53 protein-coding genes and 2 pseudogenes (2 of these 55 only partly in view) are annotated in these 56899 nt (G+C 70.3%); 29 read left to right on the forward strand and 26 right to left on the reverse strand.

The genetic code is table 11. The features are described 5' to 3' along the window. The 5 genes from fabG to B5557_RS37505 all read left to right on the forward strand — a co-directional run. Positions 1 to 641: the 3' portion of a 3-oxoacyl-ACP reductase FabG gene (fabG, locus tag B5557_RS37485; protein WP_079663655.1), read on the forward strand. It extends 121 nt beyond the left edge of the window; 641 of the gene's 762 nt are visible here — the last part of the coding sequence; the start codon falls outside the window, past its left edge; its stop codon occupies positions 639 to 641. A 13-nt stretch (positions 642 to 654) separates the two neighbouring features. Further along, positions 655 to 1410, forward strand: a complete 756-nt coding sequence (locus tag B5557_RS37490) for an SDR family oxidoreductase (RefSeq protein ID WP_079663656.1) — start codon at positions 655 to 657, stop codon at positions 1408 to 1410. A 213-nt stretch (positions 1411 to 1623) separates the two neighbouring features. Beyond that, positions 1624 to 3213: an ABC transporter substrate-binding protein gene (locus tag B5557_RS37495; RefSeq protein ID WP_079663657.1), complete on the forward strand. Its 1590-nt coding sequence runs from the start codon at positions 1624 to 1626 to the stop codon at positions 3211 to 3213. Positions 3214 to 3291: 78 nt separating this feature from the next. Next, a complete protein-coding gene (gene ung / locus B5557_RS37500; RefSeq protein ID WP_079663658.1) occupies positions 3292 to 3975 on the forward strand; it encodes a uracil-DNA glycosylase in 684 nt (227 codons plus the stop codon). A gap of 124 nt (positions 3976 to 4099) precedes the next feature. Continuing rightward, the gene (locus B5557_RS37505; protein ID WP_079663659.1) at positions 4100 to 4564 is read left to right on the forward strand and encodes a hypothetical protein; all 465 of its coding nucleotides are present in this window, start codon (positions 4100 to 4102) and stop codon (positions 4562 to 4564) included. Here the strand turns inward: B5557_RS37505 and B5557_RS37510 are convergent. Together B5557_RS37510 and B5557_RS37515 are read right to left on the reverse strand one after the other, a co-directional pair. Further along, positions 4552 to 5046, reverse strand: coding sequence for a hypothetical protein (locus B5557_RS37510; RefSeq protein ID WP_231976134.1), 495 nt, complete (start codon positions 5044 to 5046; stop codon positions 4552 to 4554). The two genes, B5557_RS37505 and B5557_RS37510, sit on opposite strands and share 13 nt — an antisense overlap. A gap of 126 nt (positions 5047 to 5172) precedes the next feature. Next, complete coding sequence (locus B5557_RS37515) at positions 5173 to 5685, reverse strand: DinB family protein (RefSeq protein WP_079663661.1); 513 nt, start codon at positions 5683 to 5685, stop codon at positions 5173 to 5175. A gap of 179 nt (positions 5686 to 5864) precedes the next feature. Here B5557_RS37515 and B5557_RS37520 point away from each other — a divergent pair, with 179 nt between their 5' ends. Beyond that, a complete protein-coding gene (locus tag B5557_RS37520; protein ID WP_079663662.1) occupies positions 5865 to 6776 on the forward strand; it encodes a Gfo/Idh/MocA family protein in 912 nt (303 codons plus the stop codon). On the opposite strand, the gene lnt is transcribed toward B5557_RS37520, so the two are convergent. The 3 genes from lnt to B5557_RS37535 form a co-directional block, all read right to left on the reverse strand. Next, a complete protein-coding gene (lnt, locus tag B5557_RS37525; protein ID WP_443031311.1) occupies positions 6694 to 8328 on the reverse strand; it encodes an apolipoprotein N-acyltransferase in 1635 nt (544 codons plus the stop codon). The two genes, B5557_RS37520 and lnt, sit on opposite strands and share 83 nt — an antisense overlap. Positions 8329 to 8401: 73 nt before the next feature. Beyond that, positions 8402 to 8875 (reverse strand): nuclear transport factor 2 family protein, encoded by a 474-nt coding sequence (locus B5557_RS37530; RefSeq protein WP_079663663.1) that lies wholly within the window; start codon positions 8873 to 8875, stop codon positions 8402 to 8404. A gap of 193 nt (positions 8876 to 9068) precedes the next feature. Then, positions 9069 to 9662 carry a DUF4291 domain-containing protein gene (locus B5557_RS37535; protein ID WP_079663664.1) on the reverse strand — a complete coding sequence of 198 codons (594 nt, stop codon included), beginning with the start codon at positions 9660 to 9662 and terminating at the stop codon, positions 9069 to 9071. 455 nt (positions 9663 to 10117) lie between these two features. Here B5557_RS37535 and B5557_RS37540 point away from each other — a divergent pair. Next, positions 10118 to 11342: pseudogene (locus tag B5557_RS37540) on the forward strand (RNA-guided endonuclease InsQ/TnpB family protein). Positions 11343 to 11400: 58 nt separating this feature from the next. On the opposite strand, the gene B5557_RS37545 reads toward B5557_RS37540, so the two are convergent. From B5557_RS37545 to B5557_RS45790, 3 genes are all read right to left on the reverse strand, one after another. After that, a complete protein-coding gene (locus B5557_RS37545) occupies positions 11401 to 13461 on the reverse strand; it encodes a restriction endonuclease (RefSeq protein ID WP_173877780.1) in 2061 nt (686 codons plus the stop codon). Between the two features lie 366 nt (positions 13462 to 13827). Beyond that, positions 13828 to 14451, reverse strand: a complete 624-nt coding sequence (locus B5557_RS37550) for a hypothetical protein (RefSeq protein ID WP_079663666.1) — start codon at positions 14449 to 14451, stop codon at positions 13828 to 13830. A gap of 79 nt (positions 14452 to 14530) precedes the next feature. Then, positions 14531 to 14659: a hypothetical protein gene (locus B5557_RS45790; RefSeq protein ID WP_269460192.1), complete on the reverse strand. Its 129-nt coding sequence runs from the start codon at positions 14657 to 14659 to the stop codon at positions 14531 to 14533. A gap of 647 nt (positions 14660 to 15306) precedes the next feature. Here B5557_RS45790 and B5557_RS37560 point away from each other — a divergent pair. The 4 genes from B5557_RS37560 to B5557_RS37575 all read left to right on the forward strand — a co-directional run bounded on the left by B5557_RS37560 (position 15307) and on the right by B5557_RS37575 (position 18755). Beyond that, positions 15307 to 15750, forward strand: a complete 444-nt coding sequence (locus B5557_RS37560) for an FAD-dependent oxidoreductase (RefSeq protein ID WP_079663668.1) — start codon at positions 15307 to 15309, stop codon at positions 15748 to 15750. Continuing rightward, the gene (locus B5557_RS37565) at positions 15747 to 17600 is read left to right on the forward strand and encodes a thiamine pyrophosphate-binding protein (RefSeq protein WP_079663669.1); all 1854 of its coding nucleotides are present in this window, start codon (positions 15747 to 15749) and stop codon (positions 17598 to 17600) included. Before B5557_RS37560 ends, B5557_RS37565 begins: the two co-directional genes overlap by 4 nt. 42 nt (positions 17601 to 17642) lie before the next feature. Further along, complete coding sequence (locus B5557_RS37570; protein ID WP_079663670.1) at positions 17643 to 18152, forward strand: inclusion body family protein; 510 nt, start codon at positions 17643 to 17645, stop codon at positions 18150 to 18152. A gap of 153 nt (positions 18153 to 18305) precedes the next feature. Next, positions 18306 to 18755, forward strand: coding sequence for an SRPBCC family protein (locus B5557_RS37575; RefSeq protein ID WP_079663671.1), 450 nt, complete (start codon positions 18306 to 18308; stop codon positions 18753 to 18755). Positions 18756 to 18856: 101 nt separating this feature from the next. Here the strand turns inward: B5557_RS37575 and B5557_RS37580 are convergent, their stop codons facing one another. Continuing rightward, the gene (locus tag B5557_RS37580; RefSeq protein ID WP_079663672.1) at positions 18857 to 19036 is read right to left on the reverse strand and encodes a hypothetical protein; all 180 of its coding nucleotides are present in this window, start codon (positions 19034 to 19036) and stop codon (positions 18857 to 18859) included. Between the two features lie 168 nt (positions 19037 to 19204). Beyond that, positions 19205 to 20080 carry an undecaprenyl-diphosphate phosphatase gene (locus tag B5557_RS37585; protein WP_079663673.1) on the reverse strand — a complete coding sequence of 292 codons (876 nt, stop codon included), beginning with the start codon at positions 20078 to 20080 and terminating at the stop codon, positions 19205 to 19207. Between the two features lie 357 nt (positions 20081 to 20437). On the opposite strand from B5557_RS37585, the gene B5557_RS37590 reads away from it, so the two are divergent. From B5557_RS37590 to B5557_RS37600, 3 genes are read left to right on the forward strand one after another with little or no spacing between them, the layout of a single operon-like run. Next, entirely contained in the window at positions 20438 to 21643 is a 1206-nt protein-coding gene (locus B5557_RS37590) for a Gfo/Idh/MocA family protein (RefSeq protein ID WP_107472668.1), read from the forward strand. Beyond that, the gene (locus tag B5557_RS37595; RefSeq protein WP_079663675.1) at positions 21640 to 22569 is read left to right on the forward strand and encodes a PmoA family protein; all 930 of its coding nucleotides are present in this window, start codon (positions 21640 to 21642) and stop codon (positions 22567 to 22569) included. The genes B5557_RS37590 and B5557_RS37595 overlap by 4 nt, the downstream gene beginning before the upstream one ends. Next, entirely contained in the window at positions 22563 to 23273 is a 711-nt protein-coding gene (locus tag B5557_RS37600; protein WP_079663676.1) for a cupin domain-containing protein, read from the forward strand. Before B5557_RS37595 ends, B5557_RS37600 begins: the two co-directional genes overlap by 7 nt. A 249-nt stretch (positions 23274 to 23522) precedes the next feature. Here the strand turns inward: B5557_RS37600 and B5557_RS37605 are convergent, their stop codons facing one another. Continuing rightward, positions 23523 to 24074 (reverse strand): winged helix-turn-helix transcriptional regulator, encoded by a 552-nt coding sequence (locus tag B5557_RS37605; protein ID WP_231976135.1) that lies wholly within the window; start codon positions 24072 to 24074, stop codon positions 23523 to 23525. Positions 24075 to 24218: 144 nt separating this feature from the next. Between B5557_RS37605 and B5557_RS37610 the strand changes: the two genes are divergently transcribed. Further along, positions 24219 to 25388: a thiolase family protein gene (locus tag B5557_RS37610; RefSeq protein WP_079665206.1), complete on the forward strand. Its 1170-nt coding sequence runs from the start codon at positions 24219 to 24221 to the stop codon at positions 25386 to 25388. A 23-nt stretch (positions 25389 to 25411) separates the two neighbouring features. On the opposite strand, the gene B5557_RS37615 is transcribed toward B5557_RS37610, so the two are convergent. After that, the gene (locus B5557_RS37615) at positions 25412 to 26221 is read right to left on the reverse strand and encodes a TVP38/TMEM64 family protein (protein ID WP_079665207.1); all 810 of its coding nucleotides are present in this window, start codon (positions 26219 to 26221) and stop codon (positions 25412 to 25414) included. A gap of 240 nt (positions 26222 to 26461) precedes the next feature. Between B5557_RS37615 and B5557_RS43990 the strand changes: the two genes are divergently transcribed. From B5557_RS43990 to B5557_RS37630, 3 genes are all read left to right on the forward strand, one after another. Continuing rightward, entirely contained in the window at positions 26462 to 26764 is a 303-nt protein-coding gene (locus B5557_RS43990) for a hypothetical protein (protein ID WP_159424468.1), read from the forward strand. A gap of 91 nt (positions 26765 to 26855) precedes the next feature. Then, positions 26856 to 28025, forward strand: a complete 1170-nt coding sequence (gene tuf / locus B5557_RS37625; protein ID WP_079663677.1) for an elongation factor Tu — start codon at positions 26856 to 26858, stop codon at positions 28023 to 28025. A gap of 123 nt (positions 28026 to 28148) precedes the next feature. Next, entirely contained in the window at positions 28149 to 28940 is a 792-nt protein-coding gene (locus B5557_RS37630; protein ID WP_079665208.1) for a spermidine synthase, read from the forward strand. A gap of 239 nt (positions 28941 to 29179) precedes the next feature. Here B5557_RS37630 and B5557_RS37635 read toward each other — a convergent pair whose 3' ends face one another. Further along, complete coding sequence (locus B5557_RS37635; RefSeq protein WP_079663678.1) at positions 29180 to 30229, reverse strand: hypothetical protein; 1050 nt, start codon at positions 30227 to 30229, stop codon at positions 29180 to 29182. Between the two features lie 112 nt (positions 30230 to 30341). Here B5557_RS37635 and B5557_RS37640 point away from each other — a divergent pair, with 112 nt between their 5' ends. After that, positions 30342 to 30779, forward strand: a complete 438-nt coding sequence (locus B5557_RS37640; protein WP_079663679.1) for a DUF4442 domain-containing protein — start codon at positions 30342 to 30344, stop codon at positions 30777 to 30779. Positions 30780 to 31006: 227 nt separating this feature from the next. Here the strand turns inward: B5557_RS37640 and galU are convergent, their stop codons facing one another. After that, a complete protein-coding gene (gene galU / locus B5557_RS37645) occupies positions 31007 to 31945 on the reverse strand; it encodes a UTP--glucose-1-phosphate uridylyltransferase GalU (protein ID WP_079663680.1) in 939 nt (312 codons plus the stop codon). A 397-nt stretch (positions 31946 to 32342) separates the two neighbouring features. On the opposite strand from galU, the gene B5557_RS37650 reads away from it, so the two are divergent. Further along, the gene (locus B5557_RS37650; RefSeq protein ID WP_079663681.1) at positions 32343 to 34265 is read left to right on the forward strand and encodes an RICIN domain-containing protein; all 1923 of its coding nucleotides are present in this window, start codon (positions 32343 to 32345) and stop codon (positions 34263 to 34265) included. 302 nt (positions 34266 to 34567) lie between these two features. Then, complete coding sequence (locus tag B5557_RS37655) at positions 34568 to 35221, forward strand: DedA family protein (RefSeq protein WP_079663682.1); 654 nt, start codon at positions 34568 to 34570, stop codon at positions 35219 to 35221. Between the two features lie 3 nt (positions 35222 to 35224). Here the strand turns inward: B5557_RS37655 and B5557_RS37660 are convergent, their stop codons facing one another. Next, a complete protein-coding gene (locus tag B5557_RS37660) occupies positions 35225 to 35752 on the reverse strand; it encodes a gamma carbonic anhydrase family protein (protein ID WP_079663683.1) in 528 nt (175 codons plus the stop codon). A gap of 76 nt (positions 35753 to 35828) precedes the next feature. Between B5557_RS37660 and B5557_RS37665 the strand changes: the two genes are divergently transcribed. Beyond that, positions 35829 to 36626, forward strand: coding sequence for an acyltransferase (locus B5557_RS37665; protein WP_079663684.1), 798 nt, complete (start codon positions 35829 to 35831; stop codon positions 36624 to 36626). A gap of 1 nt (position 36627) precedes the next feature. Here B5557_RS37665 and B5557_RS37670 read toward each other — a convergent pair whose 3' ends face one another. Beyond that, positions 36628 to 37485: a DMT family transporter gene (locus B5557_RS37670; protein ID WP_079665209.1), complete on the reverse strand. Its 858-nt coding sequence runs from the start codon at positions 37483 to 37485 to the stop codon at positions 36628 to 36630. A gap of 105 nt (positions 37486 to 37590) precedes the next feature. Here B5557_RS37670 and B5557_RS37675 point away from each other — a divergent pair, with 105 nt between their 5' ends. Both B5557_RS37675 and B5557_RS37680 read left to right on the forward strand, forming a co-directional pair. Then, positions 37591 to 38166, forward strand: a complete 576-nt coding sequence (locus B5557_RS37675; protein ID WP_079663685.1) for an XRE family transcriptional regulator — start codon at positions 37591 to 37593, stop codon at positions 38164 to 38166. 43 nt (positions 38167 to 38209) lie between these two features. Further along, on the forward strand, positions 38210 to 38767 hold the full coding sequence (locus tag B5557_RS37680) for a YbaK/EbsC family protein (protein WP_079663686.1): 558 nt from the start codon (positions 38210 to 38212) through the stop codon (positions 38765 to 38767). Between the two features lie 2 nt (positions 38768 to 38769). Here B5557_RS37680 and B5557_RS37685 read toward each other — a convergent pair whose 3' ends face one another. The 4 genes from B5557_RS37685 to B5557_RS37700 form a co-directional block, all read right to left on the reverse strand. Then, positions 38770 to 39861: a cation diffusion facilitator family transporter gene (locus tag B5557_RS37685; RefSeq protein WP_079663687.1), complete on the reverse strand. Its 1092-nt coding sequence runs from the start codon at positions 39859 to 39861 to the stop codon at positions 38770 to 38772. A gap of 139 nt (positions 39862 to 40000) precedes the next feature. Continuing rightward, positions 40001 to 41209, reverse strand: coding sequence for a 4-hydroxybenzoate 3-monooxygenase (locus B5557_RS37690; protein ID WP_079665210.1), 1209 nt, complete (start codon positions 41207 to 41209; stop codon positions 40001 to 40003). Positions 41210 to 41216: 7 nt separating this feature from the next. After that, positions 41217 to 42860 carry an APC family permease gene (locus tag B5557_RS37695; RefSeq protein WP_079663688.1) on the reverse strand — a complete coding sequence of 548 codons (1644 nt, stop codon included), beginning with the start codon at positions 42858 to 42860 and terminating at the stop codon, positions 41217 to 41219. Between the two features lie 143 nt (positions 42861 to 43003). Next, a complete protein-coding gene (locus B5557_RS37700; RefSeq protein ID WP_079663689.1) occupies positions 43004 to 43420 on the reverse strand; it encodes a CoA-binding protein in 417 nt (138 codons plus the stop codon). 87 nt (positions 43421 to 43507) lie between these two features. Here B5557_RS37700 and B5557_RS37705 point away from each other — a divergent pair, with 87 nt between their 5' ends. After that, entirely contained in the window at positions 43508 to 44281 is a 774-nt protein-coding gene (locus B5557_RS37705; RefSeq protein WP_331716808.1) for a hypothetical protein, read from the forward strand. Continuing rightward, complete coding sequence (locus B5557_RS37710; RefSeq protein ID WP_079663691.1) at positions 44278 to 44829, forward strand: SixA phosphatase family protein; 552 nt, start codon at positions 44278 to 44280, stop codon at positions 44827 to 44829. Before B5557_RS37705 ends, B5557_RS37710 begins: the two co-directional genes overlap by 4 nt. Positions 44830 to 44855: 26 nt before the next feature. On the opposite strand, the gene B5557_RS37715 is transcribed toward B5557_RS37710, so the two are convergent. Beyond that, complete coding sequence (locus B5557_RS37715) at positions 44856 to 46823, reverse strand: amino acid transporter (protein WP_079663692.1); 1968 nt, start codon at positions 46821 to 46823, stop codon at positions 44856 to 44858. A gap of 167 nt (positions 46824 to 46990) precedes the next feature. On the opposite strand from B5557_RS37715, the gene B5557_RS37720 reads away from it, so the two are divergent. Further along, entirely contained in the window at positions 46991 to 47617 is a 627-nt protein-coding gene (locus B5557_RS37720; RefSeq protein WP_079663693.1) for a YigZ family protein, read from the forward strand. A gap of 37 nt (positions 47618 to 47654) precedes the next feature. On the opposite strand, the gene B5557_RS37725 is transcribed toward B5557_RS37720, so the two are convergent. Beyond that, positions 47655 to 48761: an SGNH/GDSL hydrolase family protein gene (locus tag B5557_RS37725; protein WP_079663694.1), complete on the reverse strand. Its 1107-nt coding sequence runs from the start codon at positions 48759 to 48761 to the stop codon at positions 47655 to 47657. Between the two features lie 772 nt (positions 48762 to 49533). Between B5557_RS37725 and B5557_RS37730 the strand changes: the two genes are divergently transcribed. Both B5557_RS37730 and B5557_RS46390 read left to right on the forward strand, forming a co-directional pair. Further along, positions 49534 to 52227 (forward strand): RICIN domain-containing protein, encoded by a 2694-nt coding sequence (locus B5557_RS37730; protein WP_079663695.1) that lies wholly within the window; start codon positions 49534 to 49536, stop codon positions 52225 to 52227. 346 nt (positions 52228 to 52573) lie between these two features. Then, positions 52574 to 52978, forward strand: a pseudogene (locus tag B5557_RS46390) (arabinofuranosidase catalytic domain-containing protein); the annotation flags it as partial. A gap of 83 nt (positions 52979 to 53061) precedes the next feature. Here B5557_RS46390 and B5557_RS37740 read toward each other — a convergent pair. The 4 genes from B5557_RS37740 to B5557_RS37755 form a co-directional block, all read right to left on the reverse strand. After that, positions 53062 to 53967, reverse strand: coding sequence for an amidohydrolase family protein (locus B5557_RS37740; RefSeq protein ID WP_079663696.1), 906 nt, complete (start codon positions 53965 to 53967; stop codon positions 53062 to 53064). Continuing rightward, entirely contained in the window at positions 53964 to 54320 is a 357-nt protein-coding gene (locus B5557_RS37745) for an L-rhamnose mutarotase (protein WP_079663697.1), read from the reverse strand. Before B5557_RS37745 ends, B5557_RS37740 begins: the two co-directional genes overlap by 4 nt. Continuing rightward, on the reverse strand, positions 54317 to 56329 hold the full coding sequence (locus B5557_RS37750; RefSeq protein ID WP_079663698.1) for a hypothetical protein: 2013 nt from the start codon (positions 56327 to 56329) through the stop codon (positions 54317 to 54319). Before B5557_RS37750 ends, B5557_RS37745 begins: the two co-directional genes overlap by 4 nt. 75 nt (positions 56330 to 56404) lie before the next feature. Next, positions 56405 to 56899, reverse strand: the 3' portion of a protein-coding gene (locus B5557_RS37755) for a carbohydrate ABC transporter permease (RefSeq protein WP_231976138.1). It continues 408 nt past the right edge of the window; only the last 495 of its 903 coding nucleotides appear in the window; the start codon falls outside the window, past its right edge — the gene reads right to left on this strand; it ends in the stop codon at positions 56405 to 56407.

A 56899-nucleotide genomic window follows, 5' to 3' on the forward strand; every position in this document is an offset into this window, starting at 1 on the left:
CCGCCTGCAAGGACACCGTGGAGAAGATCACCGCGGCCGGCGGCCGGGCGATCGCGGTCGGCGCGGACGTCTCCGACGAGGCCCAGGTCGAGGCGGCGATCGCCCGCGTCGTCGCGGAGCTCGGCGCGCCGACGATCCTCGTCAACAACGCGGGCGTGCTCCGCGACAACCTGCTGTTCAAGATGAGCGCCTCGGACTGGGACACGGTCCTGAACGTGCACCTGCGCGGCTCGTTCCTGATGACCAAGGCCGTTCAGAAGCACATGGTCGACGCCGGCTTCGGCCGTGTCGTCAACCTGTCCTCCTCCTCGGCGCTCGGCAACCGCGGCCAGGCCAACTACTCCGCCGCCAAGGCCGGTCTGCAGGGCTTCACCAAGACCCTCGCCATCGAGCTCGGCAAGTTCGGCATCACCGCCAACGCCGTCGCCCCCGGCTTCATCGCCACCGACATGACCGCCGCGACCGCCGCCCGGGTCGGCATGGGCTTCGAGGAGTTCAAGGCCGCGGCCGCCACCCAGATCCCCGTCGCGCGCGTCGGCGAGCCCGACGACATCGCCAACGCGATCGCCTTCTTCACCAACGAGGCCGCCGGCTTCGTCTCCGGCCAGGTGCTGTACGTGGCCGGCGGACCGCTCGACTAGGGAACCGGGAATCATGACTGTGGAACTCTCCGGCAAGGTCGCCCTGGTCACGGGCGCCAGCCGCGGTATCGGTTACGGCGTCGCCGAGGCCCTCGTCGCCCGAGGCGACCGGGTCTGCATCACCGGCCGCAACGAGGACGCCCTCAAGGAGGCCGTCGAACAGCTCGGCGCCGACCGGGTCATCGGCGTCGCCGGCAAGGCGCACGACCTGGCGCACCAGGCCGCCGCCGTCGAGCGCACCATGGAGGCCTTCGGCCGCGTCGACTTCCTGGTCAACAACGCCGGTACGAACCCGGTGTTCGGCCCGATCGCCGATCTCGACCTGGACGTGGCCCGCAAGGTCTTCGAGACCAACGTGGTCTCCGCGCTCGGCTTCGCACAGAAGACCTGGCACGCCTGGCAGAAGGACAACGGCGGCGCGATCGTCAACATCGCCTCCGTCGCGGGGCTCTCGGCGTCGCCTTTCATCGGCGCGTACGGCGTCAGCAAGGCCGCGATGATCAACCTGACCCAGCAACTGGCGCACGAGTTCGCGCCGCGTGTGCGGGTCAACGCGATCGCCCCGGCCGTGGTGAAGACCAAGTTCGCCCAGGCGCTGTACGAGGGCCGCGAGGAGGAGGCGGCCGCCGCCTACCCGCTGGCCCGGCTCGGCGTGCCCTCCGACATCGGCGGCACCGCCGCGTTCCTCACCTCGGAGCAGTCGGACTGGATCACCGGCCAGACCCTCGTCGTCGACGGCGGCATGTTCCTGAACGCCGGCGTGGCGTAGGGCAGGCCCTGACCCCCTCCACGCGAGCACGGGCGTCGTTTCCCTGACGGAAACGGCGCCCGTGTCGTCGTATAGGACGACATGTGCGCGTCGTGCACGGGGATGACAACGTCGTCATACCCAGAGTGATCAAGAACGCTCCACGGGCGCTGGTTCACGCCATCTTTCGCTGCGGTATGGTCTGCCAACCCTTGGCATGGCAGATCGAGGAGCGTGCGCGTGTTCAACCGGAACCGATCCTTGCAGCAGATGGCGGCGATCGTGTCCATATCCCTGGTGGCCGGGTGCAGCCTCCTGGGGCAGGAGAGCTCCGACGACGCCGGGCCGATCGTCGTGGGCACCACCAGCGCTCCCAGCACGCTGGACCCGGCCGCCGCCTGGGACGGCTCCTGGGAGCTGTTCCGCAACATCTACCAGACCCTGCTGAGCTACCCCACCGGTGCGACCGACCCCCAGCCGGACGCCGCCAAGTCCTGCGTGTTCACCGACAGTTCGAACCGCACCTACAAATGCGAACTGCGCGACGGCCTGAAGTTCTCCAACGGGGACAAGCTGGACGCCAAGGCCGTGAAGTACTCGATCGACCGGATCAGGACGATCAACGCGATCACCGGTCCCAACGGACTGCTGGGCAGCCTCGACGGCGTGGAGACCAACGGTGAGCACGAGGTGATCTTCCGGCTCAACAAGGCCGACGCCACCTTCCCCTTCGTCCTCGCCACCCCCGGCATGTCCCTGGTCGACCCCGCCGACTATCCCGCGAGGTCTCTGCGCAAGGACGACGGCATCGTCGGCTCCGGGCCGTACCGGCTGCACTCCTACGACGAGGGCAAGCAGGCCGTCCTCGTGCGCAACGACAACTACAAGGGCTTCGCCGACCGCAAGAACGACGCGGTGACCATCCGCTACTTCCAGGACTCCGGCGAGATGGTCAAGGCCCTGCGCGCCAAGGACATCGACATCACCTACCAGGGGCTCGCCGCCGACGACATCGTCGACCTGGAGGGCAAGGGCGCCGCCAACGAGGGCCTGCAGCTCATCGAGGCCGCCGGTAGCAACATCAACTACCTGGTGTTCAACCCCAAGGACCCGGTGTCGAACAAGCTCGCCGTGCGCCGGGCCGTCGCCCAGGTCGTCGACCGCGCCGCGATCGCCCACAAGATCTACAAGGACACCGTCGACCCGCTGTACTCGATGGTCCCGTCCGGCCTGACCGGCCACACCACCGCGTTCTTCGACGTCTTCGGCGACCCGGACACCAAGAAGGCCCGCAAGATCCTCGGCGACGCCGACATCAACACGCCCGTCCCGCTCACCCTCTGGTACACCACCGACCGCTACGGCTCCGACACCGGCCTGGAGTTCAAGGAGCTCAAGAGCCAGCTGGACGCCTCGGGCCTGTTCTCCGTCACCCTCAAGAGCCGCCCCTGGAACGCCTACGTCAAGGGCTACCAGAACGGCGAATACCCGGTGTTCGGGCGCGGCTGGGCCCCCGACTTCCCGGACGCCGACAACTTCATCGCCCCCTTCGTCGGCGAGCAGAACGCCCTCGGCACGCCGTACCCGGACAAGCGGATCACCCAGGTGCTGCTGCCGCACTCCCGTCAGCAGAGCGATCGAGCCAACGTGACCAAGGACTTCGAGGAGGCCCAGCAGATCCTCGTCGACGATGCCCGGCTGCTGCCGCTGTGGCAGGGCAAGCAGTACATCGCATCCTCCGAGGACGTCTCGGGCGGAGAACGCTCCCTGGACCCGTCGACGATCATGATGGTGTGGGAGCTGTCCCGCAAAACCAGCTGGTGAGCGGTCGGCCGCGTCGATTGTCAGTGGTCGCCTGTAGGTTCTGTCATCGGAAGCGACCGCACACCAAAGGACGTTGACGTGACCGACATCGCCATGCTGCCCGAGTCCTGGCGCGGGGTTCTGGGCGACGAACTGCAGCAGCCCTACTTCAAGGAGCTGACGGAGTTCGTCGAGGAGGAGCGGGCGAAGGGCCCCGTCTACCCTCCGCGCGAGGAGGTGTTCGCCGCACTCGACGCGACGCCGTACGAGCGGGTGAAGGTGCTCGTCCTCGGCCAGGACCCGTACCACGGCGAGGGCCAGGGGCACGGCCTGTGCTTCTCGGTGCGGCCCGGCGTGAAGATCCCGCCCTCCCTGCGCAACATCTACAAGGAGATGCACGCGGAGCTGGGCACGCCCATCCCGGACAACGGCTACCTGATGCCGTGGGCGCAGCAGGGCGTCCTGCTGCTCAACGCGGTCCTCACGGTCCGCTCCGGGGAGGCGAACTCGCACAAGGGCAAGGGCTGGGAGAAGTTCACGGACGCGGTGATCCGCGCCGTGGCCGACCGGCCCGACCCGGCCGTGTTCGTGCTGTGGGGCAACTACGCGCAGAAGAAGCTCCCGCTCATCGACGAGAGCAGGCACATCGTGGTCAAGGGCGCGCACCCCTCCCCGCTGTCGGCGAAGAAGTTCTTCGGCTCCCGCCCGTTCACGCAGATCGACGCGGCCGTCGCGCAGCAGGGCCACGAGCCGATCGACTGGACGATCCCGAACCTGGTCTGAGACCGCTGCCGCCGGGCCGGTCCCTCCGCGGGCCGGCCCGGTGCCGCCTGACCGGGATTGCCGGCGGCTGCCGTTAGCGTCGTCCCGAGGACGCGGTGCCGTCCCGGGACGCAAGGAGGACGCGGTGGCGGAGCGACAGGGGCGGACGACACCGGACGCCCTGCTGACGCGCATCGGGCAGGTCGTGATGCTGCACCACGGGGGAGACCGCGAGGAGGCCCGGCACCGCCTCCTCGACCTGTGGACGGAGCTCGGCGAGGACGGCGACCCGCTGCACCGCTGCACCCTCGCCCACTACCTGGCCGACACCCACGACGACCCCTCGGACGAGCTGGCCTGGGACCTGCGGGCGCTGACGGCGGCGGAGGAGCACGAGGGGTCGGTCGAGGCCCGGGCGCTCTATCCGTCGCTGCACCTCAACCTGGCCGCGGACTATGTGAAACTCGGCCGCGCCGAGGCCGCTCGCACCCATGTGCGCCGGGCCCGCACGGCGGCCGTGGCCCTGCGTGACGACAGCTACGGGGACGGCGTACGGGCGGCGATCAGCAGGCTGGAGCTACAGCTGGGGGAGGGGCCTCACCGCCCGTAGGTCTGTTCGCAGATCACCGCTTCCGGGCTGTCCCGCTGCCAGCCGCCGTACTTCCTGCCGAGCGCACACACATCGGTGCTCCCGCGCACCTGCGCCCCGTCCGGGATCTCCACGCGCGGCCGTGCGCGCCGCCGGGGCTCGGTGGGGGCCGGGGGGTGGTGCGGACGGGAACGGGACGAGGGCGCCTGCGCGACCGGCCCCGATACCGGCGCCTGCGCGGTCGCCGGCCGCCGACGCTGCGCCGGCACCGTGGGCCGCGGCTTCGGGGACGGCCCGACCAGCGCCAGCGCCTCCCGGGCCGGAGCCTGCACGACCTGCGCCCTGGGCCGCCCCTCCGGCCGCGGCACGGACGGCGGGGCGGGCGGGGACGGTGCGACGGCCGGTCCGGGCGCGGGCGGGCGCTGGATCGTCACGCACCCGGCGAGGGCCGAGAAGGCCATGGTGACCAGGAGCGTCGCGGTGGCCGTCGTCGTTCGATGCACCCGCGCCGCTCTGGCGGTCGCGGCCGCCCGAGCGACGGCGGACGAGGGCAGGTTGCCCCGGACGGGTGATCTCCTACCCCGTACGAGGGTGCGGGGAAGGCCGGGTTGACGTGCGGGTCGATACACCTAGTCGCCGGTAGCGCCGTCGACGCGCTCGCGGATCAGGTCGGCGTGGCCGTTGTGCCGGGCGTACTCCTCGATCATGTGGGTGTAGATCCAGCGCAGGCTGAACGGCTCGTCGGTGAACCTGCTCCGGCCGCGCGAGAGTTCGTCCAGGGTGAAGCCTGCCGCGTGCCGTCGGGCGACCTCGATCTCGGCCTGCCAGGTGGTGCGGGCCTGCGCCCAGGTGTCCTGCTCGGTGAGGTGGAACTCGCCGTCCGGGTCCTCGTCGCTGTAGTAGATCGGCGCCGCGCCGTCCCCGACCAGCACCCTGCGGAACCAATTGCGCTCCACCTCCGCCATGTGCCGCACCAGGCCCATCAAGGACAGCTTGGACGGCGGCACCGAGGCGGTGCGCAACTGGACGTCGGTGAGGCCCTCGCACTTCCCTGCCAAGGTCTGCCGGTGGTAGTCCAGCCACCCCTCCAACATGGTGCGTTCGTCGGCGTTCTGGGCGGGCTCGGTGCGCTGCGTCGTCATCCCCGCATGGTCACCCCGGCCGGCCCGCCGCCACCAGCGATTTTCCGCTGCCGGGCCTGCCGCGGTGACGAGCAGGGGCCGTATGCTGCCGTGCAGGTACGCACAGGCACGCGCAGGTGAGTCGGGCAGTGGCAGGCGGGCAGGCCGTGACCTGCGGGGCAGGCAGTGAGGGAGCGCTCGTGAAGGTCGGCTGCATCGGGCTCGGTGACATCGCGCAGAAGGCGTATCTGCCGGTGCTCGGCGCACTGCCCGGGATCGAGCTCCACCTGCAGACCCGCACCCCGGCCACCCTCGACAGGGTCGCCGACACCCTGCGCCTGCCCCGCTCGCAGCGCCACGGCGACCTCGACGCGCTTCTCGCCGTCGGACTGGACGCGGCCTTCGTGCACGCGCCCACCGCCGCTCACCCCGGGATCGTCACCCGGCTGCTGGAGGCGGACGTCCCCACATACGTCGACAAGCCCCTCGCCTACGAACTCGCCGACTCCGAGCGGCTCGTGAGGCTCGCGGAAGCGCGGAACACTTCCCTCGCCGTCGGCTTCAACCGGCGGCTCGCGCCCGGCTACGCGCAGTGCGCCGACCATCCGCGCGAGCTGATCCTCCTGCAGAAGAACCGGATCGGGCTGCCCGAGGAACCCCGCACGATGATCCTCGACGACTTCATCCACGTCGTCGACACCCTGCGCTTCCTCGTGCCCGGCCCGGTCGACGACGTGACCGTGCGCGCCCGCGTCGAGGACGGACTGCTGCACCACGTCGTCCTCCAGCTCGCCGGAGACGGCTTCACCGCGCTCGGCGTGATGAACCGGCTCAGCGGTTCGAACGAGGAGATCCTGGAGGTGTCCGGGCAGGACACCAAGCGCCAGGTCGTCAACCTCGCCGAAGTGATCGACCACAAGGGGCAGCCGACCGTGCGGCGGCGCGGCGACTGGGTGCCGGTGGCCCGCCAGCGCGGCATCGAGCAGGCGGTCCTCGCCTTCCTGGACGCCGTACGTGCGGGGAAAGTGCTCAGCGCCCGGGATGCGCTGGCGACTCACGAACTCTGCGAGCGGGTGATCCGAGCGGTGCGGGACCGCTCCGCCGCAGCCTGACCGCCCGCGCCCCCTCCCTGACCCCGAGGGCCGCGAGCACCAACAGGGCCAGGTGGACCGGCCAGTCGCCGTAACGGACGTACGGGGTGACGCCGCCGGCGAGCGGGACGTCGTAGACGGCCGTCGTGCTCGCCTCCGTGCCCAGCCACGAGCCGAGACGCCGGCCGCTCGCGTCGTACACGGCGGAGACGCCGGTGAGGGTGGCGTGCACGAACGGCCGCCCGGTCTCCGCGGCGCGCAGCGCGCCCAGCGAGGCGTGCTGGTCGGGTGCCCAGCTCTGCTGGAAGGTGGAGGTCGAGGACTGGGCGACCAGCAGGTCCACGCCGTCCTCGGCGAGGTGCCGGCTCATGTCGGGGAAGGCCGTTTCGAAGCACACCATCGGCCCGACGCGCAGGCCGGGCCCGGCGTTCATCACGACCTGCTCGGTGCCGCGCCGCCGGTCCTCGCCGGCCGCCTTGCCGACGGAGGTCGCCCAGCCGAGCAGGGAACGGGCCGGTATGTACTCACCGAAGGGCACCAGCCGCATCTTGTCGTACCGGTCGCCGGTCGGGCCGTCCGGGCCGACGAGGATCGAGCTCTTGTAGATCCCCGGCCGGTCGGAGCGGCGGGCGTCGACGTTGACGAGGATGTCGGCGCCGGTGGACCGGGACAGCGCCGCGATCCGCCTGGCCAGATCCGGCCGCTCGGCGAGGTCGTACCCGACGCTGCTCTCGCCCCAGACGATCAGATCGACGTCCTGCCCGACCAGCCGGCGGGTCAACTGCTCCTCGCGGTCGAAGCGCCGGTCGGGGCCGTCGATCACACCCGGCTGCACCACCGCGATGCGGGCCCGCCCGTCGACGTCGGGGCGCGGCGCCCACATCCACGCGGCCGAGGCCGCGGCCGCGGTGGCGACGAGACCGGCGACGGCCGGCACCCGGGACGCCGGAACGGCGACGAGGACGGCGACCGCGACGTTCACCGCCACCACCAGGAAGCTGAGCAGCCACACCCCGCCGACGGAGGCGAGCCGCAGCGCGGGCTCCACCTGCCACTGGCTGGCCCCGAGCATGCCCCAGGGCCCGCCGAGCCCCTGCCAGGAACGGACGAGTTCCACGGCCAGCCACGCCGAGGGCAGCACGAGAAGCGCGGCGAACAGCCGCCCGCGGGACGGGGCGGTGCTCTCGGCGCCTCCGGTGCTTCCGGCGTCTCCGGTGCCTCTGGTGTCGTCGGCGAGGAACCGGCGGACCAGCCACGCCCACGGCGCCCACAGCGCACCCAGCAGCGCGGCGAGGACGAGCGTGAACACATGCAGGCTCGGCAGCAGCCAGTGATGCATGGCCAGCATGAAGCCGAACCCGCCGCTCCAGCCGTCGTACGCCGCCCGCCTCGCCGTGGGTGCGCAGCGGGCCAGCAGGATCCAGGGGACCAGCGCGACATAGGCCCACCACCACAGCGCCGGCGCCGGAAACGCGAGCACGGGCAGCGCGCCCGCGAACGCCGCGACGGCCGAACGCCGCTTGGGGGAGGTGAGCCAGTGGCCGAGCGTCATCCGGCTCTCCCGGATCTCCATGAGGCGCCTCCCTGCCCACTGGGTGCCTCCAGTGTGCGCGCCCCGGACGATCTACGACAGGGCGCGTTTCGGCTCAGCCCCGCAGCCGCCGCCACTTCTCCCGTACGACCACGTCACGCACCCGCCAGCCGTCGTACGTCCGCAGCAGCCCGAAGGCGTACCGGCCGCCGCAGACGAAGTCGGGCGCGCCGGCCGTGGAGCCGTCGCCGTCACCGTCCGTGGCCAACCGCATCGGGTTGACGTAGTCGGCCTGCACCCGGGCCGTGTCGCCCGTGTCCTGCTCCAGGATCCCGAACCGCACCCGGCGGTTGACGATGAGATGCTGCCGCATCGCGAACACCTGCATGCTCTCGGCCAGCCACGAGGCGACGTTCCCCGCATCCCCCTCGATGCCGCCGGCCGAACGGTAGTCCGCCCGCCCGTCCGACGTGAACAGTTCCCGATAGGCGGTCCAGTCGCCGTCGTCGACCGCCACCGCGTAGTCGGTGATCAACCCGTCGACGGCCAGCCGGTCCAGCACGGTAGCGAGTTCCACACGCTGCGTCATGGCCCGAGTGTTGGGCATGGCGGCTGCTCAGCCAAGCTCTGTGCGGCATCGGTCGGAGATCGATACGTAATCGGGTGCCGCCGCGCCGGACCGATCGGTCAGGCTGCTGCAGTGAACGACCTGCACGACCGTCCCGTAGAGCCTCTGCGGTGTGACCCGTGGGTGATGCCGGCCGTCGGGTCCGGACTGCCGGTCAGGGGCGCAGGTGGGCCAGTAGTTCGTCACTGGCGGGGTATTCCTGTTCCTGGGGGAGCAGCCGGGTTGCTGAGTCCGGTTCACCGCTGCTGACGAGTGCGTGGATCTCATGGGCGAGCGGGGTCACGTCACTGATGGACACGATCCACTCGTTCGCGTAACGCGACGATGCCTCACCCGAGAGCCCCAGTTGCAGCGAGCGGTGCGGCAGGGGACGCAGGTGCAGGTCGCGTTCGGGATCCCACTGGACACGGGCCGGTGAGCGCTTGAGGGCACGCTGCCAGGTGCTGCGATCGGGATGCAGTCCGGGGACGTAACTCGACAGGCAGGAGTGGCGCAGCGCCCAGTCGAAGCCGTCGCGAGTGATCTCGACGGCAAGGACGGTCTCCTGCCCGGTGCTCGCGCCCCAGTTGGAGCGATACATCATCCACAGGAAACTGGGTTTGATCCACGTCATACGGTCAGGCTTCCACGCGGCCGGAAAGCGGCCGTCGCCAATGGCGGGCAGTCCGATTTCAGGAGAGTACGCCTGGTAGACGGTGATCGTGGATGCCGTATGAAGCGCGCGGATCCTGTGGTGCGGTTCCTTCATGGCGTACAGCGTGAGGTCGGCCAGGTCGGGTTGCCACCGATTTTCGACCGTCGATCATTGCGACGGCACCTGTCGGCGACAGCAGCGTCCGAGGTTTCGGAGCCACGCCGTGTCCTCGGGCGCCCGAATCCATGCATGGTGGTCATTGGTGGTCGCCCGTACCAGGGCGATCCCTGTCGAGGCAGGACGCCCTCAGTCCGTTCCGTGATCAGCCGCGTGTGGCCCGTCAGGTTCACGGCCCCTCATTCAGCGCAGCAGCTCTGGCCCCAGGCCGGGCTACCGGATTTCATTCGCAGTGCATCGGCCTTCAGGCCGGTGGTGAAGCGAATCTGACAGTGGCGACGCGGAGCGTCGCAGACTCAGGTCCGGCGGAGCCGGAACCGGCTCGTGACGGTGACGGATCGTTCACACGTTCCCGATGACGACGCGGGTTCGACGTGCCTAGTGTGATCGTCATGCAGCTCCGGTACAGCTTCCGCGTGTACCCCGACGCCACTCAACAGGGTGCGCTGGTCAGGGCGTTCGGGTGCGCCCGTGTCGTGTTCAACGACGCCGTGCGGGCCCGTGAGGACGCCCGTCGGGCCGGGCAGCCCTTCCCGACGGCCGGTGACCTGTCCCGGAAGCTGATCACCGAGGCGAAGCGGACGGCCGGGCGGTCCTGGCTGGGTGAGGTGTCCGCGGTGGTGCTCCAGCAGTCCCTGCGGGACGCCGAGACCGCCTACCGCAACTTCTTCGCCTCCCTCAAGGGCGTCCGCCAGGGCCCGAGACTGGGAGCGCCGCGGTTAAGGTCCCGCAGGGACGCCCGGCAGTCGATCCGGTTCACCGCCAACGCCCGCTGGAGCATCACCGCCGGCGGCCGTCTGAACCTGCCGAAGATCGGCGCGGTGAAGGTGAAGTGGTCCCGCCCTCTGCCTACCGCCCCTTCCTCCGTCACCGTCGTCAAGGACGCCGCGGGCAGATTCTTCGCCTCCTTCGTCATCGACACCGACCCCGCCGCCGACGTGACGCGAATGCCAGACACCGACCGCACCATCGGCATCGACCTCGGCCTCACCCACTTCGCCGTCCTGTCCGACGGCACGAAGATCGACTCCCCGCGCTTCCTGCGGCGCGCGGAGAAGAAACTGAAGAAGGCCCACAAGGAGCTGTCCCGCAAACAGAAGGGATCCAAGAACCGGGCCAAGGCCCGCCTGAAGGTCGCCCGCGCCCACGCCAAGGTCGCTGACGCACGCCGCGAGTTCCACCACCAGCTCTCCACACAGCTGATCTGCGAGAACCTAAGGGATCGCCGTGGAGGACCTGGCAGTGAAAGCGCTGGCACGTACCCGGCTGGCCAAGTCCGTTCACGACGCGGGCTGGTCGTCATTCGTGCACATGCTGGAGTACAAGGCGCAGCGGTACGGCCGGACGCTGGTGAAGATCGGCCGGTTTGAGCCGACCTCCCAGACCTGCTCTGCCTGCGGCGCCGTGGACGGGCCCAAACCCCTGAACGTCCGGGAATGGACCTGTACCGCCTGCGGCGCCGTCCACGACCGGGACACCAACGCCGCGATCAACGTGAAGACGGCCGCCGGACTGGCGGTGTCGGCCTGCGGAGCGCCGGTAAGACCAGAATCCGTTCTGACACAGCGCGAAGAAACAGGAAGCCACGGATTCCCGACCGAACCGCGTGCCGCGTAGCGGCACAGCAACCAGTCACGGAAGGCCAGAATCCTCGGGCTTCAGCCCGAGGAGCAAGTCAATCCACCTCGATGCCGAAGTCCTGAACGAGTTCACCCAAGCCGCCCGTGTAGCCCTTGCCGCCCAGCACGAAGTCCCAGTCTCCGTTCGTCCTTCGGCGGAAGGAGCCGAGTACCAAGGCGGTTTCCTGCGACCGGCCGTCTGAGACCTCAAGTCGTCCCATCTCGGCCAGCTCCGGGTCGAGCAGGCGGATGAACGCGTCTGTGAAGCCAGAGAGGTCGGCGTCCGGGTTGACCTCCGGGTCAATGGCTGCCACGAGTACGAACCGGTCGGCTTCATCGGGCAACCCGTCGAAGGAAACACAGATCGCGGCCTTGTCAGGCGCAGTGGCGGGGAGAGCGCGCACTGAGCCATCCGGCGTTTGCGGATTGTTGAAGAAGACGAAGTGATCGTCGCTGAGGATCCGGTTGCCATGGCACACGAGAGCGCAGACGTCGAGGGCGACACTTCCGGTCCACGACATGCCCAAGACGTTGTAATCGTCCGGCAGCCGAGCGTCTGGCACTGAGGGCGTCGGCTCTGCCGGGACTGGTCGGCCACCTCCACCAAGCTGCCCACGCAGCCCATGACGATGCAACAGGTCCACAAGCTCGGCGCCCGAGATGAGTTCGAGCGGCTTGCCGTTGGCGAAAGTGTGTGAGCCGGGACCGAACCCTGACGTCGTCACAAGGACGCCCTTGTTGGCGCCGGCGTCCTGCACGGTTCCGTACAAGTCACGCACAGCGGTGGGCGGCACCGTGTTGCGATAGCGCTTCACCTGGACGACGATCTTGCCGCCCCGGATCGGTGTCGGATCCAGTGCGTCGACGTCCACGCCGCCATCGTTGGAGCGTTGGGTGGTCACCGCCTGCATCCCCATGGCCCGGAAGAGATCGGCAACGAGATTCTCGAATGCGATCGGGTCCATGGCCAAGAGGTCCGGTTCCTCATCGCCGCCGTGGGAGACCACACGGTTCCCAATATCCTGAGGCCGCCTGCTCGGCCGTACCGGTGTGAGCTGATCCGGCCGGGCCGAGAGCTGTCCGCGCAGTGCGTCAGCCAGGCAACTACCTGCGTCCACCTGCGCCAGGTGCAAGTTGCGGAACGAAGAGCGCGAGGCCATGACAGTTGCGAGGAAGATCTCGCCAGGTCGGCCTGTCGTGGGGTCATGCCCATCGACGAACCCGTTCAAGGTCACCGACTCAAGCGCACCCAGCTCATCCGCGGCGAACAGCTCATGGAGAACAAGCAGCATGCACTGAGCCAGGACCTCCCTGTACAGAGCACGGCGCTGGCTCACCGGGCGCGGAGTTTCCTTGTCCTGGTCGACCCCGGACATGTACCGAACGGCCTTGACCTCCGGCACGATGCTGTAAGCGGGCAACTCCCAGTCCAGGACCAATTGCCGGGCCTGCGGGTCGTAGGCTGCTGCCACCTGACGGGGGAAGCCTTCCGGCCATGCCGTCGAGGCGTAGAGAGCTGCGGAGAAGTACTCGATCACGGAATCGGGATCCCGGCGCCTCACCCCTTCGGTTGTCGCGACGACGCCCGCGTTGTGCCGCCGTACATCAGCCAGCTGAGTATCGACCCAGTGCTGGTACTCCCGCTGGTACGACGCCAGCTGTTGCTGTCGCTGGGCCTCCGCGGCTTGGGCGGCCTGCCAGTCCCGCTCGAAGCGCACTCGTGCTTCAGCCTGAGCCTGGGCCCGGCGACTTGCCGTCCAACCGCTCTGGGTCTGGTAGTGACTGAAATCGGGCATGGGTACCGGCTGCGCCAACGGTCCGGGAGCGAAGGGCTGCACCTCCTCAGGTCGCATGAGGGAGGAGGCCTTGAAGGCCGGCGCCTGGCAACCCGAGGCAAGAAGACCTTGCAAGGATGCGACCTGCGCGTCCAACTCCTCCGTGCGCCGTAGAGCCTCGGTTTGCCGGTACTCGCGGTGGCTCTGGGCGGCTCGCCGCTGGTAGGCCCGCGCTTGCTGTTCTTGCTGTCTCCGCTGTCTGGCTTCGGCTTCCATCTGGCGCTGCTGTTGCCGCTGCATATCAGCCCAGACACCGACAAAGCCAGTAGAGCGACGACTCATGTGCTGCAGGCCCTCCCCAGGACGTTGGCAGCCGAAAGGCACCATGGTTGTCCCCACAACCAGTTGTAACGAGACGACTCTAGCCAGCAATCACCGTCTCGCATATCCACGCGTCAATGGAAGTACGGTCGGCCCATCCCCGCAGGTCAACGTGACTGGAGGGTAACCAGGCCGTGCCAGGTCGTAGCGCCGGAACGGTCGCGTGCGTCAGCACCGATCTCGCAGTGTGCACCGCAACCTGAAAGGGCTGTGACCGCGGCTTGACATGAGCCATCGAGCCGCGTTCACGGACCTCAACGGGCGGTTTGCCAGGGGGGCAGGGCTGGCCCGCCACTGATCGAGGGGACGGTTCCGAGGTCTGCGCCGTCAGTCGAATGCCACGACCAGGCGGACGCCATCGTCACCGAAGCGGCCGGCCAGAGCCTTCATCACAGCGAAGACATGCGGCCAGTGAGTCTCCGGACCCAAGACGGCTCCCATGTTCAGAGGTTCGTAGGCGCAGACCAAATCGTCGATGGTCCACTCGACACGTTCTGAGGTGCTGCGCCGGTCCACAGGTGGCACGCCCACCACGGACAGGACCTCCGACGGCCACTGATGGGATACAAGCTGGCCATACCGTGTCGACGGCAGCGACTTCTTGTGCCAGGTCACTCGGCCAACGAAGTTCTCAGGCCCGGCTGCGGGATCGATGGAAGCCAATTCCCCCCAGTTGACCCAACTTGCGCTGTCCATCTCGCCCAGGGCAACCCAGGAGCCCAACTGTGAGCGCATACCGCTCGACAGGTCATCGGGCAGACCACGGCCGGGTGCAAGCGGTGGGAAGCCCGCGTAGTTGCGCACTCCGAAGAGAAGACCGAAAGCCCTGTAGTCGGTCTCGTCGTACAACGGCCACAGATCCATGGCGGTCACCCATGGCTCGCCGTCGTAGTCGTCGGTGCCGGCATAAGGATGACGAAACTCGATCCCGCCATAGATGTCCGTGCCCATGGCGTCGCAGCCTAACGGCCCTGGCTTGAACGGCACACGACTTATGGTCGGTCAGCGACACAGCGAGGCTTGGCATGGATCAAGCCGCGACGTCACCCCGCTCGTCCATGAGATCCACGCCCTTGTGAGCAGCGGTGACCTGGGCTCCGCCGCCCGTCTCCTGCCCCAGGAACGCCCCTGTCCCGCCGGTGACGAAGTCCTTGCCCACCTGTGTCGATGAGGGGGCCCGCAGCCGCCGCGGACCGAAGCGCTCCCCGGAGTCCGGAGTCCGGGGGCCTGTGGGGCGCCGGGGGCCGGGGCTCGTTGCCGGCAATCCAAGGGGTCCCCGGGCCGTCCGATTCCCCCGCTGTAGCCGTGGCGGGACGCCGACATCCTGTTGCTCGCGCTGCTCTGTCTCCGCTCGTGCGCCTGGGACGGGCGCTTCCCGAGCCCGCAGGCGCGCCGCGGAATGCTTGCCCTAGCACAGTAACTCGCCAGGGTTTTCGAATTGCTTGCAGGGTTCCGCGTAAACGTTCGGGGCCCGCACTGGACGGTCCCGGCGCGTGGGGCGGCGAATACTGGCCGGAGTGTGCCGTCCTCCCCGTCCTCTCTGTTCCCCCTCGTCCCGGTCGGTCGGTGGAACCGTCGTCATCGAGGGTTCTGGATTCCAGTGTTCCGTGCCGGATTTCGTTGTTCCGCGAGCGAATCGTCTGTCGGAATAACTCCCCTTTCCCTTCCGTCCCTGGCGAATCTTCGGTTCTTGCAAGGGAAAGTCGGGCAAGTCAAAATTCCGCCAGGCGGTGCGATCGGTGTTTTTAGGACTTTATCCGTCGAAGGAACCAGGAAATCGTTTCTCCATATCTACGATCGCAAGCTATGACCGACATTCCACGGGACAACTCCGCGACCCGTGCGCGCTGGCAGACGTGCCTCGGGCTCGCCCGTGAACTCCTCCTCGTCGGGCCGGACGACAAGGACCTCAACCTCGGCCAGCTCCACGCCCTCATCGACACGGGCCATCTCGGCTCCACCCCCCACCCGCGCAAGAAGATCCTCTTCATCGGCGCCGGCATCACCGGCCTCGTCGCCGGCCGCCTGCTCAAGGACGCCGGTCACGACGTCACCGTCCTGGAGGCCAACGCCGGCCGCGTCGGCGGACGTATCAAGACCTTCCGTGCGGTGCACTCCGCCGGAGAGCACACCTCCCTCAAGCACGCCTGGATCGAGGGCGCCCTGGAGAGCGCCGTCCGCGCCGCCGTCGCCGTACACCAGGCTCCGCCGGTCACCACCCCGGGCCCGAACGTGGAGGACTGTTCATGACCGCGATCACCCCCGAGTGCACGGTCGCCCGCTATCTCGCCCTGCGGCTGGCCGAGTTGGGCATCACCCATCTGTTCGGCGTCCCCGGCAACCACCTCGGCCCGTTTCTGACGACCCTGCGGGCCGAGGGCGACATCGAGTGGGTCGGCACCCCCACCGAGGGCGGCGCGGGCCAGGCCGCCGACGCCTACGCCCGCATCCACGGCGTCGGCGCGGCCGCGGTCACGTACAGCGTCGGCGCGTTCAACCTGCTCAACGCCTGCGGCGGCGCCTACGTCGAGCAGGTCCCGCTCATCGCCGTCAATGCCTCCCCGCCGTACGAGCAGTGGCAGAACTACCGCGCTCTGGGCATGCTCACCTCACACATGAGCCCCCGTCCGGAGAGCAACCTGGACGTCTACCGGCAGGTCACCGTGGACGCGCAGGTCATCTCCAACCCGGGCCTGGCCGCCGCTCAGATCGACGCCGCGCTCACCGCGTGCCTCTCCGAGCGCAGGCCCGTCTACCTGGAGGTCATGGAGGACCTGTGGGACGAGCCCTGCCCCGGGCCCGAGGAGCCGATCGTCCGTCACGAACGGCCGTTCAGCGCACGCAACCAGGCCATGCTCGACCAGGCCGTGAACGCGATCCTCACCCTGGTCGAGGAGCATCCAGGACCGGACGGCAGGCCCCGCCCGATCGTGTGGGCCGGCGAGGAGATCGACCGGCTCCGCCTCGGCGGCCGGCTCACCGACCTGGTCGAGGCCACCGGAGTGCCGTTCTGCACCACCGTCGGCGCGAAGGCCGTCGTCGACGAGGACCTGCCGCAGTTCCACGGCGTCTACAACGGCCACGCCAGTCATCCGGACGTGTACCGGATGTTCAAGGACTGGGCCACCTGCCGGATCGGGCTCGGTGCCTGGTCCACGTCGAAGAACCTCGGCGGCGAGCAGTGCGTCGGCGGCGACTGGGTGATGGCCGCGCAGGGCGGCGTCAGCGTCGGCACCTCCTACTTCCCCGACGTCCAGCTCGCACAGCTGTTGCCCGCCCTCCAGGACGCCCTGGTGAAGGCGTACGGCTGCGGAGGCCCGGCCGCCGACTACTACGCCGAGGCCCACGCCCATCATGGACCGCTCGGCGGCCGCCCCGCCGCCTTGCGACACCATCGCGCCTCCCTGCGCACCAGCGGCTCGCGGTCCCGGCACGCCGACCGCCAACAGCTCACCTACGACGGCGCGTTCGACCGGATCAACCACTTCCTGGGCCAGGAGACCGAGGAGGAGTGGACGGTCGTCTCCGATGCCGCGTTCTCCCTCATCGGCTCGATGAACCTGGCGCTGCCCGCGGGCGGGTTCCTGTCACAGGTCAGCTGGCTGTCCATCGGCTGGTCGGTGGGTGCGGCCACCGGCGCCGCGCTCGCCCCCGAACGCGGGCGCGCCCGCCCGATGGTGTTCGTCGGCGACGGCGCCTTCCAGGAAACCTGCCAGGAGATCTCCACCCACACCAGGCTCGGGCTCCGGTCGGTGGTGTTCGTCATGGACAACGGACACTTCTACGGGATCGAGCAGATGCTGGTGCACCCGTCCTACTACTCCGAGCCGGGCTCCGCGGACCCGGAGGGCGCTGACTTCTACAACGTCCTGCACCCGTGGCACTACGACCGCCTCGCGGACGTCTTCGCCGGCAGGAACACCCCGGCGAACGGGATCAGCATCACGCACGCCTTCGAGCTGGACGACCTGCTGGCGCGCCTCACCGACCCGAACGACCCGGTCAACGCCGGACCACTGCTGGTCCGCGTCCGCCTGCGCCGGCACGACTACCCGCGGGCGATGGCCTACAAGGTGCCGAAGCCCTCCGCGACGGCCTGAACCGGAAACCCAGGAAATTCTCGTATTCGGAAGGGACAGGAAATGGCTGATCTCAACGTCCTGATCGCGTTCGACGCGGCCACGATCGTCGAGCGGAATCCCAACGCGTCGAGGAACCCCGAAGCACCGACGTACGTCGACGAAAGCCTGATCTACATGACGACGCGACACGATCACATTGTCGGTACGTCGGGGGCCGAGCTGAACCTCCTGGCCGAACCCGGGGACAGCATCAGGTGGCGGGAGACGACGCTGTCGCTCAGCAGCGACTACAAGGCACTGCTGTACAGGTACGTCAGCAGCGACCCGGAACACCAGCTCATCAGGACGCCGGAAATCGAGGTGATCGACGGCATCTTTCCGATTCCGAAGGAGGGGAGTGAGGGCAGGCCGGAATTCGTGACGCAGAACTACCAGGATCATTACTGGCGGGCGACCGTCAAAAAGCCCGGCAAGGTCGTGTACCACTTCTACTTCCAGATCCTGGACCGCCATCGGCAGTTGAAGGGGTATTTCCAGTGGGACCCCTTCATCACCATCGAAAATCCCTGACGGTGCCCGGTCGAGGGCGGCGGCCGTCAGCCGCCGTCCTCGGCACGCTGGGCCGGCCCACCTGTGGGGGCGGGCCGCAGCGATGAGTTTCCGCGTCCCCGGGTGTCTATCAGGCGACCTTTCCGAGCAGGCATCCGCACAAGGAGACGAACCATGAGCACCGAGCAGTCCGCCCCGGCCAACGGCTTCTCCTACCACCTCACCCGAACCCTGTCCGCCCCCGTGGCGAAGGTGTGGCAGGCATGGACCACCCCGGAGCAGTACGCCCGGTGGGCCTACGCCGTCGCCGGTTCCGTCGAGATGGACGTACGGCCGGGCGGAGCGTGGAAGGCCACGGTGGCCACGCCGGACGGCGAGCAGGTCCCGCTGACCGGCTCCTATCTCGAGGTCGACGAGTACCGTCGCCTGGTGGTCGGCATGGACGTACCCGGCAAGTCCGCGCCTGCGGCCATGACCATGGAACTCGACGAACAGGACGATCGCCACACGCGGATCGGGCTCCACCAGACCTGCGACACCGCCGAGGAACGCGCCATGGCCGAGCAGGGCAGCACGATGCTCCTCGACAGCCTGACCACCTTCCTGGCCGAGGAGAGCGAGTAGCCGACAGGACGGGTGGCCGACACGACGAGTGGCCGACAGGACGAGTGGCCGAACCTGCCCAGACCCGTCGCCGCTCACGGACCGTGGGCGGTGGGCGGGTCTCAGGCCGCCGTGACCACCTCGCCGCGGATCGCCGCGGCCCACTCCACCACGAGCAGCTCGTACTCCGCCCGCTCCTGGGCGGACAGCGAGCCGCCCGCGCGCCGCCAGAGGGCCCGGATCCGCTCGTTTAACTCGGCTGCAGACCGCACGGAACCAGAGGTCACAGAATTGGGGGACATGCGGCAAGCCTAGGCGGAAGCACTGACAGTGCGCTACCGGACGGCTACGCGCGCGGATATGGGGTTGGTCACGGCTGATCGATCAACCCGGACGGCTCGCCGGCGAGCAGCGGTGGGCAGCGGGTGGGCAGTGGCGGGGAGCGGCGAGCAGGGTGGGTGATGAAGGGGTCAGCCCGCGGACTCCGCCGCGTGCGGGCTGAGCGCGCCCGTCGTCACCAGGGCGATGATGACGATGCCGAGGACGACGCGGTAGTACACGAACGGCATGAACGACTTGGTGCTGATGAACTTCATGAACCAGGCGATGACGGCGTATCCCGACGCGAAGGCGATCACCGTCGCGAACATCGTCGGCCCCCATGCCACGTGACCGCCCTCGAGGGCGTCCTTCGTCTCGAAGACCCCGGAGGCGAGTACGGCCGGAATGGCCAGCAGGAAGGAGTAACGGGCCGCGGCCTCGCGCTTGTAGCCCATGAACAGGCCGCCGCTGATGGTGGCGCCGGAGCGCGAGACGCCCGGGATGAGGGCGCAGGCCTGGCAGAGGCCGAAGATCAGGCCGTCCTTGACGCCCAGGTTCTCCAGGGTCTTGCGCTGCTTGGGCGCGCGGTGCTTTCCACCGGTCTCGTCGCGGGCCGCGAGCCGGTCGGCGACGCCGATCACGATGCCGATGACGACGAGCATGGTCGCCGTGATCCGCAGGTCACGGAAGGGGCCCTCGATCTGGTCCTTCAACGTCACGCCCAGCACGCCGATCGGAATCGAGCCGACGATCACCAGCCAGCCCATCTGGGCGTCGTGGTCCTTGCGCATCGTCTTGTTGAACAGTGACCGGCTCCATGCCGAGATGATCCGGCCGATGTCCTTGCGGAAGTAGATCAGCACCGCTGCCTCCGTGCCGATCTGCGTGATCGCCGTGAAGGCGGCGCCCGGGTCCTTCCACCCGGAGAACGCCGCGGTCAGCCGCAGATGCGCGCTGGAGGAGACGGGGAGGAACTCGGTCAGCCCCTGGACGAGTCCGAGGATGAGGGATTCAAACCAAGACATGAGGTTACGGAGTCCAAGTGCCGATCGGGGAGGGCGACGGCGACGGCAGGCCCGCCGCGCGAAGTGATCAGGTGATCAAGTGTGTGCCGAGGGAAGCCTAGCGGTCCGCGACAGCGGTCCCGGCACAGGGGTTTGGCAGGTGCCCCGCCACCCCTGACGCCGACGACACCCGCCTCCCGCCCCGACCGGCACGCGCCCGCACGTCCGACACCCCGCATGGTTGACCGGCTGCCCGGCCGCCGCATACGTTGCTGCTCAGGGAAAGCGCTTGCTGCGTGTGCGTGCTGCAGGCTTTCTGCTTGGTTGCTGGCCCGTCCGGTCTTGTGGCCGTTCGTCGGAGGAGTGCTGATCACGCCCATGTCCCCATCCAGTCGGCCGTCCGCTCCGCTGCCCGCGCCGCTCGCCGGGCGCCGTATCCGGGCTGCCGTCATCGGTACCGGCGCCATCGGTCGCGGCTCCCATCTGCCCGCCCTCCAGCAGCTCGCCGCCGAGGGCGAGATCGAGGTCGTGGCGGCTGTCGACATCGATGCCGGTGCCGTCGAGACGTTCTGCGCGCAGGGCGGCGTTCCGCACGGCTACACCGATCTGGAGCGGATGCTGGCCGAGCAGCGCCCCGACCTGGTGACCATCTGCACCCCGCCGACCCTGCACCGCGAGCAGAGCGTGGCCGCGCTGCGGGCCGGCGCCTGGGTGTGGTGCGAGAAGCCGCCGGTGCCGACCCTCGCCGACTACGACGCCGTAGAAGCGGAGGAGGGGGCGCGGAGCGGCGGCCCGTACGCCTCGATCGTCTTCCAGCACCGCTTCGGATCCGGGTCGCGGCACGTGCGGCGGCTGCTCGCCGAGCAGGCTCTCGGGCGGCCGCTCGTCGCGCACTGCCAGACCACCTGGTACCGCGACACCGCCTACTACGCCGTGCCCTGGCGCGGCCGCTGGCAGACCGAGGGCGGCGGCCCCGCCATGGGCCACGGCATCCATCAGATGGACCTGCTGCTGGACCTCCTCGGTCCGTGGAGCGAGGTGCGGGCCATGGCCGGCCGGCTCGTGCACGACGTGGAGACGGAGGACGTCTCCACCGCGCTGGTCCGTTTCGAGAGCGGGGCCATGGCCACGGTCGTCAACAGCGTCCTGAGCCCCGACGAGGTCAGCCGCATCCGTATCGACTGCGAGCGCGCCACCGTCGAACTCACCCACCTCTACGGCCACTCCAACGCCGACTGGCGCATCACCCCCGCCCCCGACGTCCCCGGCGAGCAGGCCGCGGCCTGGCAGGACTTCGGCGCGGACGTCCCCAGCTCGCACCTGGCGCAGCTGCGCGAGCTGGTCGCGAGCATGCGGGCCGGCGTGCGGCCGCGCAGCAGCGGCGTGGACGGCCGCACCAGCCTGGAGCTGATCACCGCGCTGTACAAGTCGGCGTTCACGGACGCGACGGTGAAGCGGGGCGAGGTCGGACCCGGCGACCCGTACTACACGGCCCTGCACGGCGGCGCCCCCGGCTGGGCTCCGAACCCGAACCCGAACCTGAACCCGAGCCCGGGCACGGTCGACGCGGAGGTGTCCCCATGAGCGGCGACCTGCGTCTCGTCCACGCCCACGGCGACCGCCTCACGGTGACCGACCCGGTCACCGGCGTCGAACTGCTCGCCTACGTCTACCGGCCCGAGGCGGCCTGGGAGGCGCCGAGGCCGTACCTCCACCCGCTGCGGACGCTTCGGGGCGACCTCGTCACGGACTACCGGCCCAACGACCACCGCTGGCACAAGGGTCTGTCGCTGACCGCCTCTCACCTCTCGGGCGCCAACCTGTGGGGCGGCAATTCGTACGTCCACGGTGAGGGGTATCTCGCCCTCCCCGAGCGCGTGGGGTCGATGGCGCACGTCGGCTTCGACGAGGTGTCCGCCGTCGGCGGTCGCGTTGTGATCTCCGAGCGGCTGACCTGGCACCCGTACAGCGGCGAGCTGTGGGCGGACGAGGCGCGCCGGATCGAGGTGCACGACGTCGACCCGGACGCCGGTTCCTGGGCGCTGACCTGGACCAGCGCCGTCACCAACCGCCGCGACGAGCCGCTCCGCTTCGGCAGCCCGACCACCGCAGGGCGCGAGCTGGCCGGCTACACGGGCCTGTTCTGGCGCGGCCCGCGCGCCTTCCGGGACGGCCGGATCATCGGCCCCGAGGGAGAGGGGCCCGGGCTGATGGCCTCGCAGAGCTCCTGGCTCGCGCTCTCCGGCGAGCACGACGGCGCCGACGGTCACGCCACCGTCGTCTTCGAGCACGCCCCCGGGAACGACCACTCCGGCACCCACGGCGCCCACCCCGCCCACTGGTTCGTCCGTAACGAGCCCTTCGCGGGGATCGCGCCCTCCTGGGCCTTCTTCGAGGAACTCGTGCTGGCTCCCGGCGACACGCTCACCCGTCGTTACCGGGTGGTCGTGGCCGACGGGGCCTGGGAGCGGGAGGAGATCGCCAAGTACCTGGAGACGCACCCGTGGTGAACGCGTACCGGGGGCTGCCCGGCGGGGTCGCCGTCTCGCACCTGTGCGTGTACGACTGGCCCGCAGCCGACGGCCTGCATGGCGGAACTCCCCATATGCACCTGGCCTGTTCGGAGGGGTACGTGGTCACGGGTGGGCGCGGCGCCGTGCAGACCCTGACGGCGTCCGGGTACGAGGTGACGCCCCTGGCGCCCGGCACGGTCGCCTGGTTCACGCCGGGCACCATCCACCGGCTGGTCAACGAGGGCGACCTGCGCATTACGGTGCTGATGCAGAACAGCGGGCTGCCGGAGGCGGGCGACGCGGTGCTCACCCTGCCCCCGCAGTACCTCGCCGACCCCGCGACGTACGCCGCGGCGACCGCGATCCCGGCCGACGCCCCGGAGGAGGAGCAGGCCCGGATCGCCCGCGCCCGGCGCGACCTCGCGCTGGAGGGCTACCGGGCCCTGCGTGAGGCCCCCGAGGGGCTCGCCGCCTTCCACCGGGCCGCCGGCGCGCTCGTACGGCCCAAGCTGACCGAGTGGCGCGAGCGCTGGCACCGCGGTGCGCGGGCGGCGGCGCAGGCCACGGGTGAGCAGCTCGACCGGCTCGCGGACGGGGACGTCTCCCACCTTGCCGACGCCGTCGTACGGTCCGAACAGCCGTCGGTGCAGGGGAAGTTCGGGATGTGCGGACGGCTGGACGCGTACCCGCCCCCGGAGTGATGTCACACCGGCGGTGCAGAGTGCCGCTCCATGACGCACCCCCCGACCGACTGGTCGCAACTCGAGCACGCCTACGGGCCCGCCGACGACATCCCCGGCCTCTTCGCCCGGCGACGGGGAGGCCGAACTCCATCCGGCCGACCCCGCCGAACTCACCGGCATCGGAGCCCGTCTGCACGCACTGGCCCTGGAGGCCGGGCAGAACGTCGTGGCCGGCTGGCTGGTCCATCTGTTCGGCCGCGTGACGTGCTACGCCGCCGACGGGCCCGCTACCGTCCACCCCGGTGCTTGCGGGTGGGCGCTCAGGTCCTCGTGACGGACCTCCTCGCCGCAGGCCGAGCAGGTGACCAGAGGGACCAGTTCGTTGCCGCAGACGTGCTCGATCACCATGGGGCGGTCGTCGTCCTCGCGGAGGTGGCGGTCGCCCCACGCCATGAGCGTCATCAGGACCGGCTCCAGTTCGAGGCCCGCCTGGGTCGCCCGGTACTCGAAGCGCTGCGGGCGCTCGCTGTAGGCGCGCCTGGTCAGGATCCCGGCGTCGACGAGGCGGCGCAGCCGGGTGGCCAGGATGTCGCGCGGGGCGCCGATGTTGCGCACCAGCTGGTCGAAGCGGCCGTTGCCCATGCAGACCTCCCGCAGGACGAGCAGGGAGTACTTCTCGCCGACGAGTGCGAGGGCGTCCGCGATCGAGCAGGGGCGCGGGGCTTTCGAGCCCTGGGAGCCCCGGGAGCTCTTGGAGCCCTCGGAGCCCTCGGAGCCCTCGGAGCCCTTGGAGTCTTCGGAGTTCTTGGTGGCGGCCATGCGATCAGTCTAGGGGAGCGTTGGAAAAGCAAACCCAATTCAGTTGGATTTTCCAACTCACAGAGTTATGGTGGGTTTGAATTTCCTACTCATCAGTAGGTGCCCCAGGCATTCCTGCTCGTGCTCGTCATGGAGGCCCCGCACATGCGTGACGCAGTCATCGTCGAAGCCGTACGCACCCCCATGGGCAAGGGCAAGCCCAACGGCTCCCTCGCCCACGTCCACCCCGTCGAACTCCTCGCCCACACCCTGCGCACCCTCGTCGAGCGCTCGGGCGTCGACCCCGCGCTGATCGACGACGTCATCGGCGGCACCGTCGACCAGGTCGGCGAGCAGGCCATGAACACCACCCGCTACGCGCTGCTGTCGGCGGGCTTCCCCGAGACGGTCCCCGCGACCACCGTCGACCGCCAGTGCGGCTCCTCCCAGCAGGCCGTGCACTTCGCGGCCCAGGGCGTCATGTCCGGCGCCTACGACCTCGTCGTCGCCTGCGGGGTCGAGTCGATGAGCCGGGTGCCGATGTGGTCCAACGTGCCGCCCGGCAAGGACCCCTTCGGCCCGGGCGTGGCCGAGCGCTACCCCGAAGGGCTCGTTCCCCAGGGCGTCAGCGCCGAGCTCATCGCCGCCAAGTGGTCGATCACGCGGGAGCAGATGGACGCCTTTGCGGTGTCCTCGCACCACAAGGCCGACGCGGCCTGGTCGGCGGGTCTCTTCGACGCCGAGGTCGCCCCCCTGGACGGCGTCTCGCGCGACGAGTGCGTACGTCCCGGGAGCACACCCGAGATCCTCGCCGGCCTCAAGTCCGCCTACTACGACCCGGCCTTCGCCGAGCGCTTCCCGCAGATCGAGTGGAACGTCACCGCGGGCAACGCGAGCCCCGTCAACGACGGTGCGTCGGCCGTGCTCATCACCTCCGGCGAGACCGCCGCCCGCCTCGGTCTGCGCCCGCTCGCCCGGCTGCACAGCTTCGCCGTCACCGGCTCGGATCCGCTGCTGATGCTGACCGGCGTGATCCCGGCGACCGAGAAGGTGCTGCACCGGGCGGGGCTACGGCTCGACGACATCGACCTCTTCGAGGTCAACGAGGCCTTCTCCAGCGTCGTCCTGGCCTGGCGGCAGGAGATTGGCGCCGACCTCGCCAAGGTCAACGTGCACGGCGGGGCGATCGCGCTCGGGCACCCGCTGGGCGCGAGCGGCACCCGTCTGACGACGACCCTCGTCCACGCGATGCGTGAACGCGGCGCCCGCTACGCCCTGCAGACGATGTGTGAGGCGGGCGGGCTCGCCAACGCGATGATTCTCGAAGGCGTCTGAGACGTTGTGAGGCGTCCGATACGTCAGGTCCTGCGCAGGTGGTGGCGTTTGCGCCAGGCCACCGCCGCGCCGCCGACCGCCGGCAGGGCGATGCAGGCCATGGCGATCAGGAAGGCGGGCGAGGTCGGCGAGGAGGCACGCGCCCCGGCGACGACATACGCCGCGGTGTTCGGTATCGACCCCAGCGCGGTCGCGACCAGGAACGGCAACCAGCCCATGCGGGAGACGGCGGCGCAGTAGTTCGCGGCCCAGAACGGCACCCCCGGGAACAGCCGGGCGGCCAGCATCGAGCGCATGCCGTGCCGGCTCAACTGGCCGTCCGCCGCCTTGAGCAGCCGGCCGCGCAGCAGCGGACGGAGCGCGTCCTGCCCGAGGACACGGCCGAGCCCGAACGCGATGCCGGCCCCCAGCACCGTGCCCGCCAGCGACGCGGTGAGACCCCACTGCGTGCCGAACAGCGCGCCCGCGGCCACGTTCAGCAGCGGTCTCGGCACGAACGCCACGGTGCACAGGCCGTACGCCACCGCGAAGACGGCGGCCGCCGAGACGCCGCCCAACTGCGGTGGCCAGCCGTCCGCGAGGAGCTTTTGCGGTTCGAAGAGCAGCACGCTCGACGCGGCCCCCGCGAGCAGCGCGACCAGCAGCGCGAACCGGGCCCAGGGCGAGCGAAGCACTCTGCTGCAGCGCGCGGTGAAACCGCCGGACGCGGCGACGGGAGCCGCGACGGACATGGCGAAGGGCACGGGAGCCGGTACGGGGACGACCAGCTCCGTGGCGGTGGCCCGGGGAGGGGCCGTGGCCGTGCCCCCAGAGCGGGTGGTGGCATCGAGCATCCCGCGACAGTAACGGACGGACATGTGTGATCGCCGTATGGTCCGTCTCACGACCGTCACAGATGCGGGCCTCACCCGTGCGTCGGGGGGGGGCGGGCTCACGAAGCGGAACGGCACCGAGAGCTGGTCGGCCGGCGCCCTGCCCACCGTGTCGGCCACGGCCGCGCAGGGGTGGAGGGGGTCGGAGTCCGCGCCGGCGAGGCGCCGCACGACCGCGCCCCGGTAGAGGGTGGCCAGCGGTTGTTCGCCCTCGGGTCGGCGGTGACGGCGAGCAGGATCACGAACCAGTCGTGGACCGTGTCCCCGTCCCGGACGGCCCCGATCGCCACGACACGCCCCGGCGCACCCGCCGCACGGGCCTTCGGCGAGTCCAGGTCCAGCAGTTCCCACCACGCCGAAAACCATTCGACACCGGACGAACCCTCGGCGATCATCGACACCATGTTCCGGTACGCCTTCGTCCTCGCAGCATCCGCAGTCGCGGATGCACCGAAGGCTGCCGTCCCGCTCCTCGCGGCCGCTGTCGACGGCGCCCGAAGCTGACCCTCTCCGGATCGTCCGGCGACCCCGCAGGGGGAGGGTCGGCCAGCTCCTCGGGGTCCCACTTCCTACGGACACGCTTCGAGGTACAGCCATGCCCAAGACCGCCTACGTGCGCACCAAGCCGCACCTGAACATCGGCACCATGGGTCACGTCGACCACGGCAAGACCACCCTGACCGCCGCCATCACCAAGGTCCTCGCCGACCGCGGCGCCGGCACCTTCGTGCCGTTCGACCGCATCGACCGCGCCCCGGAGGAGGCCGCGCGCGGCATCACCATCAACATCGCGCACGTCGAGTACGAGACCGACACCCGCCACTACGCGCACGTCGACATGCCGGGCCACGCCGACTACGTCAAGAACATGGTCACCGGCGCCGCGCAGCTCGACGGGGCGATCCTCGTCGTCTCCGCGCTCGACGGGATCATGCCGCAGACCGCCGAGCATGTGCTGCTCGCCCGGCAGGTGGGCGTCGACCACGTGGTCGTGGCCCTGAACAAGGCGGACGCCGCCGACGAGGAGCTCGCCGACCTCGTCGAGCTGGAGGTCCGGGAACTCCTCACCCAGCACGGCTACGGCGGCGACGCCGCGCCCGTCGTACGGGTGTCGGGGCTCAAGGCCCTGGCGGGCGACCCGCGGTGGACGGCCTCCATCGACGCGCTGCTCGACGCGGTCGACACGTATGTGCCGATCCCCGAGCGGTATCTCGACGCGCCGTTCCTGCTGTCCGTGGAGAACGTGCTCACCATCACGGGCCGGGGAACTGTCGTCACCGGCGCGGTGGAGCGGGGCACGGTCCGGGTGGGCGACCGGGTCGAAGTGCTCGGCGCCGGACTGGAGAGCGTCGTCACCGGCCTGGAGACCTTCGGCAAACCGATGGCGGAGGCGCAGGCGGGGGACAACGTGGCACTGCTGTTGCGTGGGGTGCCACGGGACGTCGTCCGGCGGGGCCATGTGGTCACGGCGCCGGGAAGTGTCCGGCCGAGTCGTCGCTTCACGGCCCAGGTGTACGTGCTCTCGGCGCGTGAAGGAGGACGTACGACGCCTGTCTCCACCGGGTACCGGCCGCAGTTCTACATCCGCACGGCTGACGTCGTGGGCGATGTGGACCTGGGGGAGGTGGCCGTGGCGCGGCCGGGGGACCGGGTCGTCATGACCGTCGAACTGGGGCGGGAGGTTCCGTTGGAGCCGGGTCTCGGGTTCGCCGTCCGTGAGGGCGGACGGACCGTGGGAGCGGGCACCGTCACTGCCGTCCTCTGAGGGTGCGCGGGAGCCGTGTGGGGGGACGGCCCCGCGCCCCTTCGGGGGTCGCACTGCAGGCACAATGAACAGGTGGAAGCCATACCCGTCACCCGCGACGTCGATCACGGCATCGCCAAGCTGATGCCCGACGTCGACCGGGAGCGGGCCTGGCTGCTGACCGTCGACGGGGCGCCGCAGTCGTACGTCGACCTGGACGACCCGACGTATCTGGAGTTCGAGTACGCGCGGCGCCTCGGGCACGTCCTGGACACCGTCGCCGAGACGGGACGGCCACTGGCCGTGCTGCACCTCGGCGGCGGCGCCCTCACCCTGCCCCGGTACCTGGCCGCGACCCGCCCGGGCTCCCGGCAGGACGTCGTCGAGTTCGACCGCGCTCTGCTGGACCTGGTCACCGAGCACCTGCCGGTGCCGGCCGGTGCGGACATCGCACTGCACGCAGCCGACGCGCGGGCCTGGCTGGAGGCGGCCCCGGACGGCTCCGCCGATGCGCTCGTCGCCGATGTCTTCGGCGGCTCCCGGGTCCCCGCCCAGCTGACGTCCCTGTCCTACGCCCAGGAGGCCGGACGGGTCCTGCGCGGCGACGGCGTCTATCTGGCGAACCTCGCCGACGCCGCGCCCTTCGGCTTCCTGCGGTCCCAACTCGCCAACCTCGCCGCGGTGTTCGAGGAGTTGGTGCTCATCGCCGAGCCGGCCGTCCTGCGCGGCCGCCGGTTCGGCAACGCGGTGCTCGTCGCCGCGCACCGCCCGCTCGACGTGACCGCGCTGGCCCGCCGCACCGCCTCCGACGCGTTCCCCGCCCGGGTGGAGCACGGCCCCGGCCTGCGTCAATTCATCGGCGACGCCCGCCCGGTACGCGACGAGGACGCCGTACCCTCACCCGTACCGCCCGACGGCGCGTTCGGCATCGGCTGAACCTCAGATCGGCAGCTTCCTGTTGTCCGCCTTCGGAGCAGGCCGCCGAGCGAGTTGCGGAACGCTGGGGCGCCCAGCGAGGCGAGGGTCGCACCGGCGCGCGCCCTGTTGTTCGTCTCGGCACCACGTTACGCCGGAAGGTTGTTGTGGACAGGTCAACCATCTGCGCCGCTTGCGACCCGCCCCTCCCCGGACCGAGGACATCGGCATGCCCTCGGTCGCGGCGGGTCATGAGTCGGTCAGTTGTGCGTCGGTGTCCCGTGCAGCCGTACGGTGCTGAGGATCTGCATGATCGTGGCCTTCGGGAGCTCGTCCTTCACGCCCTTGGCCCCGTACAGGTTCCATGACACGTAGTCGCCGTTGGAGTTCTTGAAGCCGAAGGTGATCGCCTTGCCGTCGCTGTCGCACTTGCCCTTCTGGGGCGTGTTCGTCGACTGTGCCCAGGCGTAACTGCCCTTGACGCCGGAGGCGGTCGTGAAGGGGGTGGCCTTCTTGTCGAAGGTGATGCTCTTCTTGTCCGGCTGGGTATAGCCGCCGAAGACCCACCAGGCGGGCGTGTTGATCGCGATCTCGTCGGTGGTCTTGGCCCCTTCGGCTCCCTTGCTGCCGACCACGGCGAGCGCGGTGTCGTCGGTCTTGCCGTCCTTGTCGGAGTCCGTGGAGCACCACTTCGACTTGAACTCGGCCGTGCCCTGCTGATGGATCGCGTCGTAGCCGTCGGGCTTCGTCTTGTCCTCCCACTCGAAGCCCTGGCCGAGCCCCGGCGACTGGACCTCCCAGTCGGCCGGCACGTCGAAGGCGATCCCCCACTTGGGGTTCACGACGACCTTCCAGCCGGCGACGGTCGGCTTCTCCGTCTCGTTGCTGCGCGGGTTGTCGTCCGTGCCGGACGAGGACGACGCGGAAGCGGAGGCGGACGTCGAGGTCGTGGGGCTCGCGCTGCCCTTGCCCGCGTCGACCGGTTTGTCGTCGTCGCCGCCCAGCACCAGGAACCCGGTGACACCGGCGGCCACGACGACGGCCGATGCCGCGACGATCGCCACCAGCTTCGTCCGGTTGCCGCCTCCGCCCCCTGCGCCGGGCGGAGGGGTGGGCGCGCCCGCGGGCGCCGGGGCGCCCCACTGCGGCTGCGTGGGCGGCTGCGCGGGCTGCTGTGCATAGGGGTTGGGCTGCTGCTGGTAACCGGGCTGCTGATACGGATTCGGCTGCTGGTATCCCGGCTGTTGGTACGGATTGTTCTGCGCCTGCGGGTTCTGCTCTCCCCCGGGCGGCTGCTGTCCTGGCCACATGGCCAGAAACCCTAGTGCCGTCGGGGCATGGTGCGGTCACCGCCCCTTGTCAGGACGTGCTGGCCAGCAGAAGCTACTCGTAGGTAACATTGTGGCCATGAGCGCAGACCAGATGTCCATCGGCGAGATGCTCGCCGCCACGGTGCCCATGGCCCGGACCCTGAATCTCGAGTTCCTCGAGGCCGGTCCGGAGAAGGCCGTGGTCGCCCTGCCGGACCAGAGCGAGTTCCACAACCACGTGGGCGGGCCGCACGCCGGGGCGATGTTCACGCTCGGCGAGTCCGCCAGCGGCGCGATCGTCCTGGCCGCGTTCGGCGACCAGCTGTCCCGCGCCGTGCCGCTCGCCGTCGGCGCCGAGATCGCCTACCGGAAGCTGGCCATGGGCGCGGTCACCGCCACCGCCACCCTGGGCCGCCCGGCCGCCGAGGTCGTCGCGCAGCTCGACGCGGGGGAGCGCCCCGAGTTCCCGGTCGCGATCGAGATCCGCCGAGCGGACGGGGCAGTCACCGGCGAGATGACCGTGATCTGGACCCTGCGCCCCAACGGCTGAGATTCCAACGGCCGAGGGAACCAATGGCCGAGGGAACCAATGGCCGAGGGAACCAACGGCCGAGGGAACCAATGGCCGAGGGAACCAACGGCCGAGGGATTCAGCGGCGGAGCGTCGTGCGAACGAGAGCGACGGCCTCGGGCAGGTGCACACCCATCGCCGGGGCCGTCGCGCTGTCCCGGCCCCGTGACGCAATCGCGCCGTCAGACCGTCAGACCGTCAGACCGTCACGCCGCCAGCCGCTCCCGCTGCGTCCCGCCGTCCTCCAGGCCTGCCACGAACTCCTTGAGCCAGGCCACGAACTCCGGTCCCAGGTCGGGACGGTCGCAGGCCAGCCGGACGACCGTGCGCAGGTAGTCGGCCTTGTCGCCGGTGTCGTAGCGGCGGCCGGAGAAGATCACGCCGTGCACCGTGCCGGCCGCCGCGAGTTCCTGCAGGGCGTCGGTGAGCTGGATCTCGCCGCCGCGGCCCGGCTGGGTGCGCTCCAGGACGTCGAATACGGCCGGGTCGAGGACGTAGCGCCCGATTACCGCGTACCGGCTCGGCGCGTCCTGGCGCGCGGGCTTCTCCACCAGGCCGGTGACGCGCACGACCCCCTCCTCGCCGGACGGCTCCACGGCCGCGCAGCCGTAGAGGTGGACCTGCTCCGGCGGGACCTCCATCAGGGCGACCACGCTGCCGGCGTACCGCTCGCGGACCTCGAGCATGCTGCTGAGCAGGGTCTCGCGCGGGTCGATGAGATCGTCGCCCAGGAGCACGGCGAACGGCTGGTCGCCCACGTGGTTGCGGGCGCACAGCACCGCGTGGCCGAGGCCGAGCGGGTCGCCCTGCCGGATGTGGTGGATGTCGGCGAGCCGGGCCGGGTCGCGCACCGCGTCCAGCCGCACGGTGTCGCCCTTGGCGGCGAGCGCCTGCTCCAGTTCGAAGGCGTGGTCGAAGTGGTCCTCGATGGCGCGCTTGTGCCGGCCGGTGACCATCAGGACGTCGTCCAGGCCGGCGGCGGCAGCCTCCTCGACGACGTACTGGATGGCCGGCTTGTCGACGACCGGCAGCATCTCCTTGGGAGTCGCCTTGGTGGCCGGCAGGAAACGGGTGCCGAGACCGGCGGCCGGGACGACCGCTTTGCGGACGCGGGGTGCGGGGTGGGGGGTGCTCATGCGGAGCATGCTGGCCCACCGGGATGGGAGAACGCCGAGAGTCCCCTCGGAGATTCCTGTGGGCCGCTCCCGTGCCGGGGCGGTCGGCCCCGCGAGGGCCGGAAGTTGGAGATTCCGTGCCTCATCCGGCTTTCCGCGTACACAAGTTGAGTCCCGCAGTCCGGGTCATTTTCGAATGCGGGTGCGGATACCGCCGGTAACTTATCTGAAGTTTCCCCGCTTTGAACTTGGGTCACTCGAACTCCTTGTTTCCCGTGAGGCGCGTGTGCGAAGGTGAGCCTCCCCTTACGGATGGGTCGGATCCGGCCAACGTGCCCGATCAGGCCAAAGGTACGCACCAATCAGGCACCTGCTTTCCGACGACGTGTTTTCCGTGCCGTCCGTCGGCTTGGAAGGAAATGGTTCCGTGCAATCCCCGAACCCCCCACGACCGCCCTACCCGCCCCGCCCCGGACGGCCACCCGGCGATTCCGACCCCCAACTCGTTGCCCGGCTGGGCGACCCCGACGGACGCGCCCGCGCGGTCGCCCTGCTGATCGCCCGCCACTGGCGGGCGGCGCACGACTATGCGACCGTCTGCCTGGCCGGCACCGAGGACACGGCGCGGCTCGTGGCCGCCGCCGCGTTCCACGAGGTGCTCGGTCGGCTGACGGACGGGCGTACCGGGGGCGCCCTGCGTCCCCAACTGCTCGTCGCCGTACGGGAGACGGTCAGGGAATGGGCCGGCGCCGACGGGGTGTCCGCCGTTCTGCCGGAACTGCGGAAAACCGTCGGCGGCCGGGGACTGCGTGCGGCACGGCCCGTGACGTCCGAAAGGCGGCAACTCGCCGAGCGCGCTTTCCGGTCACTCCCGGCCGCCTCCCAATGCCTCTTGTGGCACACGGAGGTGGAGGCGGAACCCATATCCGTACCGGCCGGTCTGTCGGGCGTGGACGACATCACCGCGGCGGCCGTCCTGGAACAGTCACGGGAACAATTCCGGGCCGGCTGCGTGCGCGCCCACCGTGAACTCGCGCCGACGAGCGAATGCCGTTTCTATAACCGTCTCCTGGACGTTCCCCTGCGCCGCGGCGGAACCCTGCTGCCCGATGTCCGCTCGCATCTCGCGTACTGCCGCTTCTGCCGACACGCCGCCGAACAGCTCAGCCATTTCGACGGCGGACTGGACGTACTGCTCGCCGAGACCGTGCTCGGCTGGGGCGCCCGCCGCTACCTCGACTCCCGCCCCGGACGCGCCCCGTCCGCCGACGCCCCGGCCCGGCCCGCCGGGGTGCGTCCGTTCGCCGGCGGAGGCCGGCACCGCACCACCTCGGCGGGGTTGCTCGCGCTGCCGGGCAGACGGCCCAAGGCCATGCTCGTGGGTGTGGGACTGACCTCCCTGGCGCTGGTCGCGACGGTCTTCGTCGCCAAGGGCTGGACCGACGACAACGGTGTCCCCGCGCCCCGAGCCACCTGGGGCGCACCGGTCGGCGGGACCAACACCCCCGCCGCCGACGGACAGGGCGTCCCGAGCCGCTCCGACGCCGGCCCGCCCTCCGGATCCCCGTCGGCCGCCTCCGCGTCCGACTCCCGGGCCGCCGAGGCCGGCCACGGCAGGCTGCGCAGCCCGGTCAGCGGACTCTGCCTGGACGCCGACGACGGCCGGACCGAGCCCGGAACGCCGATCGTCGTGGCCGCGTGCTCGTCCGCCGCCTCCCAACAGTGGTCGTACCAGGACGACGGACTGCTGCGCAGCTCCGCCGCCCCGACGCTCTGCCTGACCGCCGACCCCGGCCACCGCACGACCGCCCTGGCCGCGTGTCTGGTGCACTCCGGCGAGACGTTCTTCGACCTGACCGTCCGCGGTGAAATCCTGCTGCGCCGGGACGGCGGCCTGGTCGTCGCCCGCGGTGCCGCAGGGTCGAGGAAGGCCGTCGTCGCCGAGCGGGACGGGTCGGCCGGACAGCGCTGGGTGTTCGACACCGCCGACGTGGCGGCCGGGGCCCCCGGCCCGGAGGTGCGCGGGACGGCACAGCCGCCCGGTCCGGGGACCGCGCACCCTCCGGGTGATCGGGGCCTCCCGGAGTCCCCGGCCCCGCCCGGCGCCGCGCCCTTCGCCCCCGACACGGCCCCGGCGCCCGCTCCGGCCGAACCCGCCCCGCTCGCGCCGGAGTTCGGGACGAGGGTCGCCCAGGTGGGCTGCTGCGGAGCCGCGGCCGACCCGGCCGGACCGACAGCGGGAACGGCCCCCGCAACCCTGCTCGACGCCGTCCCGGCCCCCGCCGAGGTACCCCGCCTGCTCGGCGACGCCGTCGTGAACGTGGCCAAGCCCCTTTCGCTCGGTCACTGAGCGACGAACCGAAAACCGAAGGAGGGGCCGCCCGAGGGGAGCGGCCCCTCCTTCTCGTTGCCGACCACCCGGTCACGAGGGGCCGACGTCCCTGAGCTCGGCCGCCGCCCGGTCGATCAAGGGCCAGGACGCTGGGTTCCGTACCCACCACGATCACGTGAGAGGGCAGCCGCCACCAGGGACCGCACCCCCGGATCCGTGGTATAGCGCGCTGCACCACGAGAGGGACCGGGCCCGGCCGACCCGGTAGGCTTCCCGGGTACGCAAGGCTGCCGAGGGACGTCAAACGGGAGGAACGCGCGGTGCACGTGCAGGAATGGCTCGACACGGTGCCCGCGGCCGCCGTCTATGCAGTGGTCGCCCTGGTCATCGGACTCGAAAGCCTCGGCATCCCGCTGCCGGGCGAGATCGTCCTGGTCTCAGCCGCGCTGATGTCCTCCCAGCACGGCGGTATCAACCCCGTCGTCCTCGGCGCCTGCGCCACCGCCGGCGCGGTGATCGGCGACTCCATCGGCTACGCCATCGGCCGCAAGGGCGGGCGCCCGCTGCTGGCCTGGCTCGGCGCGAAGTTCCCCAAGCACTTCGGCGAGGGGCACATCGCCACCGCCGAGCGGTCCTTCGAGAAGTGGGGCATGTGGGCCGTCTTCTTCGGCCGCTTCATCGCCCTCCTGCGCATCTTCGCCGGCCCGCTCGCGGGCGTCCTGCACATGCCGTACTGGAAGTTCCTGATCGCCAACGTCCTCGGCGGCATCGCCTGGGCCGGCGGCACGACGGCCGTCATCTACTACGTGGGTGTGGTCGCGGAGTCCTGGCTGAAGAAGTTCTCGTACCTGGGGCTCGTGGCAGCGGCGCTGATCGGCCTGACGTCGTTCCTGATCATCAAGCGCAAGGCGAAGCGCGCCGCCCGGGAGGCCGAGGCGAAGGCCGAGGTCGAGACAGTGGCCGCTGCCGAGTAGTGCCTACTCGTGGATCTCACCATGGGCTTTGGCCAGGTCCGCGTAGAGCGTGCCGTTGAGGGTCACTCCCTGACGCTCCTCCTCGCTCAACGCCCGCTTCACCTTCGCCGGCACCCCCGCCACCAGTGACCCCGGCGGCACCTCCATTCCCTGCGGGACGAGCGCCTGCGCGGCGACCAGCGAACCCGCCCCGATCACCGCCCCGTTGAGCACGGTCGCGCCCATCCCGATCAGGCAGTCGTCCCCGACCGTCGCCCCGTGCACGACCGCGTTGTGGCCGACGGACACCCGCTCGCCGATCGTCACCGGAAAGCCGGGGTCGGCGTGCAGCGTCACGTTGTCCTGGATGTTGGCGTCGCGCCGGACGGTGATCCGCTCGACGTCACCGCGCACGACCGCGCCGTACCAGACGCTCGCGCCCGCCTGAAGCGTCACGTCCCCGATCACCGAGGCCGTCGGCGCCACGAACGCCTCCGCGTCGACCTCGGGTTCCCTGCCGCCGATGCCCACGATCAGCGCCTTGTGCGTCATCACCGTCTCCTCGTGTCGGTCGTCCTCCCGCACGGTACGCCACCCGGTAGGGCGAAGATCACAGGGCTTCGCACCCATGGCCGCAACGCGCGCTGAGTACGGTGAGCGGGTGCCGAAGCGCAAGAACACGTTCTCATCATGGCGGCGTCGCCTGGGGCAGCGCGCCGTCCAGGCCGGCTGGGCCTGGGTGCAGCGCACCGGCTCCGTCACCGCCGAGCACCCAGGCCGCTTCCGCTTCGGCTCGATGGGCACGGGCACCCGGCTCGCCTTCCCGCTCGGCACGGTGTTCGGGGAGCCGTGGATCCACCTCGGCGCGCACTGCATCGTAGGCGAGCAGGTGACCCTCACCGCCGGTCTGATGCCCGACCTCGACCTCGGCCCCGACCCGATCCTGCGCCTCGGTGACGGCGTGGTCCTCGGCCGGGGCAGCCATGTCATCGCCGACACGACGGTCACCATCGGCAGCGACTGCTACTTCGGCCCGTATGTGTATGTGACGTCCACGAACCACTCCTACGACGATCCGCACGAGCCCATCGGCAAGCAGTGGCCCCGCATGGAGCCCGTGGAGATCGGTCCCGGCTGCTGGATCGGTACGGGGGCCGTGATCCTGCCGGGAGCACGGATCGGACGCAACGTCGTGGTCGCGGCGGGGGCGGTGGTGCGGGGTACGGTGCCCGACCACTCCGTCGTCGCGGGGGCGCCCGCCAAGGTCGTACGGCGCTGGACGCCCGCCGCGGGCTGGCAGCCGCCGCTGCGCACGCCCGCGCCGGTGCCGATACCGGACGGGGTCACCCCGGACCAGCTGGTCGCGCTGTCCGAGCTGGACGAGGAGACCGTCGAGAAGCTGGCCCGGCTGGAGCCGGAGGGCTGACTCAGCCCGCCGCCAGCAGCAGCGTGCCCACCAGCGCCAGTCCCGCGCCCGCGGCCTGGACCGCGCGCAGCCGCTCCCGCAGGAAGCCGCGCGCGGCCAGTGCCGTCACCACCGGGTAGAGCGAGGCGAGCACCGCGGCCACCGTGACCGGGCCGTGCTGTGCGGCGACGGCGTAGGTGCCGTTCGCGGCGACGTCGGCCAGCCCGACGAACCCGAACGACGGCAGCGAGGCCCACGCGAGCCCGCCCGCGGGCAGCGCGGACGCCCCGCGCCGGACGGCGACGTACAGCGCCGCGCCGCCCGTGGCCACATTGGTCACGCGCTGCACGAACAGGGCGAGGAACAGGCCGGTGACGGTCGTGGACGCCTCGGTGATCAGCACGAACACCGTGCCGAAACCGAGCGCCGCGACCAGCGTGAGCAGCACGGCCTGCCGCTGCACCGCCGCGCCGCGCAGCTGCGGACCGCCCGCGAGGACGACCCCGACGACCGCCACCGCGATGCCCGCGAGCTGGACGAGCCCCGGGCGCTCGCCGAGGACCAGCCCGACGGAGACCGGCACGGCCACGCTCAGCGTGGCCAGCGGGGACACGACCCCCATGGGGCCGAGCGCCAGCGCCTTGTAGAACGAGAGCAGGGCGACGGGCCCCACCAGCCCGGCCGCGACCGCGAACCACAGCCGGGGACCGGCCTCGCTCCAGCCGCCGGTGGCGATCACGATCACGCCGAGGACGGCCGCCGCGATCGACTGCGAGACCATGACCACCGTGAGCGCCGGGGTCCTCCGGGTCAGCAGCCCGCCGCCGAAGTCGGCCAGGCCCCACAGCAGGCTGGTGGCCAGGGCGAAGAGTGCTGTCACGGGGTCCTCGCAGTACAGTTCGGTGCACGGTCGGGTGCACCACACCGTAGTGCAGGGCGCTGAACCCTGTCATCCAGAATATTGGACTCCCGAAGTGGACGGAACGTGTCGGACCTCGAACTCCTGACTCAGTCCCTGGCGCGCAACGTCAAGCACTGGCGCGCGGTGCGCGGCTTCACCCTCGACACGCTCGCGGCCCGTGCCGGGGTCAGTCGCGGCATGCTGATCCAGATCGAGCAGGCCCGTACGAACCCCAGCCTCGGCACGGTCGTCAAGATCGGCGACGCGCTCGGGGTGAGCATCACCACCCTGCTCGACTACGAACAGGGACCAAAGGTCCGCGTCGTCCCCGCCGAGCAGGCGGTACGGCTGTGGCACACCGACGAGGGCAGCTTCAGCCGGCTCCTCGCGGGCACGGAGGCGCCGGGCCCGCTGGAGATGTGGGACTGGTGGCTCATGCCCGGCGAGAGCAGTGGCTCGGAGCCGCACCCGCCGGGCACCGTCGAGATCGCCCATGTCACCGCCGGTGAACTCACCCTCACCGTCGACGGCGTGGAGTACCGCGTGCCGACGGGCGCGAGCGTCACGTTCGAGGCCAATGCCGCGCACCGGTACGGGAATCAGGGCGAGGTCCCGACGGAGATGGTGCTGACCGTGTCGGTGCCGCCGCCCGTGAGCTGAGACCCCCCTCCGGCGGGCGTGGACGGGCTGTTAGCGTGCGATCATGCGCGCACCCATCGGTCACTTCGACACCGCCGTCCCCGCCCCCGACTGCCTCGACGAGCTGACCGGCCCGGTCGCCGACGCCGTACGCCACTGGAGCGGCAGCGTGCCCGCCGACCGGATCGTCTACGTCGACACCGACCCGCAGTGGGCGGACACGGCCGTGTTCGTGGAGCACTACGGGCCCGAACTGCTGGAGCAGTCCGCGAACTGCGTGGTGGTGGCCGGCAAGCGCGGCGGCGAGACGACCCTCGCCGCGTGCCTCGTGCTGTCCACCACCCGGGTCGACGTCAACGGCGTCGTCCGCCGCCAACTGGGCGCCCGCAAGGCCTCGTTCGCCGCCATGGACACGGCCGTCGGGGAGACCGGCATGGAGTACGGCGGGATCACCCCGATCGGACTCCCCGCCGCCTGGCCGGTGTTGGTGGACTCCGCCGTCGTCGACCTGCCGTACGTCCTGGTGGGCAGCGGCCGTCGACGCGGCAAGCTCCTGGTGCCGGGCAAGGCCCTCGCCGAACTGCCGGGCGCGGTGGTGCTGGAGGGGCTCGGGGTGGTCTGAGCTCAGGCCACCCCGTGATGGGCGAGGGCCAGATGCGGGTCGTCCTCGCCCGGGGTCGGCGCCGGGTCCGCGTGGACCAGCGCGGCCGTCAGACGGGGGACGGCGTGCAGCAGGGCGTGTTCCGCGTCCACGGCGATACCGTGCGCCTGACGTACCGTCATCTCGCCGTCCACGACGACCGCCACCTCGGCCCGCAGCCGGTGCCCGATCCAGCGCAGCCGCAACTCGCCCACCCCGCACACCCCTTCGACCTCCCGCAGCGCCCGCTCGGCCCGGTCGACCAGGGCCGGGTCCACCGCGTCCATGACGCGCCGGAACACCTCCCGCGCCGCGTCCCGCAGCACCAGCGCGATCGCCGCCGTGATCGTCAACCCGACGATCGGGTCCGCGAGTTGCCACCCGAGCGCGGAGCCGCCCGCGCCCAGCAGCACCGCCAGTGAGGTGAACCCGTCCGTGCGCGCGTGCAGTCCGTCCGCCACCAGCGCGGCCGAGCCGATGGAGCGGCCGACCCGGATGCGGTACCGCGCCACCCACTCATTGCCCGCGAAGCCCACCAGCGCGGCCACGGCGACCGCGCCGATGTGGTGCACGGGTCGCGGGTCCAGCAGCCGCTCGACGGCCGTCCATCCCGCGAAGGCCGCCGACGCGGCGATCGTCAGCACGATCGCGATGCCCGCCAGGTCCTCCGCCCGTCCGTAGCCGTAGGTGAAGCGGCGCGTGGCCGCCCGCCGGCCCAGCACGAAGGCGATCCCCAAGGGCACGGCCGTCAGCGCGTCCGCCGCGTTGTGCACCGTGTCGCCGAGCAGCGCCACCGACCCGGACAGCACCACCACGACCGCCTGCGCGACGGCCGTCACGCCCAGCACCGCCAGCGACAGCCAGAGCGCGCGCATACCCCGGGCCGAGGACTCCAGGGCCGGGTCCAGCTTGTCGGCGGCCTCATGGGAGTGCGGGGTGAGGAGATGGGCGACGCGATGGCGAAGGCCGGGGGAGCGAGAGCGGGAGGGGGCGTGGTGCGGATGCTCATGGGCGTGATCATGGTGATGCCCGTGCTGGTGCTCGTGCCCGTGTTCGTGGTCGTGCCGCTCGCTCACGTCGATCCCCTTCCGGTGCGCCGAGGTGGACGCGCCCGCGTCCGTCCCGCCATTATGTGCGTATGAGCGCACGCATGCACCTGTCGCCTGCACACCGTGCGCAGCCACCGGCTGGGGGAGGAACCGCCGCACGACCGACTCAGTAGTGTTCCGCGGTCCCGAGGTACTGCTCCGCGAAGGCGGCAGCGGCGGTGGGAGACGTGAACAGCCGGCGCAGCCGGGCGAACGTCGTGCCCGCGCGGAACGGGTCGCCGGCCGCGGTCCCGTGGTAGACCTCGGACAGCCACTGCGAGAACTCCTGGTAGTCCCACACCCGGCGCAGACATGTCTGCGAGTAGCTGTCCAGGCTGACCCCGTCGCCGCCGTCCAGGTAGGCGACCAGCGAGTCGCCCAGCAGGAACGCGTCGTGCAGGGCGAGGTTCAGGCCCTTCGCGGCGATGGGCGCCACGAGGTGGGCCGAGTCCCCGGCCAGGAAGAGCCGCCCGTACGTCATCGGCTCGACCACGTAGTCGTGCATGTCCAGCACCCGCTTCTCGATCAGCGGCCCCTCGGTGAGCGGCGGACCGTCGGACGCACCGAGGCGCTGGTGCAGTTCGGACCAGATCCGGTCGTCGGACCAGTTCTCCGGGTCGTCGCCGGGCGGGCACTGAAGGTAGTAGCGGGTCATCTCGGGGCTGCGGGCCATGTGCCCGGCGAACCCGTTCGGATGGACGCCGAACAGCACGCAGTCGGCGGACGGCGGCGCCTCGGCTAGCAGCGCCAGCCAGCCGATGCCGTAGTCGTGCCGCGCGATCCGCGCCCGCTCCGGCGTCAGCGCGGTCCGGCCGACCCCGCGCGCCCCGTCCGCGCCGACCACGAAGTCGCAGGTCAGCACCTGCCGTTCACCCGTGTCTTGGCAGGTGTACGACACCGTCGGCCGGGCCGTGTCGAGGTCGTGCAGCTCGACGTCGCGCACCGAGAAGCGGGCGTCGCCGCCGCGTACCTCGACGTACTCGCGGACGAGGTCCGTCACCAGCAACGGCTGCGGGTACACCCAGTGGTGATGACCCGTCAGTTCGGTGTAGCAGAAGCGGTACCGCTCGCCGCCGAAGCGGAACTCGCACGCGGAGTGCCGCTGAGCACGCTCCGTCAACTGGTGTGCCAGGCCCCGCCGTTGCAGACCGCGCACCGCCCACTCCTCGATGACGCCGGCGCGTGGCCGCCGCTCGATGAACTCACGGCTCTCCGTCTCCAGGACGACACAGTCGACGGACGCGGCCCGCAGGATGTTGCCGACGGTGAGACCCGCGGGGCCCGCGCCCACGACGACGACCGGAGTGTGGTGAGAGGAGGGGGAGTTGGTGGTCACCCGCACATTATGGGTGGGCCGGGGCGTCCGCGACCGTGACCTCCTCGATGCTGCGCTCGATCTCCTCGGGGCGGGACGCGGACGCCTTCGCCCAGTAGTAGACCGCCAGCGAGAACCCGGTCACGACGAGCATGTCCCACCACAGTCCCAGATGCCCCTGGCCGCCGAAACCGCCCTGCCAGGAGATCAGGCCGAGGCCCAGCAGATAGACGGGAAGCCACTGCGCGGCCTTCCAGTCCAGCCGGGGCGCGTCGGGCAGCCCGGCGCGGACGGCGTACCAGGCGTAGCCGCCGAGCAGCACATAGCCGATGACGATGGCGACGCCGAGCCGCCACAGCGTGTCCCAGCCGGCCCAGTAGATGATGAGGTTGGCCACCGCGAACGACAACGGGGAGATCCACCTGCCGCCCGGCAGTCGGTACGGACGCTCGTGGTGCGGCAGCCGGTCGGCGAACACCCCGTAGGCCAGCGGCGCGCCCGCGTACATCAGCACGCTCGCCGAGGTGATGAAGCCGACCAGCTCCTGCCAGCTGGGGAACGGCAGGAAACAGACGACGCCGGTCACGAACGACATGATCAGCCCGAACCAGGGCACGCCCCGCCTGTCGGTGTGCGTGAACACCTTCGGCGCGTAGCCGTTGCGGGCCAGGCCGAAGGAGATCCGGGAGGTCGCGGTGGTGTAGATGAGGCCGGTGCCGCCGGGGGAGATCACCGCGTCGAGGTACAGCACGGCGCTCAGCCAGCCCAGTCCCACCAGGGTCGCCAGGCCCGCCCAGGGGCCGCTGATGCCCGCGTAGTTCAGCTTGGCCCAGCCGTCGGCGAAGGCGCTGTGCGGGAGCGCGGCGATGAACACGACCTGGAGCAGCACATAGACGACGGCGCCGATCGCGACCGAGCCGAGGGTCGCCCTGGGCAGGTCCCGCTTCGGGTCCCGGCTCTCGCCGGCGAGCTGGATCGCCTGCTCGAACCCCAGCAGGGCGAAGATGATGCCGGACGAACTGATCGCGCTCAGCACGCCCTTGGCGCCGAACGGCGCGAAGCCCTCCGAAGTGAAGTTGCCCGGATGGAAATTGCCGGCCGCGATGACGAATATCGCGACCAACGGCACCGCGATCTTCCACCAGGTGGCGGCGCTGTTGGTGTGCGCGAGCGCCCGGACGCCGAAGAAGTTCACGGCGACGAACACGGCCATGAGGAATACGGCGACCATGAACCCGTCGGTGGTGAGGGTGCCGTCGGAATGCTGGAAACCCCGCGCCCAGCTCCAGTGCCCGGCGTATCCGATCATCGCCTCGACCTCGATCGGCGCCACGGTCGCCGCCTGCAGCCAGGAGAACCAGCCGAAGGACATCCCGGCCAGGCCGCCGAAAGCGTAGTGCGGATAGCGGGCCGTACCGCCCGCGACCGGGAACATCCCGCCGAGCTCGGCGTGCACCAGGGCGAGGAGCACGATCGCCACGGCCCCGATCACCCACGACACGACCGCGGCGGGGCCGGCCACCACGACCGCCTTCTGGGCGCCGTACAGCCAGCCGGAGCCGATGATGGATCCGACCGACGCCCACATCAGCCCGATCAGTCCGACGTCCCGGCGCAGTCCGTCCGCGCCCGGGTTCTCCTTGGCCTGTGGAATGGGATCGACGCTTACCATGTTTTCAACGGCCTCTCATAAATGACTTACCTGGAAGGTGAGTTCGCCATTTATCGGAGGCTCAGAATAGGAATCGACCACCGCCGTACTGAAGACCGCGGGCGCAATTTTGACCTGTGTGCGGGTATTTCCTGGGCAACTTTTCAGGAGTCGCGGCCCAGCCGGGGAATCTCGATCGCCGGGCAACGGTCCATGACCATCTCCAGTCCGGCGGCGCGCGTACGGTCATAGGCCTCTTCGTCGACGACGTCCAGCTGGAACCACACCGCCTTCGCGCCCTTGGCGACCGCCTCGTCGGCGACGGCGCCCGCGAGCTCGCTGTTGACGAAGACATCGACGACATCCACCTCGAAGGGGATGTCCGCGAGGGAGGCGTACCCCTGCTCCCCGTGCACCGTCTCCGCCTTCGGATGGACGGGGACGACCCGCTTGCCGAACCGCTGGAGCACCTCGGCGACCCCGTAGGCCGCGCGCCTGCGGTTCGACGACAGGCCCACCACGGCCCAGGTGTCGCCGAGCCCGGTGAGGATCTTCCGGATCGTTTCCTCGTCGCCGTACACCAGCGGCCTCCTTCAGGTCGGACACAAGCTGTCCTCCACTGCAACGGAGCACGGCTGACGCTGATTCCGGGCGCTTGCCTGCGAACCGTGCGCCGTCCGCCTACGCTCGGCCTCGTGCTGCGCATCATCGACGCCCGAACCGGCGAGTCCGTCGTCGCCGCCCCCGTCCGGCGGGGCCTGACCCGTGTCGAGGCCCATGCCTCGGGATACGGCTCCGGGGCGCTCCGCGTCCTGCTCGTCGCCGATCTGCTCCTTCGCGCGCTGGAACTGGGCGGTACGCCCGTCTTCGCCCTGCTCACCGGCGAACGCGAGCAGGCGGAACTCCGGGCGGGCGCCACCGCCCTCGGCATGCACCCCTTCGAGGACGGCCGCGAACTCGGCGGCGGAGTGGGCGAGGCACAGATCCTGCACGTCGTGGGGGCGGACGGCCCGGCCCCCGACGGCGTACGGGTCGCCGTCGCGCCGGCCGAGTGGGCGGCCGGGCCCGGGGAGCCGGAGACGGACGCCGTATCGGCCCCCGACCCCGCTGTGCTGCGCCTCGCCCTGCTGTCCACGCCCCGCAGCGAGCCCGTCCGGCTCGACGCGGCCGTGCTGGGCGAGGCCCACGACACCCTCGTACGGTGGAGGAGAGCCGTCGCCGGCTGGGCGCGGCGGCCCTCGCGGCCGGTTCCCGAGGATGTGCGCGGCCGGCTGCGCACCGCATGGGAGGACGACCTGGACATGCCGGAGGTGCTGCGCGTGCTGCGTTCGGTGGCCGACGCCGGCCCCGAGCTGCCGGACGGGGCCCGCTTCGAGACCTACGCCTACGCCGACCGTCTCCTCGGCCTCGAACTCACCCGCGACCTGGGGGCCCCGGCGTGACCGGGCCCGTCGGCCGGGGGCCGCGTCGGCTGGTCGTGCTGCGGCATGCCAAGTCGGCCTGGCCGGAGGGCGTCTCCGACCACGAGCGGCCGCTGGCCCCGCGCGGCCGCCGGGACGCACCGGCCGCGGGCCGCGCGCTCGCCGCGGCCGACTGCCTGCCCGACCTCGCCCTGTGCTCCACCGCCGTCCGCGCCCGCGGCACCTGGGAACTGGCCGCCGCGCAGTGGCCCGGCCCGACGCCCCCGGTGCGCTTCGACCCGCGGCTCTACGCGGCCGACGTACCCGAGCTGCTGGACGTCGTCCACGAGACGCCCGCCGAGGTCGGCACCCTGCTGCTGGTCGGACACAACCCCGGTCTTCAGGAACTGGTCCTCGACCTGGCCGGGGACGGCCTCGACGACGCCCTGGACGAGGTGCGGCTGAAGTTCCCCACGTCGGCCGTCGCCGTCCTCGCCTGGCACGGACCCGACTGGCGCGCCCTGACCCCGGGCACGGCCCTGCTGACCTCGATGACCGTCCCCAGGGGAAAAAACCCGCCCGACGGCTAGAGCTGGAAACCGGTCCCGGACAGGCCCTAGCCGACGTGCACGCGCGGGCGCCGGGTGGGATCGGGCTCCGCGCGGCGCAGTACCTCGCGGGTGACCGGGGCGACCTCGCCGTCGCCGAACACGAGGAAGCGGATCAGATGGCTCACCGGGTTGCCCTCGGTCCAGCTGAAGTAGGCGTGCGGGACCTGGCCCGTGCGGTCGCGCAGCGCCAGCAGGACGGCGGCGATGCTGTTGGGGACGGTCGGGCCCGAGACGCGCAGCCGGCGCACCCCGTGCTTCTCGTCGCCGTGCACGGTGACGTCCGCCGTGAAGTCGGAGGAGTCCCGCACGAACACCTCCACGAACAGCACCGGGCCGCCGCCGGGGATCGGCGTGTGCTCGCGCTGCTCCCACTCCTTGGCCCGGTACGCGCGCGTGGTGTGCTCCTGCGGCTCGTTCGCGATGAGCTGTACGGGTCCGCGGCGCGCCGCCCCGTCGACGAACCGGGCCGCCGTCTCGTCGAAGGTCACCTCCGCGGCGCGCAGCTCGAAGGCCCGGCGCACCCGTGAACCGAACGACGTGACCAGGATGGCGAAGATGAAGATCGCCGCGATCCTGATGCCGTCCGGCCGCTCGACGACGTTCGCGACGAGCGTGTAGGCGAAGACGGCCGTGATCGCCCCGAAGCCCAGCGTGGCAAGCCGATGCCCGTGCCGGTGCACGGCCACCGTGGACGCGAACGCCGCCGACAGCATCAGCACCAGCACACCCGTCGCGTAGGCGCCGCTCTGGTCGTCGACGTTCGCGTTGAACCACAGGGTGATCAGCACGGCCGCCGCCATGAACACCAGCACCAGCGGCCGCACCGCGCGCGTCCACTCGGGCGCCATGCCGTAGCGGGGCAGATACCGCGGGACGAGATTGAGCAGACCGGCGAGCGCGGAGGCGCCCGCGAACCACAGGATCGCGATCGTGGAGACGTCGTAGACCGTGCCGAAGGCCTTGCCCAGATGCTCGTGCGCGAGATAGGCCAGCGCCCGCCCGTTCGCCGGGCCGCCGCTCTTGAACTCCTGCTGCGGGATGAGAATCGTCGTCGCCAGGCTGGAAAGCAGCAGAAAACAGCTCATGATCAGCGCGGCCGTGGTGAGCAGCTTGCGGGTGTACCGCACCCGCCCCCTCGGATCCTCGAACGTATCCGTCGGATCTCCCTTGACCTGCGGCATCACCGCCACACCCGTCTCGAAGCCGGACATGCCGAGCGCCAGCTTCGGGAAGACCAGCAGTGCCACCCCGACCATGATCCACGGCGAGGAGTGCTCGGCGGTCATCGCGTCCGTCCAGTCGTCGATCCGCACCGGATGGCTGAGGATCTCGTGGGCGGAGACGGCGAGCACGACGAGGTTGAGCGCGAGGTACGTCGCCACCAGCACCACCGCGATGCCGATGGCCTCCCGGAAGCCCTTGAGGAACACCGCGCCGAGCGCGCCGACCAGCACCAGCGTGATCCACTCGTTGCCGTCGGCCATCCAGTGCGGGGCGAACGGGTTCTCCACGACGTGCGCTGCGGCGTCCGCGGCCGACAGGGTGATCGTGATCATGAAGTCGGTGGCCGCGAACCCCAGCAGCACCAGCACGAAGATCTTCCCCGTCCACCATGGCAGCAGCCGTTCCAGCATCGCGATCGAGCCCTCGCCGTGCGGGCTCTCGTGCGCCACCCGGCGGTACACCGGCAGTGCGCCGAGCAGCGTCAGCGCGATCAGCACGAGCGTGGCGAGCGGGGACAGCAGACCGGCCGCGAGGGCGGCGATGCCCGGCTGGTAGCCGAGCGTGGAGAAGTAGTCGACACCGGTCAGGCACATCACGCGCCACCACCGGTGGCCCTCCTGCTCCGCGCGCGGGGTGGCATGCGGCCCCGGATGGCGGGCGGTCTGCTCGCTCAGCCCTTCCAGGAGCCAGGTACGCCACCGGGAGTGCGGCGAGCCCGCGCTGGTCTCCTTCACCCCGGTGCCGGTCATGCTGTGTGCTCCCTGCGGTAGGTCGGGGCCATGGCGCAGCCGCATGCACGGTGCGTCGTGCATGGCGCATGGTCACCACCGTTGGTTACCCCGCACATCGTCGCCCGCACCTGTGCCGACGGCGACTCAGCGATCAGGCGTCGGCGAGCAGCGCATAGGCTGGCCGGATGCAGGACGAGTACCGCACAGTGGCCCACGCGGGCGTGCACGAGACCGAGGTCAACCGCTCCCGCTTCCTGTGCGCCCTCGCCCCGGCGGCCACCGAACAGGAGGCCCAGGACTTCATCGCCGCCGTCCGCAGGGAGCACGCCGACGCCACCCACAACTGCTGGGCGTACGTCATCGGCGCCGACGCCTCCGTCCAGAAGGCGAGCGACGACGGCGAACCCGGCGGCACCGCCGGCGTGCCGATGCTCCAGATGCTGCTGCGCCGCGACATGCGGTACGTCGTCGCCGTCGTCACCCGCTACTACGGCGGCGTCAAACTCGGCGCCGGCGGCCTCATCCGGGCCTACGGCGGCGCGGTCGGCGAGGCTCTCGACACCCTCGGCACTCTCACCCGCCGCCGCTTCCGCCTGGCCACCCTGACCGTGGACCACCAGCGCGCGGGCAAGGTGCAGAACGACCTCCACTCGACCGGCCGCGCGGTACGGGACGTCCGCTACGGAGAGGCGGTCACCATCGAGATCGGCCTCCCGGACGCCGACGTGGACGCCTTCCGCGCCTGGCTGGCGGACGCCACGGCGGGCACCGCGGCCTTCGAACTGGGCGGCGAGGCGTACGGGGACGCGTGAGGTGTGTCGCCAAGGGCCCAGGTTCGGGGAGCGGGGGTCATCCGGCGGTGAGAGTGGTCCACTTCTGGTTGGAACCGCCGTTGCAGTCCCACAGATGGAGCTGTGTGCCGTCGGCTGTGGAGGAGCCCGGAACGTCGAGGCAGCGGCCGGAGGCGGGGTTGCGGTAGCCGCCGTTGTAGGGCTGCCAGACCTGGTTGGCGCCGCCGTGGCAGGCCCAGATCTGCACCTTGGTGCCGTTGGCGGTGCTCCCACCGGCGGCGTCGAGGCATTTGCCCATGGAGCGCATGGTTCCGTCGGTGTAGGCGGACCAGAGCTGGTTGGCGCTGCCGCCGCAGCCCCAGGTCTGGACGGCGGTCCCGTCGGCGGTGTTGGCCCCGCTGACATCCAGGCACTTGCCGGCGATGCCGGAGGACACGCGTGCGGCGGCGGGTGCGGGGTTTCTCAACCACCCGGCGCTGTCGGCGGCCCGGATGCCGCGGTGGAAGGCGTCGGCCATCTTCTGGTATCCCGCGTCGTTGGGATGCAGGGCGTCGGCCAGGTCGGCCGTGGTCAGGCTGCTCATGTCCACGTACGCGACGCGCTTGCCCGCGGCCTGCGCGTCGCTCACGATCTGGGGGATGGCCTGGTTGTACGCGGGACGGTGCGGTTCCTCCGAGCCGCTGGTGGACACGATCAGGGAGGCCACGAGGACGGTTGCGTCGGGGGCGGCGGCGGTGATCTGGTTGACCAGCGATTTCAGCCGGGCGGTGGCGGTGGGGACCTGGTAGTTCCCGTTGAGGTCGTTGGTGCCGATCTCCAGCGTCACGACGTTGGGCCGGTAGCGGGTCAGCGAGGCGTCGGCGAGTGCGGCGATCTGGTCGATGCGGTATCCGGAGTGGCCTTCGTTGTCGGGGTCGGACATCGAACCGCCCCGCAACGTGCCCACGAAGTCCAGCGGATGGCCGTCCGCCGCAAGCTTGTCCCACAACGGTGCGCGGTAGCCGTTGCCTGTGCTGCTGCCCACGCCCCAGGTGATGGAGTCGCCCAACGGCATCACCCGCAAGGGCGTGTTGGAGGCGGCGGAGGCAGGGGTCGCAGCTGCCGCCGTCATCCCGAGCGCGGCAGTGACCAGCGTGATGAGAGGCAGGATCCAAGGCTTTCTCATGCAGGTGTCCTCTTCTGCGAGTGAGTGCTGCATCAACGCGGCTGATCGCCGTTCGTGTCGGCAACTCGGCCGTCGCGCCGTCTCGTCGGGGCCGCCTGACGTACGGGCAGAACGGCGTGGTCGGCAGGCGTGTCGCGCTGTGAGCGTTGACGACACCGAATCTGTCCGGCGTCCCGTCTGCCTCGAACCTCCAGTACCGAGCGGGTCGGCCCGAGGCGGCCCCAGCGCACTCGTAGAGATACCACGCTGATCCCCGTCGAGGGCATCCCATGAATGCAAGAAATTCGGAGAGGGTGACACGGGGGCGGGTTCTGTGTCGGTTCGTCCCATCACCCCTGGTCCAATGGTCGGTTCGCCGTTCTGTGCGGCTCCGGCGGAGGTACGTGAACATCCCATGTCCGGCGATGGCGTTCGACGTCGTTCGATCACGCTCGGGCAACAGCGGCGCGCCGCACCGCGGTGGTGGGCTGCATGCCGCCATCAGATCGCCTGAAATGAGTATTACTCATTTTGAGAGGGTGTTTCCGTCGCGCAGGGGGTTGGGCGGGTGGCGGCAAGGGGCAAGGGTGCTGATCACCACGGCGAACTGCGCTCCTGCCTGGGGAGATTCCTCGCCGTAGGTGGTGTGTGCGGTGCCGGTCCTGATGTGCCCGCATGTCATCGGTGTGTGCGCCACCACAAATAAGTATGCCTATCGTCTTGACTGGGGTCCCTCCATGCCTCGATAAATGCAACTCATAGGAAGCGGGGGCCTGGAGGAGGGACACCACAGATGAGACCCCTACGCATCGGCGCGGGGACGGTCAAGTCGCTCGCAGCGGCGGCTGTCGTCTTCGCGGCCGTGCTGCCCGCTCAACCCGCCTACGCGGCCACGACGAACTTCTACGTCGACCCTGTCAACGGCAGTGACGGCAACCCGGGAACCAGCACTGCCGCAGCGTTCAAGACCGTCCAGGCCGCCCAGGCAGCGGTCCGGGCCGTCAACGCGAACATGTCCGACGACATCGTCGTGAACCTGCGTGGACGCGCCTACCCCCTCACCACCCCGATCACCTTCGGCACCAGCGACTCGGGCACGAACGGCCACACGGTCGTCTACCAGGCGTACAACGGTGAGACGCCGGTGATCACCAGCGGCAAGGCGATCACCGGCTGGACCGCGGCTGCGGGCGGAGAGTACAAGGCGCCTGTCGGCACCCTCGACTTCCGGCAGTTGTACGTCAACGGGGTCCGCGCCACCCGGGCCCGCTTCCCCGACCTCGGTTCGGACTTCCAACTGCAGGGCAGTGACAAGACCAACAAGCTGCTGAAGGTGCTCAGTTCGCAGGTCTCCGACTGGGCCCACCTGGGTCAGGTCGAGATGATGCTGGAAACGCAGTGGGGCGAGAGCTACCTGCGGCTGAAGTCGACCAGCTCCAGCAACGGCACCGCCAACGTGTCGATCCAGGACCACGAGGCGGGCATCCTGTTCCCGCGCCCCTTTCCGGTGCTCGCCAACGGCTCTCCCCTGCACTTCGAGAACGCCCACGAGTTCCTCAACGAACCGGGCGAGTTCTACGTCGACACGGCCGCGCAGACCGTCTACTACAAGCCCCGCCCCGGCGAGGACATGTCCACGGCCACCGTGCAGGCGCCGACGCTCAGAACGCTTTTCGACATCAAGGGCACGAACCTCGACAGCCCCGCCCACGACCTGCGCTTCTCCGGGCTCACCTTCACTGGGACCACCTGGATGGAAGCGACGGACAACGGCTACCTCAACGGCCAGGGCGGCAACTACAACATCTCGGCCGACAGCTCCAACAACCAGTACGTCGGTCGTCCACCGGCCGGGGTCCAGGCCGCGAACGCCGACCGCCTCTCCTTCACCGGCAACACCTTCACACAGCTGGGCGCCACCGCCCTCGACCTGCACCACGGCGTGCACGACAGCACCGTGACCGGCAACCTCATCCACGACATCGCCGGCAACGGAATCATGGTCGGCAAGTTCTCCGACCCGACCGTGGAGTTCCACACCGTCTACAACCCGCCCACCTCACCGGCCGGTGAGGACGCCCGGGAGGTGGTCAAGAACGTCACCGTCAAGGACAACCTCATCAGCCGGATCGGTGAGGACTACCTGGGCACCGCGGGCATCAACGCGGGCTTCGTCAACAGCACCGCCATCGACCACAACGACATCTCCGACACTCCGTGGGCCGGCATCTCGCTCGGCTGGGGCTGGCAGTCGGCGGCCAACGCCGAGGGAAACAACAGCGTCAGCTACAACCGGATCGGCAACGTGATGAACCGGCTGTGCGACTCCGCCGGTATCTACCACCTCTCGAACGACCCGGGCACCGTCTTCAACGGCAACTACATCCACGACGTGATACGCATGCCGTCCGCCTGCGGCTCGGCCGTGTCCGGCATGTACCTGGACGAGGGGTCGAACAACATGACCCTCTCGAACAACGTGCTGTCGCACACCGACGGATTCATCAACCAGAACCGCAACGGCTCCAACGTCACGCTCACCAACAACACGACGTCCGGCGACGCGGTGATCAAGGCATCCGGTCTCGAGGCCGCCTACCGCGGGCTGGCGGCGAAGCTCAACCTCGCCTACAACAAGCCGGCGTCCGCCTCCTCGGTGAACGGCTCCGCCTGGGGGCCGACCAAGGCCGACGACAACGACGGTGCCACCGGATGGTCGCCGACCGGGAGCGACACCTCGGCGTGGTGGCAGGTCGACCTGGGGCAGGCCTACCAGCTCGGACAGTTCTCTCTGACGATGCACCAGGACATCGATCAGCCGGAGACACGCGGCCAGTTCGAGATCCGTGGCTCCAACGACCCGTCGTTCGCCACCTACACCGTGCTGGGGCGCCAGGGCGCCACCGCCCTGCCGCTCGCGTCGACGCTGACGGGCGACATCGACGTCCGTCAGAAGTTCCGCTACGTGCGGGTCGCCAAGACCGACGGCGCGTACTTCTTCATCGCGGACTTCAGTGTGCAGCAGGCCGGCGGGGCGCTGGAGGACGCGACCGGTACGCCGAACGTCAACGCGTCGACGTACTACACGTTCAAGAACGTCAACAGCGGCCAACTGATGGATGTGTACCAGAACTCCACCGCGGACGGGGCAAGCGTCATCCAGTGGCCGAGCAACGGTGGTGCCAACCAGCAGTGGAACATCGTTCCGGTCAGTGGGCAGCTCTACAAGATCGTGAACAGGAACAGCGGCAAGGTCCTCGACATCAACGCCTCCAGTCACTGGAGGGGGACCGCGCTGCAGCAGTACACCTACAACGGCAGCACCAACCAGCTGTGGTACTTCGAGCCGACCAGCGGTGGCTACGTCATCCGCAACTTCGAGAGCAGGCAGATCCTGGAGGTCGGTGGCGGATCGACGGCCAACGGAGCCGCCATCAGTCAGTGGATGCCGCTGAACCAGGCGAACCAGGCATGGACGATCCAGTGACGGGATGACCGACGCATCGGCAGATTCGCTCGTCCGGCGGATTCGCTCGTCCGAACGCGTCCGCCCGCCCTCCGCCCCCCAGCAGCCCGCCCCCACAGCCACGGCAAACCCGGTTGGGGGCGCGGCTTGCTGTCCCCGTAGCGATGAACAAGGGAGTACATGATGCCTGCGCTGCTCATCTTCCGAAAACTGCGCCGGGGGGTGGTTGTCTGCTTGACCGCGGTGGCGCTCGCCTTCGCCGGCCTTGTCGCCTTCAGTGGCGCCTCGCGGGCCGCCGCGCAGGGGCCCTGTGACATCTACGCGGCGGGCGGCACGCCGTGCGCCGCGGCGCAGCTACTTCGCCTACAACTCCGCCGGGGGCGTGCCGACCGGCGGCTCACCCGAAGGCGAGTACATGGTCACCAGCGGCACCCACGTCAACAACGGCTGCTGCTTCGACTACGGCAACACGGAGATCGACCACAGGGCCGACGGCAACGGCGCCATGGATGCGATCAACTTCGGCACGGAATGCTGGTTCGGCGGCTGCGGCGGAACCGGACCGTGGGTGCAGGCGGACCTGGAGAACGGCCTGTTCTCCGGCGGCAGCAAGACCTGGAACCCCAACCAGGTATTCAACTACCCGGACAAGTACATCCGCCACTACCGCTTCACCGGCTACATAGCCGGCAACGGCGGCCCCAACACCTGGGATGCCACGAAGTCGTGGGCTCAGGACACCAGTTGGCTCACCGCATCTCCCTGGAACTGACGAGCGAGCGGCCTCTCCGAGGGCCTCCAGCAGCGAGCACGGCAGCCCCGCGGGGAGGCCGTGCCCGCTTCGTTCGCATTGCCTCACGCACCGTCGCCGCGCCGGGCGTCCGACCCGGAGGGGAGACGGTAGAAGGCGGTCGCGGTGCCGGCGAGCACCGCGTGGATCTCGGTGTCGGAACAGCCGTCGAGCAGTTCGTCCACGGCGGCGGCCCAGCGGTTCCAGCCGCCCGCGAGATTCGCGACCGGCCAGTCGGAGCCGAACATCAGCCGGTCGGGGCCGAAGGCGGAGAGCAGGACGTCCCACACCGCGCGGACGTCGTCGACGGTCCACTTCTCGTGGTCCGCCTCGGTGATCAGCCCCGACACCTTGCAGACCACCTGCGAATGTGCGGCCAGCAGGCGCAACTGGCTTTCCCAGTCGGCCAGTTCACCGTCAGCGATCGACGGCTTGCCGGCGTGGTCGAGCACCTGGGGCAGGTCCGGGATGCGCTCGGCCAGCCGGATCGCCTGGTCGAGCTGGTGGCTGCGGACAAGCACGTCGTAGCAGAGCCGGCGGTCCCGGACCGCCGCCAACCCGCGTTCGACATCGGGGCGTTGCAGCCATTCCGGATCCGGCTCGCCCTGCACGAGATGACGCAGGGACCGCAGATACGTACCGCCCGGCCCGGCGAGCAACCCGTCGAGCAGCTCGCCGATCCCCGGGGACGTCAGGTCCGCCCAGCCCACCACGGCCCCGATCAGCGGCTCCCGCTCCGCGAGCGCGAGCAGGTCCTTCGTCTCGGGCACGTCCGGCACGCACTGTACGGCCACCGTGCTGTGCAGCCGGCGGCCCGCGACGGGCTGGGTGGCAGCGGTACGCAGGTCGTCGGGCGTGAAGGTGCGACGGATCGTTGCCAGGGCGGGGTCGTCGAGCCAGGGCTGCGGACGCTGGGCGAGGTCCCACAGGTGGTGGTGGGCGTCGATGAGCGGGGCGGTGGTGGGGGTCACTGACGGTCCAAGCCGGGTCGGTCCATGAGCGGGTTCAGATGCCAGATCTCGGGGAGCTCCGTCCACTGGCGGGAGTCGCCCCGGTCGGGCCAGGGCTCCTGGCAGGGGTCGGTGAGCTTCCACCACTGCTGGGTCTCGGGGTCGGCTTCGAGGGCGGCCATGTCGGCCTCGAAGTCGTCGCCGTGGTACTCGAAGTAGGCGAACAGGACGTCACCGTGGAGGAAGATGCTGAAGGTGCGGATGTTCGACCGGTGCAGGGCGGCTTCGACGCCGGGCCAGACGGCCGAGTGGAGTTCGAGGTACTCCTCGCGGCGCTCGGGTCGGAGCCTGATGGTCTGGGCGACGCGCTTCACGCGGCTTCTCCCTCCGTGCCCGGCGAGGGCGGGCCGGCCGGGGTGTCGAACGGCGTGCGGTAGCTGGGGGTGCCGGCGCGCAGCCGGAGACGCAGGGTGAGCCGGATACGGGTGGAGGCGGGCAGCCGGACCGTCAGGAAGGTGCTGTCGCAGACCTGCTCCGACTCGGTGACGACGGGCTCGGTGTGGCCGTAGTCGTACATGTCCCCGATCCAGCCGTCGTCCGCGCAGGTCGTGTACCGGACGGCGGCGATGGTGTGCTCGGCGAAGGCGCCCGCCTGGACGATCAGCGTGCGCTCGGCCTCGGGGGAGAGGTTCACCAGCTCGACGGTGGTCGCCTCGGGGTCGATGCAGGTGACCAGAGCGGCCACGTCCGGCGGCAGGCCGGCACGGCGGGCCTCGGCGTCGTGGTAGCGCAGCCGGGCCTGCTGCAGGCCGCCGTTGTACAGGACCTGGGGGCCGCCCCAGGTCAGCTGGACGAGGGCCTCGGTGACCACGGGGTTGGACTGCTGCCACACGTGGATGTCGGCCTCGGGCACGTCCAGGTCGCGGTAGCGGTCGATGCGCCGCAGGCGGTGGCGGACCTGGGCCTGGGCGGTGGCGAGGATCCGTTCGGGGTAGCCGGGGTCGTCGCCGGCGAGGAAGGCGAACCAGGCCTTCTCGTGGCCGGACTCCTCCTTGGACCGGAACGGCCGCACGGTACGCCAGTCGATGCCGTCGGCCTCACGCAGCCCCTCCAGCCGGGCGCGGTCGGCGCCTGCGGCCGTGTGATGCCACAGGGCCACCGGTACGGGCGCGGTGACCGGGTTGTGGTCGAACCAGCCGGCGTCGTTGCGGCGGAACGGAACGTGGAGCGTGGGCGTGTGGATGTCGGGGCCGAGTTCGACCGCCCACTTGGAGGGAAGGCTGGAGTCCGCCTCCGTGTGGGGCATCACCCTGCCGCGGCCGATGAGGGCGTCCAGGGAGGTCGCGACCATGGAGAGACAGTCGTCGTCGCCGGTGACCGTGGCCGCCGCCAGCGCCGCCACACAGGCCGCGTGGCCCACGCTGTGCCAGCCGTGCGGCCAGGACCAGCCGTAGTGGCCGCCGTACCAGCGGCCCTCCAACAGGCTGCCGACGACACCGTCCGGGCCGGCGTTGTCCGGGACGAGACCGCCGTTCGCCTCGGTGCGCTCCAGCCACGCGCCCACGTAGTCGACGATCCAGTCGCGGTAGCGCTCCTCACCGGACAGGATCCAGGCGTTGAGGACCAGCCCGGCCGCGGCGAGGTTGACCGCGGTGTCGCCGACGCCCATCCGGTCCCGCATCTGCGCGCCGAGACGCGGGTCCGCCGAGAGCGGGAAGGGGCCGCCGTCCGCCTCCGGGATCCAGTCGAGCGGGAAGCCGTACGTCTGCGCCTCCTTGAGCAGCCAGGGGTAGACGTCGCCGTCGAACAGGCCCGTGCGGTCGGGGTCGCTGCCGTTGTGCGGGCGGGTGATGACGCGGTGCTCGGGGTCGTAGTTGCCCTTGGCAGGGTCGACGTACAGCTCGGCGAAGCGCAGGGCGCGCTCACGCCAGCGGTCGGGGGCGGCCATGCACAGGAAGTAGAGCAGCAGCAGGCTCTCGCCCTGGTGGAACCAGTCGTAGCCGCGCTCGAACTCGTCGCGCAGCATGCCCAGTTCGGTGAGCTGCCGGGTCACGCCCTCCCAGTGCTTCTCACTCGCGGGCAGGAGATCGTCGGCGCCCCCGAGGAGGTACAGCTGGGGCCAGTTGAAGAACACCTCGTAGAAGTCGTCCACACCGTCGCGGGTGGTCAGCGGGCCGGAGTAGTTCAGTCGTCCGTCCGGGCCGGTGAAGTCGCGGGCGAAGCGCCGCCAGGCGTGGTCGAGGAGGTCGAACAGGGACCGCTGGGCCATGGCCCAGCCGGGTGGTTCGAGCAGCGGCACCCGCGCCTCGATCTCGGGTGGCGCGTCCGGGTGGTCGCGAGGGGCGTCCTCGGCCGTGGTGCGGTCGGCAGAGCTGAAGGGCATGGGAGATCTCCGTTCGGGGCGGGCGGCGGGACAGCGCACGCCGGGGACGACGGCCGGGCGGCCGGGGACGGGCCGCTATTCCTTGGTGGCGCCGGCGAGCATCCCGCTGACCAGGAAGCGTTGGGCGAAGAGGAAGACGATCAGCACCGGCGTGATGGCCACGAGCGTCGCCAGAGCCAGCTGCGGGCGCTGGATCGCCAGGTCACCGACGGTCGGATTGAAGGACGGCACGTTGCTGAGCAGGGTTCCGACGCCCACCTGGATGGGCATCTGGCTGCTCTCGGGGAGCATGACGTACGGCAGGAAGTAGTTGGTCCAGTTGGCGACGAAGCTGAAGAAGCCCACGAGCGCGATGACCGGGGTCGCCAGCGGCAGCGCGATGTGCCGGAAGACGCGGAACTCCGAGCAGCCGTCCATCCGTGCCGCGGCCAGCAGGTCTTTCGGTACGGCGGTGGTGAAGTAGATGTACGTCAGGTACACGCCGAACGGGTAGAACGAGTACGGCAGGATGATCGACCACATCGTGCCGATCAGGCCCACCGCGTTGATCTCCAGGAACAGCGGCACCAC

The organism is Streptomyces sp. 3214.6 (assembly GCF_900129855.1).
Taxonomy (GTDB): domain Bacteria; phylum Actinomycetota; class Actinomycetes; order Streptomycetales; family Streptomycetaceae; genus Streptomyces; species Streptomyces soliscabiei.

Bases quoted from the DNA above. Each gene is read 5' to 3' on its own strand.
- B5557_RS37590 (WP_107472668.1), top strand. From the start codon at position 20,438: ATGTCCCCATCCAGTCGGCCGTCCGCTCCGCTGCCCGCGCCGCTCGCC.
- B5557_RS37660 (WP_079663683.1), bottom strand. From the start codon at position 35,752: ATGACGCACAAGGCGCTGATCGTGGGCATCGGCGGCAGGGAACCCGAG.
- B5557_RS37515 (WP_079663661.1), bottom strand. From the start codon at position 5,685: ATGACGACGCAGCGCACCGAGCCCGCCCAGAACGCCGACGAACGCACC.
- B5557_RS37565 (WP_079663669.1), top strand. From the start codon at position 15,747: ATGACCGCGATCACCCCCGAGTGCACGGTCGCCCGCTATCTCGCCCTG.
- B5557_RS37610 (WP_079665206.1), top strand. From the start codon at position 24,219: ATGCGTGACGCAGTCATCGTCGAAGCCGTACGCACCCCCATGGGCAAG.
- B5557_RS37715 (WP_079663692.1), bottom strand. From the start codon at position 46,823: ATGACCGGCACCGGGGTGAAGGAGACCAGCGCGGGCTCGCCGCACTCC.
- B5557_RS37560 (WP_079663668.1), top strand. From the start codon at position 15,307: ATGACCGACATTCCACGGGACAACTCCGCGACCCGTGCGCGCTGGCAG.
- B5557_RS37665 (WP_079663684.1), top strand. From the start codon at position 35,829: ATGGCCGCAACGCGCGCTGAGTACGGTGAGCGGGTGCCGAAGCGCAAG.
- tuf (WP_079663677.1), top strand. From the start codon at position 26,856: ATGCCCAAGACCGCCTACGTGCGCACCAAGCCGCACCTGAACATCGGC.
- B5557_RS37750 (WP_079663698.1), bottom strand. From the start codon at position 56,329: ATGCCCTTCAGCTCTGCCGACCGCACCACGGCCGAGGACGCCCCTCGC.
- B5557_RS37720 (WP_079663693.1), top strand. From the start codon at position 46,991: ATGCAGGACGAGTACCGCACAGTGGCCCACGCGGGCGTGCACGAGACC.
- B5557_RS37630 (WP_079665208.1), top strand. From the start codon at position 28,149: ATGCCCGACGTCGACCGGGAGCGGGCCTGGCTGCTGACCGTCGACGGG.
- lnt (WP_443031311.1), bottom strand. From the start codon at position 8,328: ATGGAGATCCGGGAGAGCCGGATGACGCTCGGCCACTGGCTCACCTCC.
- B5557_RS37725 (WP_079663694.1), bottom strand. From the start codon at position 48,761: ATGAGAAAGCCTTGGATCCTGCCTCTCATCACGCTGGTCACTGCCGCG.
- B5557_RS37595 (WP_079663675.1), top strand. From the start codon at position 21,640: ATGAGCGGCGACCTGCGTCTCGTCCACGCCCACGGCGACCGCCTCACG.
- B5557_RS37695 (WP_079663688.1), bottom strand. From the start codon at position 42,860: ATGGTAAGCGTCGATCCCATTCCACAGGCCAAGGAGAACCCGGGCGCG.
- B5557_RS37575 (WP_079663671.1), top strand. From the start codon at position 18,306: ATGAGCACCGAGCAGTCCGCCCCGGCCAACGGCTTCTCCTACCACCTC.
- B5557_RS37605 (WP_231976135.1), bottom strand. From the start codon at position 24,074: ATGGCCGCCACCAAGAACTCCGAAGACTCCAAGGGCTCCGAGGGCTCC.
- B5557_RS37490 (WP_079663656.1), top strand. From the start codon at position 655: ATGACTGTGGAACTCTCCGGCAAGGTCGCCCTGGTCACGGGCGCCAGC.
- B5557_RS37640 (WP_079663679.1), top strand. From the start codon at position 30,342: ATGTCCATCGGCGAGATGCTCGCCGCCACGGTGCCCATGGCCCGGACC.
- B5557_RS37550 (WP_079663666.1), bottom strand. From the start codon at position 14,451: ATGGGCACGGACATCTATGGCGGGATCGAGTTTCGTCATCCTTATGCC.
- B5557_RS37615 (WP_079665207.1), bottom strand. From the start codon at position 26,221: ATGCTCGATGCCACCACCCGCTCTGGGGGCACGGCCACGGCCCCTCCC.
- B5557_RS37570 (WP_079663670.1), top strand. From the start codon at position 17,643: ATGGCTGATCTCAACGTCCTGATCGCGTTCGACGCGGCCACGATCGTC.
- galU (WP_079663680.1), bottom strand. From the start codon at position 31,945: ATGCTCCGCATGAGCACCCCCCACCCCGCACCCCGCGTCCGCAAAGCG.
- B5557_RS37730 (WP_079663695.1), top strand. From the start codon at position 49,534: ATGAGACCCCTACGCATCGGCGCGGGGACGGTCAAGTCGCTCGCAGCG.
- B5557_RS37585 (WP_079663673.1), bottom strand. From the start codon at position 20,080: ATGTCTTGGTTTGAATCCCTCATCCTCGGACTCGTCCAGGGGCTGACC.
- B5557_RS37545 (WP_173877780.1), bottom strand. From the start codon at position 13,461: ATGAGTCGTCGCTCTACTGGCTTTGTCGGTGTCTGGGCTGATATGCAG.
- B5557_RS37530 (WP_079663663.1), bottom strand. From the start codon at position 8,875: ATGACGCAGCGTGTGGAACTCGCTACCGTGCTGGACCGGCTGGCCGTC.
- B5557_RS37535 (WP_079663664.1), bottom strand. From the start codon at position 9,662: ATGAAGGAACCGCACCACAGGATCCGCGCGCTTCATACGGCATCCACG.
- B5557_RS37680 (WP_079663686.1), top strand. From the start codon at position 38,210: ATGCGCGCACCCATCGGTCACTTCGACACCGCCGTCCCCGCCCCCGAC.
- B5557_RS37580 (WP_079663672.1), bottom strand. From the start codon at position 19,036: ATGTCCCCCAATTCTGTGACCTCTGGTTCCGTGCGGTCTGCAGCCGAG.
- B5557_RS37635 (WP_079663678.1), bottom strand. From the start codon at position 30,229: ATGTGGCCAGGACAGCAGCCGCCCGGGGGAGAGCAGAACCCGCAGGCG.